This is a genomic window from Acidovorax sp. GW821-FHT10A04 (assembly GCF_059415825.1).
On the sequence record NZ_JBWKNZ010000005.1, the window covers coordinates 258489 to 314031 of the forward strand.

The 55543-nt window shown below is 67.3% G+C and carries 55 protein-coding genes and 3 tRNA genes; 19 read left to right on the top strand and 39 right to left on the bottom strand.

Features of this window, described 5'->3' with window-relative positions:
• Positions 1-3 precede the first annotated feature (3 nt).
• From AC07PF_RS13410 to folC, 6 genes are all read right to left on the bottom strand, one after another.
• Positions 4-79, bottom strand: a tRNA-Ala gene (locus tag AC07PF_RS13410).
• A gap of 100 nt (positions 80-179) precedes the next feature.
• Positions 180-1604 (bottom strand): glutamate--tRNA ligase, encoded by a 1425-nt coding sequence (gltX, locus tag AC07PF_RS13415; RefSeq protein WP_494608230.1) that lies wholly within the window; start codon positions 1602-1604, stop codon positions 180-182.
• 196 nt (positions 1605-1800) lie between these two features.
• The gene (gene purF, locus AC07PF_RS13420) at positions 1801-3306 is read right to left on the bottom strand and encodes an amidophosphoribosyltransferase (protein WP_007857403.1); all 1506 of its coding nucleotides are present in this window, start codon (positions 3304-3306) and stop codon (positions 1801-1803) included.
• Between the two features lie 72 nt (positions 3307-3378).
• A complete protein-coding gene (locus AC07PF_RS13425) occupies positions 3379-3867 on the bottom strand; it encodes a CvpA family protein (RefSeq protein ID WP_007857404.1) in 489 nt (162 codons plus the stop codon).
• Positions 3868-3895: 28 nt separating this feature from the next.
• Complete coding sequence (locus AC07PF_RS13430; protein ID WP_494612202.1) at positions 3896-4810, bottom strand: SPOR domain-containing protein; 915 nt, start codon at positions 4808-4810, stop codon at positions 3896-3898.
• Positions 4811-4834: 24 nt separating this feature from the next.
• Positions 4835-6163 carry a bifunctional tetrahydrofolate synthase/dihydrofolate synthase gene (gene folC / locus AC07PF_RS13435; protein WP_007857407.1) on the bottom strand — a complete coding sequence of 443 codons (1329 nt, stop codon included), beginning with the start codon at positions 6161-6163 and terminating at the stop codon, positions 4835-4837.
• Positions 6164-6220: 57 nt separating this feature from the next.
• Here folC and AC07PF_RS13440 point away from each other — a divergent pair, with 57 nt between their 5' ends.
• The 4 genes from AC07PF_RS13440 (at position 6221) to argG (ending at position 9264) form a co-directional block, all read left to right on the top strand.
• Positions 6221-6610 (top strand): arsenate reductase, encoded by a 390-nt coding sequence (locus AC07PF_RS13440; protein WP_494612203.1) that lies wholly within the window; start codon positions 6221-6223, stop codon positions 6608-6610.
• A 146-nt stretch (positions 6611-6756) separates the two neighbouring features.
• Positions 6757-7383: a glycine zipper 2TM domain-containing protein gene (locus AC07PF_RS13445; RefSeq protein WP_007857409.1), complete on the top strand. Its 627-nt coding sequence runs from the start codon at positions 6757-6759 to the stop codon at positions 7381-7383.
• Between the two features lie 199 nt (positions 7384-7582).
• Positions 7583-7900 carry a pyrimidine/purine nucleoside phosphorylase gene (gene ppnP / locus AC07PF_RS13450; RefSeq protein WP_007857410.1) on the top strand — a complete coding sequence of 106 codons (318 nt, stop codon included), beginning with the start codon at positions 7583-7585 and terminating at the stop codon, positions 7898-7900.
• A 23-nt stretch (positions 7901-7923) separates the two neighbouring features.
• A complete protein-coding gene (argG, locus tag AC07PF_RS13455; RefSeq protein WP_007857411.1) occupies positions 7924-9264 on the top strand; it encodes an argininosuccinate synthase in 1341 nt (446 codons plus the stop codon).
• 66 nt (positions 9265-9330) lie between these two features.
• On the opposite strand, the gene murB is transcribed toward argG, so the two are convergent.
• On the bottom strand, positions 9331-10404 hold the full coding sequence (murB, locus tag AC07PF_RS13460; protein WP_007857412.1) for a UDP-N-acetylmuramate dehydrogenase: 1074 nt from the start codon (positions 10402-10404) through the stop codon (positions 9331-9333).
• Between the two features lie 77 nt (positions 10405-10481).
• Here murB and AC07PF_RS13465 point away from each other — a divergent pair, with 77 nt between their 5' ends.
• From AC07PF_RS13465 to AC07PF_RS13475, 3 genes are read left to right on the top strand one after another with little or no spacing between them, the layout of a single operon-like run.
• Positions 10482-10967, top strand: a complete 486-nt coding sequence (locus AC07PF_RS13465; protein WP_007857413.1) for a YajQ family cyclic di-GMP-binding protein — start codon at positions 10482-10484, stop codon at positions 10965-10967.
• A 12-nt stretch (positions 10968-10979) separates the two neighbouring features.
• Positions 10980-11633: a retropepsin-like aspartic protease family protein gene (locus AC07PF_RS13470; RefSeq protein ID WP_494612204.1), complete on the top strand. Its 654-nt coding sequence runs from the start codon at positions 10980-10982 to the stop codon at positions 11631-11633.
• 25 nt (positions 11634-11658) lie between these two features.
• A complete protein-coding gene (locus AC07PF_RS13475) occupies positions 11659-12687 on the top strand; it encodes an HD-GYP domain-containing protein (protein WP_007857415.1) in 1029 nt (342 codons plus the stop codon).
• Positions 12688-12718: 31 nt separating this feature from the next.
• On the opposite strand, the gene plsY is transcribed toward AC07PF_RS13475, so the two are convergent.
• The 3 genes from plsY to AC07PF_RS13490 are packed head-to-tail and all read right to left on the bottom strand — an operon-like array spanning position 12719 to position 14873.
• Positions 12719-13372: a glycerol-3-phosphate 1-O-acyltransferase PlsY gene (plsY, locus tag AC07PF_RS13480; RefSeq protein ID WP_494612205.1), complete on the bottom strand. Its 654-nt coding sequence runs from the start codon at positions 13370-13372 to the stop codon at positions 12719-12721.
• A gap of 45 nt (positions 13373-13417) precedes the next feature.
• Positions 13418-13909 carry an aminoacyl-tRNA deacylase gene (locus AC07PF_RS13485; RefSeq protein ID WP_145698908.1) on the bottom strand — a complete coding sequence of 164 codons (492 nt, stop codon included), beginning with the start codon at positions 13907-13909 and terminating at the stop codon, positions 13418-13420.
• A 25-nt stretch (positions 13910-13934) separates the two neighbouring features.
• Positions 13935-14873: a LysR family transcriptional regulator gene (locus tag AC07PF_RS13490; RefSeq protein ID WP_494612206.1), complete on the bottom strand. Its 939-nt coding sequence runs from the start codon at positions 14871-14873 to the stop codon at positions 13935-13937.
• Between the two features lie 166 nt (positions 14874-15039).
• Here AC07PF_RS13490 and AC07PF_RS13495 point away from each other — a divergent pair, with 166 nt between their 5' ends.
• A complete protein-coding gene (locus tag AC07PF_RS13495; protein WP_494612207.1) occupies positions 15040-16032 on the top strand; it encodes a Bug family tripartite tricarboxylate transporter substrate binding protein in 993 nt (330 codons plus the stop codon).
• A 19-nt stretch (positions 16033-16051) separates the two neighbouring features.
• The gene (locus AC07PF_RS13500) at positions 16052-17479 is read left to right on the top strand and encodes a M20 family metallopeptidase (protein ID WP_494612283.1); all 1428 of its coding nucleotides are present in this window, start codon (positions 16052-16054) and stop codon (positions 17477-17479) included.
• A 33-nt stretch (positions 17480-17512) separates the two neighbouring features.
• Here AC07PF_RS13500 and AC07PF_RS13505 read toward each other — a convergent pair whose 3' ends face one another.
• The 8 genes from AC07PF_RS13505 to AC07PF_RS13540 all read right to left on the bottom strand — a co-directional run bounded on the left by AC07PF_RS13505 (position 17513) and on the right by AC07PF_RS13540 (position 27751).
• Entirely contained in the window at positions 17513-18574 is a 1062-nt protein-coding gene (locus AC07PF_RS13505) for an aldo/keto reductase (RefSeq protein WP_494612208.1), read from the bottom strand.
• 90 nt (positions 18575-18664) lie between these two features.
• Positions 18665-19549 (bottom strand): LysR family transcriptional regulator, encoded by an 885-nt coding sequence (locus AC07PF_RS13510; RefSeq protein ID WP_007857430.1) that lies wholly within the window; start codon positions 19547-19549, stop codon positions 18665-18667.
• A gap of 226 nt (positions 19550-19775) precedes the next feature.
• Positions 19776-20861 (bottom strand): ABC transporter ATP-binding protein, encoded by a 1086-nt coding sequence (locus AC07PF_RS13515; RefSeq protein ID WP_186458053.1) that lies wholly within the window; start codon positions 20859-20861, stop codon positions 19776-19778.
• A 13-nt stretch (positions 20862-20874) separates the two neighbouring features.
• Positions 20875-22623 carry an ABC transporter permease gene (locus tag AC07PF_RS13520; protein WP_494612209.1) on the bottom strand — a complete coding sequence of 583 codons (1749 nt, stop codon included), beginning with the start codon at positions 22621-22623 and terminating at the stop codon, positions 20875-20877.
• 58 nt (positions 22624-22681) lie between these two features.
• Positions 22682-24001 carry an ABC transporter substrate-binding protein gene (locus AC07PF_RS13525; protein ID WP_494608244.1) on the bottom strand — a complete coding sequence of 440 codons (1320 nt, stop codon included), beginning with the start codon at positions 23999-24001 and terminating at the stop codon, positions 22682-22684.
• 127 nt (positions 24002-24128) lie between these two features.
• Complete coding sequence (locus tag AC07PF_RS13530) at positions 24129-25349, bottom strand: dienelactone hydrolase family protein (RefSeq protein ID WP_494608245.1); 1221 nt, start codon at positions 25347-25349, stop codon at positions 24129-24131.
• A gap of 40 nt (positions 25350-25389) precedes the next feature.
• Entirely contained in the window at positions 25390-26937 is a 1548-nt protein-coding gene (locus tag AC07PF_RS13535; RefSeq protein ID WP_494612210.1) for a flavin-containing monooxygenase, read from the bottom strand.
• A 13-nt stretch (positions 26938-26950) separates the two neighbouring features.
• On the bottom strand, positions 26951-27751 hold the full coding sequence (locus tag AC07PF_RS13540; protein WP_494612211.1) for an SDR family oxidoreductase: 801 nt from the start codon (positions 27749-27751) through the stop codon (positions 26951-26953).
• A gap of 249 nt (positions 27752-28000) precedes the next feature.
• Between AC07PF_RS13540 and AC07PF_RS13545 the strand changes: the two genes are divergently transcribed.
• The gene (locus tag AC07PF_RS13545; RefSeq protein WP_494612212.1) at positions 28001-29053 is read left to right on the top strand and encodes an AraC family transcriptional regulator; all 1053 of its coding nucleotides are present in this window, start codon (positions 28001-28003) and stop codon (positions 29051-29053) included.
• A gap of 7 nt (positions 29054-29060) precedes the next feature.
• Here the strand turns inward: AC07PF_RS13545 and AC07PF_RS13550 are convergent, their stop codons facing one another.
• The 10 genes from AC07PF_RS13550 to AC07PF_RS13595 all read right to left on the bottom strand — a co-directional run bounded on the left by AC07PF_RS13550 (position 29061) and on the right by AC07PF_RS13595 (position 38164).
• On the bottom strand, positions 29061-30134 hold the full coding sequence (locus AC07PF_RS13550; protein ID WP_494612213.1) for a 2Fe-2S iron-sulfur cluster-binding protein: 1074 nt from the start codon (positions 30132-30134) through the stop codon (positions 29061-29063).
• Positions 30135-30153: 19 nt separating this feature from the next.
• Positions 30154-30873: an ABC transporter ATP-binding protein gene (locus tag AC07PF_RS13555; protein ID WP_494612214.1), complete on the bottom strand. Its 720-nt coding sequence runs from the start codon at positions 30871-30873 to the stop codon at positions 30154-30156.
• Positions 30870-31628, bottom strand: a complete 759-nt coding sequence (locus AC07PF_RS13560; RefSeq protein ID WP_494612215.1) for an ABC transporter ATP-binding protein — start codon at positions 31626-31628, stop codon at positions 30870-30872. Before AC07PF_RS13560 ends, AC07PF_RS13555 begins: the two co-directional genes overlap by 4 nt.
• Entirely contained in the window at positions 31625-32578 is a 954-nt protein-coding gene (locus tag AC07PF_RS13565) for a branched-chain amino acid ABC transporter permease (RefSeq protein WP_494612284.1), read from the bottom strand. Before AC07PF_RS13565 ends, AC07PF_RS13560 begins: the two co-directional genes overlap by 4 nt.
• A 53-nt stretch (positions 32579-32631) precedes the next feature.
• A complete protein-coding gene (locus tag AC07PF_RS13570) occupies positions 32632-33552 on the bottom strand; it encodes a branched-chain amino acid ABC transporter permease (protein ID WP_494608252.1) in 921 nt (306 codons plus the stop codon).
• A gap of 37 nt (positions 33553-33589) precedes the next feature.
• Positions 33590-34795, bottom strand: a complete 1206-nt coding sequence (locus AC07PF_RS13575; protein ID WP_494612216.1) for an ABC transporter substrate-binding protein — start codon at positions 34793-34795, stop codon at positions 33590-33592.
• 58 nt (positions 34796-34853) lie between these two features.
• The gene (andAb, locus tag AC07PF_RS13580) at positions 34854-35201 is read right to left on the bottom strand and encodes an anthranilate 1,2-dioxygenase ferredoxin subunit AndAb (RefSeq protein WP_494612217.1); all 348 of its coding nucleotides are present in this window, start codon (positions 35199-35201) and stop codon (positions 34854-34856) included.
• Between the two features lie 11 nt (positions 35202-35212).
• Positions 35213-35731 carry an anthranilate 1,2-dioxygenase small subunit AndAd gene (andAd, locus tag AC07PF_RS13585; protein WP_494612218.1) on the bottom strand — a complete coding sequence of 173 codons (519 nt, stop codon included), beginning with the start codon at positions 35729-35731 and terminating at the stop codon, positions 35213-35215.
• A gap of 13 nt (positions 35732-35744) precedes the next feature.
• Positions 35745-37025: an anthranilate 1,2-dioxygenase large subunit AndAc gene (andAc, locus tag AC07PF_RS13590; protein ID WP_494612219.1), complete on the bottom strand. Its 1281-nt coding sequence runs from the start codon at positions 37023-37025 to the stop codon at positions 35745-35747.
• A gap of 122 nt (positions 37026-37147) precedes the next feature.
• Positions 37148-38164: an AraC family transcriptional regulator gene (locus tag AC07PF_RS13595; protein ID WP_007857447.1), complete on the bottom strand. Its 1017-nt coding sequence runs from the start codon at positions 38162-38164 to the stop codon at positions 37148-37150.
• 203 nt (positions 38165-38367) lie between these two features.
• Here AC07PF_RS13595 and AC07PF_RS13600 point away from each other — a divergent pair, with 203 nt between their 5' ends.
• From AC07PF_RS13600 to AC07PF_RS13635, 8 genes are all read left to right on the top strand, one after another.
• On the top strand, positions 38368-39294 hold the full coding sequence (locus AC07PF_RS13600) for an alpha/beta fold hydrolase (protein WP_494612220.1): 927 nt from the start codon (positions 38368-38370) through the stop codon (positions 39292-39294).
• A gap of 214 nt (positions 39295-39508) precedes the next feature.
• A protein-coding gene (gene prfB / locus AC07PF_RS13605; RefSeq protein WP_108016494.1) for a peptide chain release factor 2 occupies positions 39509-40613 on the top strand; the annotation gives its coding sequence in 2 pieces (ribosomal slippage) (positions 39509-39589 and positions 39591-40613; 1104 coding nt in all).
• Complete coding sequence (locus AC07PF_RS13610) at positions 40613-41347, top strand: HAD family hydrolase (RefSeq protein WP_007857451.1); 735 nt, start codon at positions 40613-40615, stop codon at positions 41345-41347. The genes prfB and AC07PF_RS13610 overlap by 1 nt, the downstream gene beginning before the upstream one ends.
• A complete protein-coding gene (pepN, locus tag AC07PF_RS13615) occupies positions 41331-44045 on the top strand; it encodes an aminopeptidase N (protein WP_494612221.1) in 2715 nt (904 codons plus the stop codon). The genes AC07PF_RS13610 and pepN overlap by 17 nt, the downstream gene beginning before the upstream one ends.
• A gap of 20 nt (positions 44046-44065) precedes the next feature.
• Complete coding sequence (locus AC07PF_RS13620; protein ID WP_494612222.1) at positions 44066-44908, top strand: tetratricopeptide repeat protein; 843 nt, start codon at positions 44066-44068, stop codon at positions 44906-44908.
• A gap of 36 nt (positions 44909-44944) precedes the next feature.
• Entirely contained in the window at positions 44945-45952 is a 1008-nt protein-coding gene (locus tag AC07PF_RS13625; protein ID WP_007857454.1) for a class 1 fructose-bisphosphatase, read from the top strand.
• A 12-nt stretch (positions 45953-45964) separates the two neighbouring features.
• A tRNA-Thr gene (locus AC07PF_RS13630) sits at positions 45965-46040 on the top strand.
• A 387-nt stretch (positions 46041-46427) separates the two neighbouring features.
• Positions 46428-46655, top strand: a complete 228-nt coding sequence (locus tag AC07PF_RS13635) for a hypothetical protein (protein WP_494612223.1) — start codon at positions 46428-46430, stop codon at positions 46653-46655.
• A 25-nt stretch (positions 46656-46680) separates the two neighbouring features.
• Here the strand turns inward: AC07PF_RS13635 and AC07PF_RS13640 are convergent, their stop codons facing one another.
• A complete protein-coding gene (locus tag AC07PF_RS13640) occupies positions 46681-47214 on the bottom strand; it encodes a single-stranded DNA-binding protein (RefSeq protein WP_494612285.1) in 534 nt (177 codons plus the stop codon).
• A 347-nt stretch (positions 47215-47561) separates the two neighbouring features.
• On the opposite strand from AC07PF_RS13640, the gene AC07PF_RS13645 reads away from it, so the two are divergent.
• Positions 47562-47780: a hypothetical protein gene (locus AC07PF_RS13645; RefSeq protein ID WP_494608260.1), complete on the top strand. Its 219-nt coding sequence runs from the start codon at positions 47562-47564 to the stop codon at positions 47778-47780.
• A 66-nt stretch (positions 47781-47846) separates the two neighbouring features.
• On the opposite strand, the gene AC07PF_RS13650 is transcribed toward AC07PF_RS13645, so the two are convergent.
• From AC07PF_RS13650 to infC, 10 genes are all read right to left on the bottom strand, one after another.
• Complete coding sequence (locus tag AC07PF_RS13650) at positions 47847-48539, bottom strand: hypothetical protein (protein ID WP_146187902.1); 693 nt, start codon at positions 48537-48539, stop codon at positions 47847-47849.
• Positions 48540-48633: 94 nt separating this feature from the next.
• Complete coding sequence (locus AC07PF_RS13655) at positions 48634-49035, bottom strand: hypothetical protein (RefSeq protein WP_007857459.1); 402 nt, start codon at positions 49033-49035, stop codon at positions 48634-48636.
• A 317-nt stretch (positions 49036-49352) separates the two neighbouring features.
• Positions 49353-49429: transfer RNA gene (locus AC07PF_RS13660), tRNA-Pro, on the bottom strand.
• Positions 49430-49459: 30 nt separating this feature from the next.
• On the bottom strand, positions 49460-49891 hold the full coding sequence (locus AC07PF_RS13665; RefSeq protein WP_007857460.1) for a MerR family transcriptional regulator: 432 nt from the start codon (positions 49889-49891) through the stop codon (positions 49460-49462).
• A 101-nt stretch (positions 49892-49992) separates the two neighbouring features.
• A complete protein-coding gene (locus AC07PF_RS13670; protein WP_007857461.1) occupies positions 49993-50346 on the bottom strand; it encodes an integration host factor subunit alpha in 354 nt (117 codons plus the stop codon).
• Positions 50347-50383: 37 nt separating this feature from the next.
• On the bottom strand, positions 50384-52831 hold the full coding sequence (pheT, locus tag AC07PF_RS13675; RefSeq protein WP_494612224.1) for a phenylalanine--tRNA ligase subunit beta: 2448 nt from the start codon (positions 52829-52831) through the stop codon (positions 50384-50386).
• A gap of 105 nt (positions 52832-52936) precedes the next feature.
• The gene (gene pheS / locus AC07PF_RS13680; RefSeq protein WP_007857463.1) at positions 52937-53989 is read right to left on the bottom strand and encodes a phenylalanine--tRNA ligase subunit alpha; all 1053 of its coding nucleotides are present in this window, start codon (positions 53987-53989) and stop codon (positions 52937-52939) included.
• Between the two features lie 104 nt (positions 53990-54093).
• On the bottom strand, positions 54094-54453 hold the full coding sequence (gene rplT, locus AC07PF_RS13685) for a 50S ribosomal protein L20 (RefSeq protein WP_005795139.1): 360 nt from the start codon (positions 54451-54453) through the stop codon (positions 54094-54096).
• A 24-nt stretch (positions 54454-54477) separates the two neighbouring features.
• Entirely contained in the window at positions 54478-54681 is a 204-nt protein-coding gene (rpmI, locus tag AC07PF_RS13690; RefSeq protein WP_007857467.1) for a 50S ribosomal protein L35, read from the bottom strand.
• A 186-nt stretch (positions 54682-54867) separates the two neighbouring features.
• The gene (gene infC, locus AC07PF_RS13695) at positions 54868-55476 is read right to left on the bottom strand and encodes a translation initiation factor IF-3 (RefSeq protein WP_081497365.1); all 609 of its coding nucleotides are present in this window, start codon (positions 55474-55476) and stop codon (positions 54868-54870) included.
• Between the last annotated feature and the right edge of the window lie 67 nt (positions 55477-55543).

The following is a 55543-nucleotide window of genomic DNA, read 5'->3' on the forward strand; positions in this document are numbered from 1 at the left end:
ACGTGGTGGAGGTAAACGGGATCGAACCGATGACCTCTTGCATGCCATGCAAGCGCTCTCCCAGCTGAGCTATACCCCCACTTGATGCGACTGGAAATACCTTCCCAAACCGCTCCTTGTCGACGTCATTCACACTGTGTATGTCGTCTTCATCAGAGACTCAAATTATAGACAGGTTTTTAGCGGTTTTGCAAACGAACGCCAATTTTTTCGCGTCCGATCAATTCCAGCACCGCATCGACCGATGGCGTATGGGCCGTGCCCACGGTCAGAACGCGCACCGGCATGGCCAGTTGCGGCATCTTCAGGCCATGCGCAGCCAGCACCTGCTTGAAGGCAGCGCTGATCGCGGCCTTGTTCCATTCGCAGGTGGCCAGCACTTCTGCGAGCGCGGCGATGGCCGGCCGGATGGCCTCGGTCACATGCTGGGCGAGTTCCGCTTCATTGGGAGTCACGTCGCCATAGAACACCTGGGCCCAGTCGGCCAGCGCCACGGTGGTGTCGCAGCGGTCCTTGAACAGCGCGCAGATGCGCGGCAGGCGGCCGTCGGCCAGATCGGCGGCAGACACGCCGCGCTTTTGCAGCTGGGTCGACACCAGAGCGGCCAGAGCGTCGTCGTCCATGGCCTTCAGGTGCTGGGCATTCACCCAGCGCAGCTTGGCTTCGTCGAACTGCGCGGCGCTGCGGCCCAGGTGATCGAGGTTGAACCATTCGAGGAACTGCGCGCGGCTGAAGATCTCGTCGTCGCCATGGCTCCAGCCCAGGCGGGCCAGGTAGTTGACCATGGCATCGGGCAGGTAGCCCTCGTCACGGTACTGCGTCACGGGCTTGGCGCCGTTGCGCTTGCTCATCTTCTCGCCTTGCTCATTGAGCACGGTGGGCAGGTGGGCGTACACCGGCGGCTCCTTGCCCAGCGCGCGGAAGATGTTGATCTGGCGCGGCGTGTTGTTCACGTGGTCGTCGCCGCGGATCACATGGGTGATGGCCATGTCGAGGTCGTCCACCACCACGCAGAAGTTGTAGGTGGGCGTGCCGTCGGGGCGCGCTATCACCAGGTCGTCGAGCTCATCGTTGCTGATCTCGATGCGGCCCTTGACCTTGTCGTCCCAGGCGACCACGCCGCCCTGCGGGTTCTTGAAGCGCAGCACGGGCTGCACACCGTCGGGGATGGCCGGCAGGGTCTTGCCGGGCTCGGGGCGCCAGGTGCCGTCGTAGCGCGGTTTTTCCTTGGCGGCCATCTGCTTTTCGCGCAGGGCGTCGAGTTCGGCAATGCCCATGTAGCAGGGGTAGACCAGGCCGGTGGCCTTGAGGTCCTCGAGCACGGCGCGGTAGCGGTCCATGCGCTGCATCTGGTAGAACGGGCCCTCATCGGGCTGCATGCTCAGCCATTCCATGCTTTCCAGGATCACGTCCACCGCGACCTGGCTGGAACGCTCCACATCCGTGTCTTCGATGCGCAGGATGAAGTCGCCGCCCATGGCGCGCGCAAAGGCCCAGGGGTACAGGGCCGAGCGGATGTTGCCCAGGTGGATGAAGCCGGTGGGCGAGGGCGCGAAGCGCGTGCGCACGCGGCCGGTGGCGGGGGTGTTGTTCTGGTCGGTCATAGGTCTTGCTGGGTGGGCCACCCTGCCCTGCTGCGGTCCGGGCAGGTGCGAAGGCGGCGGTCGATGCCGGTAATGATAAGTGCCGCGCCCTGGCCGGGTGTCCCGGCAGCTGAAACGGCACGGGCGCCCCGGATGATCGGCGCGCCCGCGAAAGGCTTCTCGATGAAGAAGGCGGCAGCCCCCGAGGGGGCGTCTTTCACGCGTCCTGGGCGTTGGGCAGGGCCAGGCGAGAGGTGTCCTCTTCGTTCTCTTCCACGCCCACGCGGCCTTCGTTCAGGCGTGCGATGTCCTCGGCGGTGATGTCGCCCGTGACGTAGGTGCCGTCGAAGCACGATGCGTCAAAGCCGACGATGGCCTTGTTGAGCGAGCCAATGGCGCGCTTCATGCCATCCACGTCCTGGTAGATCAGCGCATCGCAGCCGATGACCTGGCGGATCTCTTCCACCGTGCGGCCATGGGCCACCAGCTCGCTGCTGGTGGGCATGTCGATGCCGTAGACGTTGGGGTAGCGCACCGGTGGTGCGGCGCTGGCCAGGTAGACGTTGCGGGCGCCGGCATCGCGCGCCATCTGCACGATCTCGCGCGAGGTCGTGCCGCGCACGATGGAGTCGTCCACCAGCAGCACGTTGCGGCCCTTGAACTCGCTGGCGATGACGTTGAGCTTCTGGCGCACGGACTTCTTGCGCACGCCCTGGCCCGGCATGATGAAGGTGCGGCCCACGTAGCGGTTCTTCACGAAGCCTTCGCGGTACGGAACGCCCAGCAGGTGCGCCAGCTGCGTGGCGCTGGGGCGGCTCGACTCGGGGATGGGGATGATCACGTCGATCTCGTTGGGCGGCACGGTGGAGACCACGCGCTTGGCCAGGGCCTCACCCAGGTTCAGGCGCGCCTGGTAGACCGAGATGCCGTCGAGCACCGAATCGGGGCGCGCCAGGTACACGAACTCGAAGATGCAGGGGTTGAGCTGCGGGTTCTCGGCGCACTGGGCCGAATGCACGGTGCCGTCGAGCGTGATGAACACGGCCTCGCCGGGTTCGATATTGCGCTCGAACACATGCGAGGTGCCCTCCAGCGCCACGGATTCGCTGCCCACCATGACGTTGCCGTCGGCACTGCGGCCGATGGCCAGGGGGCGGATGCCATGCGGGTCGCGGAAGGCCAGCAGCCCGTGGCCGGCGATCATGGCGATCACGGCGTAGGAGCCCTTGATGCGCTTGTTCACGGCACGCACGGCGGTGAACACGTCTTCAGGGCGCAGCGGCACGCCGGCAGTGGCGCGCTCGAGCTCGTGCGCGAACACGTTGAGCAGCACTTCCGAGTCGCTCTCGGTGTTGGTGTGGCGGTGGTCGGTCTGGAACAGCTCCGTGCGCAGCGTCTGGGCGTTGGTCAGGTTGCCGTTGTGCACCAGCACCAGGCCGAAAGGCGCGTTCACGTAGAAGGGCTGGGCCTCTTCCTCGCTGTAGGCGTTGCCGGCCGTGGGGTAGCGCACCTGGCCCAGGCCCACATTGCCGGGCAGGGCCCGCATGTTGCGCGTGCGAAACACGTCGCGCACCATGCCCTTGGCCTTGTGCATGAAGAACTTGCGGCCCTGCTGGGTCACGATGCCGGCGGCATCCTGGCCCCGGTGCTGCAGCAGCAGCAAGGCGTCATAGATCAACTGATTGACGGGCGCGGTACTGACGACGCCGACGATTCCACACATAGTTCGTTTCCATCCGTTTGCGGGAACATCCCCGCTGCAAACCCACGACAACAGCTTCTGGCCGTTGCCGCCTCACGAAGGCAAGTGCCTCGTAAATTCTTCCGGAAGTGCCGGTTTCAACCCTTCGAGCACCTGGGCCAATACCGGCGCCCCCCGCGACTCCTGCCACCAGGCGGCCTCGTGCAGCGGCGTGAGCCCGGCCACCACAGCCACGGCCAGCAGCAGCACCATGCCCCGAAGCACCCCGAAGACCGCACCCAGCGTGCGGTCTGCCGGGCGCAGGCCGATGGACTCCACCAGCTTCTTGGCCACCCAGGCCAGGAAGCCGCACGCGAACACCGCAGCGATGAACACCAGGGCAAAACCCGCCGCATAGCGCAGACCGCTGGCCGACTCCCCCATGGGCAGCAGCGCCGCCACATCGTCGGCCAGCCACTGCGCCACAAAAAACGCCGCCACCCATCCCACCAGGGACAGCACCTCGTACACCAGGCCGCGCCAGGCCCCCATGAGCATGGAGGCCAGCAGCACGGCCACGAAAACCCAGTCCAGCGCCGCCATCACCGGCGCAGCCTGCTCTGGCATCACATCAGAGCGTCAGCACCGACGCCGACAGCTCCAGCGAACGGATCTTGCCGGCCGCCTTGTCCGCATCGGCCCGGTTGTTGAAGGGCCCCACGCGCACCCGGGTGCGCTTGCCATCCTTGGTATCCACCACCTGCACGAAGGTCTTGAGGCCAGAGCGCTCCACCTTGGTGCGCGCCTCGCGGGCCTTGTCGGCATCGGCGAACGCCCCCACCTGGACGATGAAACGGGCATCCTCGGCACTGGCCGAGGCGGCGGCTGCTGCAACGGCCGGCGCCGCGGTGCGGCCTTCCAGCAGTGCGCGGGCGCGGGCAGCTTCGTCGTTGGCACGCGCCGGCGCCGCCGGTGCGGGCGCGGGCGTGGCGGTCACCACGGCCGGCCGGGGCTCGGGCTTCGGTTCGGGCTTGTGCTCCGGCTTGGGTGCGGCCGCCACCGCGGGCGGCTTGGGCACCAGTGCGGGTGCGGGCCTGGGGCTGGCAATGATCTCTTCGCCCTCGCTCAGTCCATTGCCGGCGTTGCCCTGGCCTGTCGGCGCGGAGCGGCTGCCGGACGGCGCGGCAGGAGCGGTCGCTGGCGCCGCCTGGCGTGCCACGGCGGCAGAGGCCGGAGCCGGAGCAGGCGATGGCGCCTGTGCTGCGGCAGGCGCGGGGGCGGGCACGACCACGGGCGCGGTCTTGTTGCGATCAGGGATCTCGATGGGAATATCCACCGCGATAGGGCGCGGCTGGGTGTCGAACAGCAGTGGAAAGCCCACCACGCCCAGGGCCACCAGCACGGCCGCGCCGATCAGGCGGTGGCGCGCGCGCCGGCGCATCGCTTCGATGCTTTCGGCCGGGGGCGCTGCGCGCGAGCGCTTGGCCGGCTTGTCGGCCGGTGCGGGTTCACTCTGACCGGGCCACCGAAACTTGAAAAATGCCATGGAGTTGCGACTCGTGCGGGGTGCTTACGCGCCCAGATGTTTGGCGTGCAGGCGGGGGGTGCCGTTGATCAATACCCCGCCCACCGTGTAGAACGAGCCAAAGACCACGATTCTATCAGCGGGGTCTGCCGCCGCCACGGCGGCCTGCAGTGCCTGCATGGGGTCTTGGTGCACGCTGGTGGCCACCTCGCGGCGCCCGCCGGCCACCATCTGCAGGGCATTCCATTTCTGCTGCAGCGCCGCGCCCGTCTCGGCCCGGGCCGTGGGCAGGCTGGTGAAGTACCAGCGGTCTACCAGCGGGCCCACCTTGGCCAGCATGGTGGCCAGGTCCTTGTCGGCCATGGCGCCGAACACCGCATGCGTGGTGGGGAAAAAGCCCATCGCATCCAGGTTGGCCGTGAGGGCTGCCACCGAATGCGGGTTGTGTGCCACGTCCAGCACCAGCGTGGGCTCGCCCGGCACGATCTGAAAGCGCCCGGGCAGCTCCACCATGGCCATGCCGGTGCGCACGGCCTGGGCCGTCACGGGGATGCGCTCGCGCAGCGCCTCGAAGGCCGCCAGCACACCGGCGGCATTCACCAGCTGGTTGGCGCCACGCAGCGAGGGGTAGGCCAGGCCTGCATAGCGCCGGCCGCGGCCGGCCCAGCTCCACTGCTGCTTGTCGCCCGACACATTGAAATCCCGGCCCGAGCGCCACAGGTCGGCGCCGATGGCCGCCGCATGGTCCACCACGCTCTGCGGGGCCATGGGGTCGCTCACGATCGCCGGGCGGCCGGCGCGCATGATGCCGGCCTTCTCGCGGCCGATGCTTTCGCGGTCCTTGCCCAGGAATTCGGTGTGGTCGATGTCGATGCTGGTGATGATGGCGCAGTCGGCGTCGATGATGTTGGTGGCGTCGAGCCGGCCGCCCAGGCCCACCTCGAGGATGGCCAGGTCCAGGCGCGACTGGCTCATGAGGCGCAGGATGGCCAGGGTGCTGAACTCGAAATAGGTCAGCGAGATGGCTTCGCCGCCCTGCGTGCGGGCGGCCTCGACGGCCGCGAAGTGCGGCACCAGGTCGGCGGCGGCCACGATCTCGCCGTGCACGCGGCAGCGCTCCTCGAAATGCACCAGGTGGGGCGAGGTGTACACCCCCGTGCGGTAGCCCGACTGCAGGCCCACCGCCTCCAGCATGGCGCAGGTGGAGCCCTTGCCATTGGTGCCCGCCACGGTGATCACCGGGCAATCGAAGCGCAGCGCCATGCGGCGGGCCACTTCGCTGACCCGGTCCAGGCCCATGTCGATGTTGTGCGGGTGCAGTTGCTCGCAATGCTGCAGCCAGCCTTCCAGGGTGTCGATATTATTGGTGTGCATACAGCCCGCGATTGTCGCCCAGCCCACGGTCGCGCACATCTTCAGCCCCAATTACCCATGACAAGCCAGCACACCATCACCCTCTATGGCATTCCCAACTGCGACACCGTGAAAAAGGCCCGCACCTGGTTCACCGACCAGGGCCTGGAATACCGCTTCCACGATTTCAAGAAACAGGGCGTTCCGGCCGACCGCCTGCCCGGCTGGTTTTCCGCCGTGGGGCGCGACAGGCTCGTGAACCGCCAGGGCACCACCTGGCGCAAGCTCGACGCAGACACCCAGGCCGCCGTGCAGGACGATGCCAGCGCCAGCGCCCTGCTGCAGGCCCAGCCCAGCGTGGTCAAGCGCCCCGTGGTGGAGTGGAGCCAGGGCGGCACGACCCGCATTTCGGTCGGTTTTGCGCCTGAAACCTGGAACGAATGGCGCCAGGCGGGCTCCAACCGCTGAAATCGCCCGGATGCAGTGCACTGAAACCGGAGATATTGCACAAATCTTTACGCAGTTTTACGGCCTGCCCACCCGGTATTGACGGGTAGCGCCTAAACTTTTCGACAGTCTGGTGCGTTATGTACCGACCTGAAAGGAGTTTCTCCATGAAAAAGATCGTCGTTTTTTCCGCCATGGCCGCCATCGCCTCCATGGCCGCAGCCCAGGAACAGGGCCGCGTGCTCTCGTCCACCCCCATCGTGCAGCAGGTGGCCGTGCCCCAGCAGGTGTGCAACAACGAAACCGTGTACAGCGGCAACCGCACCACCGGCGGCGGCGCAGTGATCGGTGCCATCGCCGGCGGGGCCGTGGGCAACCAGATCGGCAAGGGCAGCGGCCGCGCTGCCGCCACGGCGCTGGGCCTGATCGGTGGCGCCGTGCTGGGCAACAATATCGAAGGCAATGGCCAGCCGCAGTACGAAAACGTGCAGCGCTGCCACAACCAGACCTACTACGAGAACCGCACCGTGGGCTACAACGTGACCTACGAGTACGCAGGCCGCCAGTACACCACGCGCACGCAGTACGACCCGGGCCGCTGGATCCCCGTGAGCGTGCAGCCGGGCCAGACCTACTCCACCGAGCCCTCGTACCAGCAGGGCTATGCCCAGCCGGGCGTGGTCACCTCGACCTACCCGGCACCGCCCCCCACCTACGTGACGCCCCCGGTCACGGTGATCGAGTACGGCTACGACCGCTCCTACCACCACCCCCGCAATCCCTACTGGCGCTGATTCGGGCGGGCAGCCCGGGCAGCCGGCGGCATGAGCACGCCGCCGGCCCAGTGACCATTGCCTTTGACGGCTGCCCTCCCCTTGCGCCAGTCTTCAAAGAGCCCTTCGGGGCTCTTTTTTTTGCCTTGCGCCGGATCGAAAGCTTCAATGCGGCACGGTGGCCTAAAATCAGGGGTTTCCCTCTAACCAACGCGCATCCATGACCACCGAAAAAATCGACGGCGTGTCCGTCACCACCCAGGCCAATGTGTACTTTGACGGCAAGTGCGTGAGCCACAACATCACCTTCCCCGATGGCACGAAGAAGTCGGTGGGCGTGGTGCTGCCCGCGTCGCTGACCTTCAACACCGGCGCGCCCGAGATCATGGAATGCGTGGGCGGCGAGTGCGAGTACAAGCTCGACGGCACCGATGCCTGGGTCAAGTCCGGCGCGGGCGAGAAGTTCAGCGTGCCAGGCAACTCCAAGTTCGAGATCCGCGTCGCCAGCGCCTACCACTACATCTGCCACTTCGGCTGAGCCCTGAGAAAGTCCTGACCGTCATGGCCACCATCCTCCAGAACCTGCCCATCGACCAGAAGGTCGGCATCGCCTTCTCCGGCGGCCTCGACACCAGCGCCGCACTGCGCTGGATGAAGAACAAGGGCGCCGTGCCCTACGCCTACACGGCCAACCTGGGCCAGCCCGACGAGCCCGACTACGACGCCATTCCGGCCAAGGCCATGGAATACGGCGCCGAGAAGGCGCGCCTGGTCGATTGCCGCACGCAGCTGGCGCACGAAGGCATTGCCGCCCTGCAGGCCGGCGCCTTCCATATCAGCACCGCCGGCATCACCTACTTCAACACCACGCCGCTGGGCCGTGCCGTCACCGGCACCATGCTGGTGGCCGCCATGAAGGAAGACGACGTCCATATCTGGGGCGATGGTTCGACCTTCAAGGGCAACGACATCGAGCGTTTCTACCGCTACGGCCTGTTGACCAACCCTTCGCTCAAGATCTACAAGCCCTGGCTGGACCAGCTGTTCATCGACGAGCTGGGCGGTCGCGCCGAGATGTCGGCCTTCATGACCAAGGAAGGTTTCGGCTACAAGATGAGCGCCGAGAAGGCCTACAGCACCGACAGCAACATGCTGGGTGCCACGCACGAAGCCAAGGACCTCGAATTCCTGAACAGCGGCATCCGCATCGTGAATCCCATCATGGGCGTCGCGTTCTGGAAGGACGACGTGCAGGTCAAGGCCGAGGAAGTCTCGGTGCGCTACGAGGAAGGCCAGCCCGTGGCCCTGAACGGCGTCGAGTTCAGCGACCCCGTGGCCCTGATCCTGGAAGCCAACCGCATCGGTGGCCGCCATGGCCTGGGCATGAGCGACCAGATCGAGAACCGCATCATCGAGGCCAAGAGCCGCGGCATCTACGAAGCCCCGGGCCTGGCGCTGCTGCACATCGCCTACGAACGCCTGGTGACCGGCATCCACAACGAAGACACGATCGAGCAGTACCGCATGAACGGCCTCAAGCTCGGCCGCCTGCTCTACCAGGGCCGCTGGTTCGACCCCCAGGCCATCATGCTGCGCGAAACCGCCCAGCGCTGGGTGGCCCGCGCCATCACCGGCACGGTCACGCTGGAACTGCGCCGCGGCAACGATTACTCGCTGCTGAACACCGAATCCCCCAACCTGACCTACGCGCCCGAGCGCCTGAGCATGGAAAAGGTGGAAGACGCGCCGTTCTCGCCAGCGGACCGCATCGGCCAGTTGACCATGCGCAACCTGGACATCATCGACACGCGCGCCAAGCTTGGCGTGTACTCGCGCGCCGGCCTGCTGTCCCTGGGTGGCAATGCCGCACTGGCACAGCTCAACGACGAGCGCGGCGGGTAAACAGCAGCGTTCGCTTCGCCCCCATGAAAAAAGCCACCCTCGGGTGGCTTTTTTTACTTCGTGGCGCTACACGACGACCGGCTCGGGCTCCAGCCGGATGCCGAAGCGCTCGTACACGCTGGTCTGGATGGCCTTGGCCAGGGTCATCACCTCGCCTCCGGTCACGCTCTGCTCGCCGCGCCCGCGGTTGACGAGCACCAGGGCCTGCTTCTCATAGACTCCCGCCTTGCCGATCGACTTGCCCTTCCAGCCGCAGGCGTCGATGAGCCAGCCGGCGGCCAGCTTGATGCTGCCGTCGGCCATGGGGTAGTGCACGATCTTGGGCTCGCGCGCGATGATGTCGGCGCACTGCTCGGGCGAGACCGTGGGGTTCTTGAAGAAGCTGCCGGCATTGCCCACCACGGCCGGGTCGGGCAGCTTGGCGCGGCGGATGTCGCACACCCAGTCGAACATCTGCCGGGCCGTGGGGTTCTCGATGCCGGCCTCGGCCCTGCGGCGCTCCAGCTCCAGGTAGCCCAGCACCGGCTTCCAGGGGCGTGGCAGGCGAAAGCGCACATGGGTGATCACCGCGCGCCCGGCCAGCCCCATGCCGCGCGGCAGGCCGCCAGGCACCTCGGGCTGCGCAGGGGCGTGCTTGAACACCGAATCGCGGTAGCCAAAGGCGCACTGCGCCGCGTCGAGCGTGAAACGCTCGCCCGTGGCCAGGTCGATGGCATCCAGGGATTCAAAGCGGTCCTGCAGCTCCACGCCATAGGCGCCGATGTTCTGCACAGGCGATGCCCCCACGGTGCCGGGGATCAGGGCCAGGTTTTCCAGGCCTGGGTAGCCCTGCTCCAGCGTCCAGGCCACGCAGTCGTGCCAGACCTCGCCGGCACCGGCCTCGACGATGAAGGCCTTGGGTGTTTCCTCAACCAGGCGCAGGCCCTTGATCTCCATCTTGAGCACCACGGGGCGCACGTCGCCCGTCAGGATGATGTTGCTGCCGCCGCCCAGCACGAAGGCCGGGCTGCCAGACAGTTCTTTATCGGCCAGGAAGGCCGAAATATCATCGGCGGAGTGCACGCGCACCAGTGTCTGGGCGCGCGCCGCAATGCCGAAGGTATTGCAGGGCTGCAAAGGGACGTTTTTCTCGACTACCATTGGCCCGATTGTCGCACCCACGCTTGCGTGCGTTGGGGCGAACCCCGTATTCCCGAGATAGATTGAGAGCCACCACCATGCCATCTTTTGATACCGTCTGCGAAGCCAACCTGGTCGAAGTGAAGAACGGCGTAGAAAACACCGCCAAGGAGATCGGTACCCGTTTCGATTTCAAGGGCACTTCCGCCAGCATCGAGATCAAGGACAAGGAGATCACGCTGATCGGCGACGCCGACTTCCAACTGACCCAGATCGAGGACGTGCTGCGCAACAAGCTCACCAAGCGCAATGTGGACGTGCGCTTCCTGGACATGGGCGACGTGCAGAAGATGGGTGGCGACAAGGTCAAGCAGGTCATCAAGGTGCGCAACGGCATCGAGAGCGAGCTGGCCAAGAAGATCCAGAAGCTCATGAAGGAAAGCAAGCTCAAGGTGCAGGCCGCCATCCAGGAGGACAAGGTGCGCATCACCGGCGCCAAGCGCGACGACCTGCAGGCGGCCATGGCGCTGATCCGCAAGGACGTGACCGACGTGCCGCTGTCGTTCGACAACTTCCGCGACTGACGCGTTCTCACCATGCGCCATCTGCGTTCCGCCCTCTCCTTCGCTCTCGCCACCGGCCTGGCATGGCCGCTGGCGGCGCAGCCATCCGGTCAGTCCATCGCGCTGGCCGGCATGCTGGGGAGCAAGGCCTTGCTGGTGGTCGATGGCGGGGAGCCACGTGCCGTCGGCCCCGGAGAGACGCACCAGGGCGTGAAGGTGCTGTCCGTCACGCGCGACGAAGCCACCGTGGAAGTCCAGGGCATCCGGCGCCTGTTGCGGCTCGGCGAATCCCCCGTGGCGCTGGGTTCCAGCGGCAGCGGCAAGCGTGTCGTCCTCATGGCCGACAACCAAGGCCATTTCGTCAACAACGGCTTCATCAATGGCAAGCCCATGAAATACATGGTGGACACCGGCGCGTCGGTGGTCGCCGTTGGCAAGCCCGATGCGGAGCGCATGGGCATCAAGGTTGACGACAAGATGAAAGTGGTCATGGCCACGGCCAACGGCGTTGCCGAAGGCTGGCGGGTACGCCTCAAATCGGTACGTCTTGGGGACGTTGAACTCCTGGACGTGGAGGGTGTGGTGATGCCCACGGGCATGCCCTTCGTGCTGCTGGGCAACAGCTTTCTGACCCAGTTCCAGATGACACGCAACAACGACCAGATGGTGCTGGAAAAGCGCCATTGAGCGCTTCGGCCCGCCACACCCCCCCATGAACGCCATCGCCCTGCCCAGCAACAGCCCGCCCGAAGGCGAGTACGAGGACCTGCTGAGTCTGTGGTCGGACCTGGAGTCTGGCCTGTCGGTGCTGCTGTCCAAGCCGCTGCAGGTGCAGGACTTCCCGGGCAAGGTGCGCAGCTTCGACCTGTGGCTGCAGGAACTGGTGGCGCACGACATCGATGCGGCGCTGTACCTCATGTTCCAGCTCGCCTCCACCTCGTCGGTGGGCTACAGCGCAGCGCATGCGCTGGTCTGCGGCACCCTGTGCCACATCATGGCGCAGGACCTGCGCCTGGCGCCCAGCGAGCGCGACAGCCTGGTGCGCGCCGCGCTCACCATGAACATCGGCATGACCTCACTGCAGGACGAGCTGGCCGAGCAGCGCGAGCGCCCCAGCAGCGCCCAGCAGGAGGCCATCCGCAGCCACCCCGAGGAAAGCCAGGCCCTGCTGGAGCGCCTGTTCGTGAACGACCAGCTGTGGCTCGACGTCGTGGGCCAGCACCACACCAACATGGCCGACCAGGTTCCCCTGGCCCAGCAGAACCCCGAAGACCGTCTGACACGCATCCTGGGCACCATCGACCGCTACGCGGCCATGATCAGCCCGCGCAAGTCGCGCGCGGGGCGCAGCGCCACCGACTCGGTGCGCGCCATCGTGGGCCAGGAAGTGGACCAGCGCGACGAAGTGAGCTACACGCTGGTGCGCTCCATCGGGCTGTGCCCGCCCGGCACCTTCGTGCGGCTGGACAACGGCGAGGTGGCCATCGTGCTGCGCCGCAGCGAAAAGGCCAACTACCCGCTGGTGGCCAGCCTGCTGGACCCGGTGGGCCAGCAGCAGAACCTGCCCAACCTGTACCAGACGGCCAGCGGCAAGCCGCGCATTCAGTCGGCCGTGGCGCGCTCTGCCGTCAAGGTGGAGCTCAACCACCGCACCATGGTGCGCCTGGGCCTGTATGCCGCACAGCGCATCTCGGGCATGCGCTCGCTCATCACGGCGCCCGCATCGCTTGGGGCGCGCTAGATAACGAACACTCCAGTCAATGGGCCAGGGCTCAGCCCTTGGCGCCCTTGGCCTTGCCCACCTTGCTGCTGCCCAGACGCGACTCCTTGCCTTCGAGCAGGCGCTGGATGTTCTCCTTGTGGCGCCAGGCCAGCAGCAGGCCCATCACCACGATGGCGCCAGCAATGCGGTTGTCGGCATTCCAGACCACGCCATCGGCCAGCAGGTAGTACATCGGCGCGAACAGGGCCGCTGCCAGCGAGGCCAGCGACGAGTAGCGAAAGAAGAAGGCGATGATCACCCAGGTGACGGCCGTGGCCAGACCCAGCCAGCCGCTCACGCCCAGCAGCACGCCGAGCGCCGTGGCCACGCCCTTGCCGCCTTCGAAGCGGAAGAACACCGGCCACAGGTGCCCGAGGAAGGCCGCCAGGCCCACCAGGGCCATGGTGCCCTCCTGCAGGCCGTAGGGCTTGCCGAACCAGGCCACCAGCGCCACCGGCAGCCAGCCCTTCACGGCGTCCAGCAGCAGCGTGACGATGGCCGCCACCTTGCTGCCCGAGCGCAGCACGTTGGTGGCGCCCGGGTTCTTGCTGCCATAGGTGCGCGGGTCGCGCATGCCCATGGCGCGCGTCACGATCACGGCAAAGGACAGCGAGCCGAGCAGGTAGGCCGCCACGGTGGCGAGGATGGGGTACACGGCGGTCAATTCAGTTCCTTGGATGGGGTGCGTGCCGACAGCGGCGCAGGGCCGCTATTCTGCCAGCGCGCAGTGCACGGTCTGCGCACCGAGCAGCTGCACGCAGACCTCTGGGTCGATCTGCACCAGAAAACCACGCCGCCCGCCATTGATGGCGATGCGCGGCAGCGCGAGGATGCTGCCCTCGATGTAGACCGGCATCTCGCGCCGCGTGCCGAAGGGCGAGGTGCCGCCCACCAGGTAGCCGCTGTGCCGGTTGGCCACCTCGGGGGCGCAGGGCTCGACCGACTTGGCGCCGATCTGCCGCGCCAGGTTCTTGGTGGAGACCTTGCGGTTGCCGTGCATCAGCACGATCAGGGGTTTGGCATTCTGGTCCTGCATCACCAGGGTCTTGACCACCGTGAAGGGATCGAGCCCCAGCACCTCGGCGCTGTGCAGGGCACCGCCGTGCTCCAGGTACTCGTAGGGGTGCTCAGTGAAGGCCACCTTGTGCGCCTTGAGAAGCTGCGTGGCGGGGGTTTCGGAGACATGTTCTTTCTTGGCCATGGTGCACCGATGGTACCCGCCCGATTCAGCCAGAGCGCCTGCGCCGCCCCACCTTGCGCTTGCCGTACTGTTCGATGGCCGCCACCAGCACGCCCGTGAACTCCTGCACCAGCGGCGGCGGCACCCGGCCGTCCAGCGCCAGCACCTGCAGGCGGCGCTGCTGCAGCTGCACGTCCTCGAAAGGGCGGGCGGCGAGCACGCCCTCTTCCACCCAGCGCGCGGCCGTGAGGTAGCTGGCCAGCGCCACATCGCGCGGGCCCAGCAGCGGCAGCAGGGCCGACGAGAAGTTGCTCACCACGGCCGGTGTGTAGCGCAGGCCCTGCAGCGTGCACGACAGGTCGAACAGCTGGCGCCCCGTGATGCCGGCCGTGCCCAGCAGCAGCGGGTAGCGCACCACATCGGCCACGCTCACGCTGCGCTGCTGCGCCAGGGGGTGCGCAGCCACTGTGATGGCGAATACGGGCGCAATCGCCGAATGCAGCACCGCCAGGCCCTTTTCGGGCGCCACGCTGTACTTGAGGGCCAGGTCCGCGTCGCCGCGCAGGACCAGGGTCGACACCTCCTCGGGCGTGCCCACGTGCAGTTGCAGCTCCACCTCGGGGTGCATGTCGCGGAACTGCGCCATCACCAGGGGCATGAAGCCCGCCGCAAAGCCCTCCGTACAGGCCAGCCGCACACGCCGCGCCTCCTGCGCAGCCAGGCCCTGCAACTGCTCGACAAGCTGCACCGACTCCTGCGCATGCGCGCCCGCATGCGCCAGCAGGCGCTCGCCCGCGGCCGTGAGGCGCATGCCGCGCGACTGCCGCTCGAACAGCGCCACGCCCAGCGAATCCTCCAGCTTGCCCAATTGCCGGCTCACGGCCGACGCGGCCACATGCAGGCGTTGCGCGGCCTGGTTGACCGAGCCGGTGCGCGCCACCTCCAGGAAGTAGCGCAGGGGCAGGCTCAGCAGGGACAGGGGCATGGGTGCTTTTGTATTGCCTTTGAGGCAATGGACAGTTGCTTATTCTCTAGGAATAGCAATGGTAAACCAGCATCGATCTTGCGTGCATCGAGGCTCCAATCAACCCATCGCCACGCCGCGCCCGCCCCTTGCGGTGCAAAGCCCGGCGCCCTACCCTGGAGCCCCCATGACACAACGCCTTCGAGTCCCCCTGCTGATGGCCGCGCTTGCTGCGGCCTGCGGCATGGCCGGTGCGCAAACAGCCGCGGCCGCCAAGGACACCTGGCCCGACCAGAGCGTGCGCCTGGTCGTACCCTTCCCGCCCGGCGGCGGCACCGACGCCGTGGCCCGCGCCCTCGGCCAGAAGCTCGGTACCCGCCTGGGCACGCCCGTGGTGGTGGACAACAAGCCCGGCGCCTCCACCATCATCGGCACCGAGGCCGTGGTGCGCGCCAAGCCCGATGGCTATACGCTGCTGGTCTCGGGCTCCACCAGCTACTCGGTCAACCCCGCGCTGCGCGCCAAGCTGCCCTACGACCCGGTCAACGACCTGGTGCCCGTGGCCACCGTGGCACGCGCGCCCCTGGTCATGGTGGTCAGCGCCAATGCACCCTACAAGGACCTCAACGCCCTGATCGCGGCTGCCAAGGCCGCGCCCAAGACCATCCACTACGCCACCTTCGGCTCCGGCTCGGGCCCGCACCTGGCAGGCGCGCTGCTCGAACAGGCAGCGGGCATTCAGCTGCAGGATGTGCCCTACCGCGGCAGCAGCCAGTCGCTGATGGCGTTGATCGGCGGCGAGATCCAGCTGGGCATCGACACCGTGGCCGCTGCCGCACCGCAGATCCGCGCGGGCAAGCTGCGCGCCCTGGCCATTGCGGGCAACGCCCGCTCCAGCATGCTGCCCGGTGTTCCCACCGTGGCCGAACTCAAGCTGCCCGATGCGGCCTTCGACGCCTGGTACGCCATCGCCGCACCCGCGCGCACGCCACAGCCCGTCATCCGCCGGCTGGTGAGCGAGGTCGAGGCCGTCACGCGCGATCCCGCCATCCAGGAACAGATGCGCGCCCAGTGCATGGAGCCCGTGCACCTGGGGCCCGTGGCCACGCGGGCCGTGATCGACGACGAAATCGGGCGCTACCGCGCCCTGGCGCACCGCGCCAAAATCATTGTGGAGTGACGACGACATGACAACGACGATGAACCGCGACCAACTGCTCGCCAGCGTCCACCGCCATTTCGATGCGGGCCAGTTTGAGGCCGACCTGCGCCGCCGCGTGGGCTGGCGCACCGAAAGCGACACCGGCCAGCCCGGCGCCCCGGCACTGCGCCAGTACCTGACCGACGAGATCGTGCCCGGCCTGGAACCGCTGGGCTTTGCCTGCGAGGTGCTCGACAACCCCGACCCACGCGGCGGCCCGGTGCTGCTGGCGCGCCGTGTGGAATCGGCCGAACTGCCCACGGTGCTGACCTACGGTCATGGCGACGTGGTCAACGGACAGGACGCCAACTGGCGCGAAGGCCTGTCGCCCTGGGAATTGAAGATCGAGGGCGACCGCTGGTACGGCCGCGGCACGGCGGACAACAAGGGCCAGCACACGGTGGTGCTCACGGCCCTGGCGCAGGCCATTGCGGCCCGCCAGGGGCGCCTGGGCTACAACGTGACCCTGCTCATGGAGATGGGCGAGGAAGCCGGCTCGCCAGGCCTGGCCGCCTTCTGCCAGCAGCAGCGCGAGGCGCTCAAGGCCGACCTGTTCATCGCCAGCGACGGCCCGCGCGTGAATGCGGCGCGGCCCACGCTGTTCCTGGGTTCGCGCGGCGCCATCAATTTCTCTCTCAAGGTGAACAGCCGGCCGCGGGCCTACCACTCGGGCAACTGGGGCGGCGTGCTGTCCAACCCGGCCACGGTGCTGGCCCACGCGGTGGCCAGCATGGTCGATGCGCATGGCCGCATGCTGGTGCCCGGCCTGCTGCCCCCGCCCCTCCCGGAAAAGCTGCGCACGGCCATGAAGGACGTGGTGATCGGCGGCGGCGCCGACGACCCGGCCCTGACCCCGGGCTGGGGCGAACCCGGCCTGACACCGGGCGAGCAACTGGTGGGCTGGAACACGCTGGAGGTGCTGGCCCTGGGCGCAGGTTCGCCCGCGCGGCCCGTCAACGCCATCCCGTCGAGCGCCGTGGCGCACTGCCAGTTGCGCTTCGTGGTCGGCACAGACTGGCGCAAGCTCCAGGACATCGTGCGCGCCCACCTGGATGCCCACGGCTTTGCCGAGGTGGAGATCGAACTGGGCATGCAGTGCGGCGCCACCCGCCTGGACCTGCACAACCCTTGGGTGGACTGGGCGCTGGCCTCCATGCAGCACAGCGCAGGCCAACCCGCCACCTTGCTGCCCAACCTGGCCGGCTCGCTGCCCAACGACATCTTTGCCGACGACTTGGGCTTGCCCACGCTGTGGGTGCCCCACTCGTACCCCGCCTGTGCACAGCACGCGCCCAACGAGCACCTGCTGGCCAGCGTGGCCCGCGAAGGCCTGGCCGTGATGGCCGGGCTGTTCTGGGACCTGGGCGAGTCTGCGGGTGTGCCGTGGAAGGAAGGCGCGCTGCCCGCCGAGGCCAGCGCCGCCTGAAGACGTGGTGGCGGCCGGGCCGTCACCCTTGCGTCACAGCGCCGGGTCGCGCAGCTCCTGGCGGATGGCGTCGATGGCCTTGAGCACTTCGGGCGACAGCGTCGTGCCCCAGGCGTTCAGGTCTTCTTCGAGCTGCGCCACCGAGGTCACGCCGATGATGGTGCTGGCCACCTGCCACTTGGTGTAGCAGAACGCCAATGCCAGTTGCGTCGGCGTGAGGCCGTTGGCGCGCGCCAGCGCGTTGTAGCGGCGCGCGGCTTCGAGCGATTCGGGGCGGCCCCAGCGCTGCTTGCGCACCGATTCGTAGGACGAGATGCGGGCACCCTTGGGTGCATCGGGGCCGGTGGTACCGCTCTCGTCGTACTTGCCGGTCAGCAGGCCGAAGGCCAGCGGCGAGTAGGCCAGCAGCGAGACGTTCAAGCGGTGGCAGGTCTCGTCCAGCCCGTTTTCCCAGGTGCGGTTGACCAGGCAGTACGGGTTCTGCACCGTGGCCACGCGCGGCAAGCCATGCTGCTCGGCCAGGCGCACGAATTCGTGAACACCGTAGGGCGTCTCGTTCGAGAGGCCGACATAGCGCACCTTGCCGGCCTTGACCAGGCTCGCCAGCGCATCGAGCTGTTCGTGGATGGGGGTCTGCGAGGTTTCTTTCGCCGGGTCGTAGTACATGGTGCCGAAGGCCGGCACATGGCGCTCGGGCCAGTGGATCTGGTAGAGGTCGATCACCTCGGTCTGCAGGCGGCGCAGGCTGCCCTCGCACGAGGCGACGATGTCGGCAGGCGCCATGCCCTTGCCTTCGCGCACCCAGGGCATGCCGCGCGAGGGCCCGGCCACCTTGGTAGCCACCACCAGCTTCTCGCGCGCACCGGGATTCTTGGCGAACCAGTTGCCGATGATGGTCTCGGTGGCGCCGAAGGTCTCGGCCTTGGCGGGCACCGAGTACATCTCGGCCGTGTCGATGAAATTCACGCCCCCTGCCAGCGAGCGGGCAAGGATGTCGTGGGAATCGGATTCATTGACCTGTTCACCAAAGGTCATGGTGCCCAGGCAAATGGGGGTGACGTGCAGATCGCTCTGGCCGAGCTGGATGGTTTTCATGCGGACTCCGTTGGCAAGCCGCGCAGTTTACGGGTTGCCAGCAAACTCTGCTGGCATGAGCTTCTGCCGCCACCGAATAAGGACGACGCCCTATCCAGAGAGCCCCCAGACGGTGCGCAGCAGCTGCAGCGTGGCCACGGTGGCGGGGTCGTGCTCGGCCGCGCGCGGGTAGATGAAGCTCAGCAGCGCCCCGACCCGGGCATGCGGCCAGATCACCACCTCGCCGCGTTCGCTGGCGGGCAGCGCCACGTCCTCGCGCAGCAGCGACAGGCCCACCCCGGCGCGCACCAGGCTTTGCGGCAGCGAGACCTCGTCGGACTCGATCACCTGGTGCGGCGTGAGCCCCTGGCGCGCGAACATGTCGCGCATCAGCGTCTGCACGTGGTGCAGCGGCGGCGCACCGATCCAGGGCATGGCCGCGATGTCGCGCCAGCCCGCATGCAGCACCTGCGCCGCCTGGCTGGCCGGCCCGGCAATGCGGTAGTGGATGGTCTGCAGCGCCAGGCCCATCACCTCGCGCGGAATGTTCGGGCCGATGTAGAACGCCCCCTGCAGCAGCCCTGCCGCAACCTGCTCGCGCAGCTCCTCGGCGGCGCCATTGCGTGTGCGGATCTCCAGGAGCGGCAGGCTGCGCACCAGCGCACCGAGCAGCGAGCCCAGGCGCAGGGTGTCCGGGTCGGCCACCGTGCCCAGGGTGAGCGAACCCGTGACCTCGCCCTGCAGGTCGCGCGCCTTGCCCAGCAGGTGGCCGGCCGCCGTCAGCACGTTCTCGGCCTCGGGCAGCAGGGCCTCGCCGGCCCGGGTCAGGCTGATGCGGCCCGGCCGCCGGTCGAACAGGGCCACGCCCAGCTCTTCCTCCAGCGCCTTGATCTGGGCGGTGATGGCCGGCTGGGTCAGGTGCAGGGCCTCGGCCGTGCGCGTCACATGGCCGAGCTTGGCCGCCGTGACGAAGGCACGCAGTTGGTAGATCTCCATGCCGCTCAGGCCACGGAGTGAAGGCGGAAGAAAGGTTCAGGCATCGGGCTGCATTGTGGCGTGGTCAGAAGGTGCGAATGAATCCGGCGTGTACGAGCAGGCAGTCAAAACGCGCGCGATCCAGGCGCAAAGCGCACCCATAGCGGGGGCTATGGCGAGCATTTGCAACGACGAGCGCGCGTGTTTTGGCGGCATGAGCGGGCATGGCGGGTTCGTTCACACCTTCTTATTGGTCAAGAAAGCGCACCTGCGTGGGCTCGATGCCCAGGCGCACCTCGGCGCCCGGCGCGAACATGGCCAGGCCCGCATAGTGCGGCTGGTCGGTGACCATGGCCACCTCGCCCACGCGCACCCGGTAGCGCGAGAACTCGCCCAGGAACTCGGCGCTCTCCACCAGGCCGTTGAGCCACAGGCGCGAGGCATCGACCTGCTCGTCGCGCACGCGGATGCTCACCTGGTGCGGCCGGAAGGCCAGGGCTGCCGCCCCCACGGCGGGCGGGTCGGCCGGCCGGGGCAGCGTGAGGTTGCCCAGGCCCTCGACGCGGAACACCAGCGTCTCGCCACCGACCGACAGCACCTGCCCCTCGAGCAGGTTGGCCGTGCCCACGAAGCCCGCCACGAAACGGTTGATGGGAAAGTCGTACAGCCCCGTGGCGGCACCCACCTGCTGCAGGATGCCCTTGTCCAGCACGGCCATGCGGTCGGCGGTGGTCATGGCCTCTTCCTGGTCGTGCGTGACGAAGATGGTGGTCAGCCCCAGCTTGCGCTGCAGGTTCTTGAGCTCCTCGCGCATCTGCACGCGCAGCTGCTTGTCCAGGTTGGACAGGGGCTCGTCGAGCAACAGCAGCTTGGGCTCGATCACCACCGTGCGCGCCAGCGCCACGCGCTGCTGCTGCCCGCCCGAGAGTTGCCCGGGCCGGCGCTGCGCATAGTCGGCCAGGCCCACCAGCTCCAGCACCGCGCCCACCTTGCGGCGGATGGCGTCCTTGGTTTCGCGCCGCTCCACCAGGCCGAAGGCCACGTTGTCCCACACCGTCATGTGGGGCCACAGCGCGTAGTTCTGGAACACCATGCCGACGTTGCGCGCATGCGGCGGCGTGCCGGTGATGTCCTGCCCGTCCACCAGCAGCTCGCCGCGCTGGTGCTGGTTGAAGCCCGCGATCAGCCGCAGCAGGGTGGACTTGCCCGAGCCCGAGGGCCCGAGCAGCGCAAAGAACTCACCGGGCTCGATGCGCAGGTTCACGTCGCGCAGCACCTCGGTGCTGCCATAGCTCAGGCTGATGTGCCGGGCTTCGAGAGAGACTTTGTTCAGATGCATGGAGTGTTCATCCCTGTTTGGCCTGCACCGTGGTGCGCGAGCGCTCCACGAAGCGGTGCGAAAAATACGTGCCCAGGCCCACCACCACCACGGCCAGCACGCCCAGGGCCGCGCCCGGGCCGCGGCCCGAGATGCTCTGCATGTACAGGTAGATGCCGTAGCTCATGGGCGCCTGGCTCTGGGCCGAGGCGAGCAGGATGGTGGCCGACAGCTCCACCGCGGCCGTGATGAAGCTGGTGACGAAGCCCGCCAGAATGCCGCCCATCATCAACGGCACCATGATGCGGCGGATGGTGGACAGGCGCGATGCCCCCAGGCTCTGCGCCGCCTCTTCCAGCGACACATGCACCTGCTGCAGCGCCGCCATGCACGAGCGCAGCGCATACGGCAGGCGCCGCACCGCATAGGCCAGCATGATCAGCACCCAGGTGGTGACCACCGGCGTGTCGGTGAACGGCAGGTTCACGCCCTTGAACATGCGCAGGTAGCCGATGGCCAGCACCAGCCCCGGAATGGCCAGCGCGGCCGACGCCAGGTAGTCGAGCCAGCGGCGCGCCGGCAGCTGCGTGCGCAGGATCAGGTAGGCGATGGCCGTACCGATCACCACGTCCAGCCCGGCCGCGATGAAGCAGTAGAGCAGCGTGTTGCCGATCATCTGCTTGGAATCGGTGAACACCGTGGCGTAGTGCTCCAGCGTGTAGGCATCGGGCAACACCGAGAAACTCCACACCTTGGAGAACGACATCAGCAGGATGCCGATGTGCGGCGCCAGCGTGACCAGCAGGATGAGCCCTATCCAGCCATAGGCCAGCACCGACTCCCAGGCCGACAGGCGCCGGCGCTGCAGCGAGCTGCCGCCCTTTTGCAATGTGGCGTAGTCCTTGCCCTTCATCACGCGCGCCGCCATCCACAGCGCCAGGATCGAAAAGGCGATCATGATCACGCTGATCACGTACCCGAGCGGGTCGTCGATGCCCACCGAGGTGATGCGCAGGTAGGCCTGGGGTGCGAGCATGTTGGTCACGCCCATCACCAGCGGCGTGCCCAGGTCGTCGAACACCTTCACGAACACCAGCGCCGCGCCCGCCAGGTAGCCCGGCATGGCCAGCGGGAAGATCACGCGGCGGAACAACCGCCAGCCGCGCGCACCCAGGTTCAGGGCCGACTCCTCCATGGCCCCGTCGATGTTGCGCATGGACGCCACGAGGTTCAGCAGGATGAACGGAAAGTAGTGGATGCTCTCGACGAAGGTCACGCCCACCAGGCCGTCCATGATGGGCACGGTGAAGCCCAGGTACTCGTTGAGCAGCAGGTTCACCGAGCCATTGCGCCCGAAGATCAGCTGCAGCGCCACGGCGCCGACGAAGGGCGGCATGATCAGCGGCAGCACGCCCAGGGTCTGGATCAGCAACGCCCCGCGGAACTCGAAACGCACCGTGAGGTAGGCCAGCGGCACCGCGATCAGGCTCGCAAAGAACACGCTGGCCAGCGACACCACGAGGCTGTTGACGAACGACTCGCGGAACACCGACTGTGCAAAGAAATTGGCGAAGTGCCCGATGGTGAGCGCACCGGTCTCGTTGATGAAGGCGGTGTAGACCACGAGCCCCACAGGGATCAGCAGGAACAGCGCGAGAAAGGCCAGGATCAGCCCGAAGGCGAGCCAGGGCCCCACGCCCGTGAGGGCGTGCAGCAAACGGCGCGGGCGGGCCGCACCGGGCCCGGCGGCACCGGGTTCGGAATAGACAGCGGACATGGCGGGGGCTTCCCGGCGCCCGCGAGGGGCGCCCTTGGATGAGAGGGATGCGATGCGGCTACTTGGCCAGGCCTTGGGCCTGCTGTGCCAGGCCGCGCGCGCGCTCATAGTTCTCGCGCGCCTTGGTGGCCCACAATTGCTCCAGGCCCGTGAGCTGCTTGGAGACCTCGACGTCGCGCCGGTTCTTGCGGAACAGCGCGAGGAACTCCTCGTTCTTCACGTTGGACTCGCCCACCAGCGAGGTGTAGGCCAGGCTGCGCGCCTGGGCCAGCAGCTCGGACCCCTTGGGGTTGGGCTTGGCCTTCAGGGCCTTGTCGGCGTCGTGGATGGCGCGCGTGGCGGACTGCAGCTCCTTGAGGCGAAAGGTCACCATCTGATCGAACAGGCTGGTCACCACCTGGTAGCGGTTCTCGGACAGATCGGCGTCGAACTGCACCTTGGCGCGCTTGGCCACGTCCTGCGGCACGGGGTAGCCCGCGGGCGCCTTGAGGCTGCTGTAGGGCAGGATGGGCAGGCGGCTGATCTTGGGGTCGAACAGCAGCTGCTGCCCTTCGGTGGACATGCTGAAGGCCATGAACTTCCTGGCCTCATCGGTGTTCTTGCCGCCCGCGATCAGCGCGATGTTGGCCGGCACCACCGCCGTCATGGCCGGGTAGGCGAAGTCCACCGGAAAGCCCGAGTACTTGCCCGCCAGGCCGAAGAAGTCGATCACGATGCCGATGCCGTACTGGCCGTTGTTCACGCCATCGGGCACGGCAAAGCTGCGGTCGGTCACGGCGGCGGCATTGCCCATCATGGCCAGCAGCTGCGACCATCCCTTGTCCCAGCCCTCGCCCTGCAAAATGGTCTCCACCGTGAGCTGCGTGGTGCCCGAGCGCGAGGGCGAGGAGATCGCCACGTGGCCGAAGTACTCGGGCCGCGTGAGGTCGGCCCACTCCCTGGGCGCGGGCAGCTTGTTGGCCTGCAGGTAGCGCGTGTTCCACATGATGCCGTAGCCCGCCAGCGCCTGGCCGTAGTACAGGCCCTGCGGGTCGTTGAGCGGGTAGTTGCCGATCTTGGCCGGCGCAGCGGGGTTCTTCGTGTCGGGTGCGGCCTGCAGCAGCTTGTTGCGCGCCAGCACCTCGAAGGCATCGGGGGCCGAGGCCCACATGATGTCGGGGCGCTGGCCCTCGGGCAGCTCACGCACGTAGGCGATCGCCGCCGTGGTGTTCTTGTTCAGGATCTCGATCTTGATCCCCGGGTTCTTGGCCTCGAAGGCCTTCTGGTAGGCCGTGGTCAGCTCCTTGGGGAAGGACGTGAGCACCGTCACGGTGCCCGCCTGGGCGCCTTGCACGAACAGACCGGCGGCCAGGGCTCCGGCACAAAGAATGCGCTGCATGCTTGTCTCCTCGATGTTCTAGTGGCCCCAATGTAGGGCGCGCCGACGGCCTGTGCCAATCATTGTTTCTGATGCGGCACATCAGTCACAAGACCTGTCGGGTTATCACCTAGGAGAGCGGGTGACTTCAGCGCTCCATCAAGCCATTGGACGGCAGGGTCTCATCGAGCAGCTTTCGGCCGGTCTCCACACCGGCCACCGGCAGGCCCTTGGGGTCGAGCAAGCCCACCTGCACCAGCACGCTGGCCTGGTCCCAGTAGATGTGCTCGTGGTAGAGCTTGTCGCCACGGAACTTCACCACCGCCAGCAGCGGTATCTCCACGCGCCGGCCGGTGGGCGCCACGCCGGGCAGCATCCAGGGGATCTCGGTCGTGTGGGTGAAGCAAAACAGCATCTCGTCGACCACCTGCGTGGCGCCCACCGTGCGGGAGATCGGCGTCAGGCTGGTATCGGGCGGGTTGCTGTTGACGAAGTGGCGCGTGTAGAAATCGTGCAGATGCCGGTAGCCCACGCCGCCCGTCATGGTGGGGATGTGGTTCACATAGGGCTCGTCCACCATGGTGGACATGGTGGCGTCCACATCGCGCGTGGCGAACTCGTATTCGCAGTGCTTGTCCCACAGGGCCGACAGGTCGTAGTGCGGGCCCATGGCGCGGCGCAGCGCGGCCACGCTGCGCTGGTGCGCCATCAGCGCCGAGGGCTTGTGGAAGTGGTCGCCGCCCACGCGCGCAAACGCATGGTCGGTGCCGGGGTAGACGTACAGCTCCACGTTCTCGCGGCCCGAAAGGGCCTGCACGATGGCCTCGCGCGCCGGCGGCGGGCAAAAGCCGTCAAGCTCGGCAATGTGCAGCACCAGGCGGCACTGGATGTCCGCAGCCTCGGCCAGCGCGGCCTCGATGCCCACGCCGTAGTAGCCCACGGCCACGTCGGCATCGGTGCGGCAGGCCGCCAGGTAGGCCAGCTTGCCACCCAGGCAAAAACCCAGCACGCCGACCTTGCCGCCCTGCGAGCGAACCTCGGGACGCGCACGCAGCGCCGAGATGGCCGCCTGCAGGTCCTGCACACCCTTGGCCTCGTCAAAGCCTTGGTAGAACCCGAAGGCGCGCGGCATGTCGCTGGCAGCATCGAGCTCCACCGCCGGCTCCTGGCGCCAGAACAGGTCGGGCACCAGCACCACATAGCCCTCTTCGGCGTAGTAGTCAGCCACGTCGCGCATGGTGGCGTTGACGCCGAAGATCTCCTGCGCCAGCACCAGCCCCGGGCCACTGCCGCTGGCGGGGGTGGCAAGGTAGGCGCGAAAGCGGCCGCTGCCGTCAGCGGCGTCGAGCGTGGTCCATTGTCCTGGCATGGTGGGGGTCCTTGTGGGTGGTGGTAATTTCTGGGAAGACTCAGGAGGCGGCGGCACCGGAGGTGGCCTGGGGCGCGGCAGCCGTGGCGGGGGCACCCGCATGCCGCGCCAGCAACTGCCGGGTGACCACCGCATAGTCCGACGGGTTCACGGGCTCCAGCCACTGCCTGAAGCGGGTGAAGGCGCCCAGCGGCAGTTCCATGTCCTGCAGCAGCTCGTCGATGTTGTGCACCGAGAACGGGATGATGTTGGTGCCCTTGGAATGCTTGCCGTCGGTGCGCTCCTCCATCCAGGCCAGGCGCCGGTCGATCTGCGCGTTCATCTGGTCCTGCGGGGGCAGCTGCAGCCCGCCGCGCAGGTGGTTGGCCAGCCACAGCGCACCGATCTCGCAGTTGAGCTGGCTGAAGAACGAGGAGTTGTAGCCGTTGAACGCCAGGCGCGGCATGCCCACCGGCAGGATGGAACGGTACAGCCGGAAGTTTCCGCGCGCATCGGTCACGCGCTGCAGCACGCTGCTGTCGAAGAACGGCACCTGCTGCTGCCAGCCGGTGCCGCAGACCACCAGGTCGGCGGGCACCGTCTCGCCATTGCTCAGCACCGCCTGGCCGGGCTGCAGCGCGCGGATGCTCACGCCCTTGCGCACGCCCAAGGTGCCGGCTGCCACCTTCTCGTAAAAGCCATCGGTCACGAGGCTCACGGTGCTGCGGGCAATGGTTTCGAGCGGCGTGCCCGGGTGCAGGCCGATCTGGCGCAGCTTGAGCTGGCGCGTGACCACCGATTCCACGCTGCCGAGCATGGAGTTGCGCACAGGCAGGCCCGGGCCGTGCAGGAATTTCTCGAAGCCCTTGGGCTCGATGTACTTGAACAGCGCCTCGCCCATGCGCGTGAGCAGCAGGAACTTGAAGTTCAGCACGTTCATGAACTTCTTCGGGATTTTCCAGATCAGCTGGCGCGCCAGCACTGTGGTGCTGGCACTGTCGGCCGCAATCGCATTGGCCACGTCGCACGAGGACTTGCCGTAGCCCACCACCAGCACATGCTTGCCGCGCGCCTCATCGGCGTCGTTGAACTGGCTGGTATGGCACACGCGCCCGCCCGCCGCCTCGAAGGCATCGGCACCCGGGTACTGCGGCACGGCGGGCTCGCTGAAGATGCCGTTGCACACCACCAGGTAGTCGAAGCGGTGCACCTCGGCCGGCAGGGCGCCGCCCTGCCCGGCCAAGGCACGGCGCGCCTTCACGGTCCAGACGCCGGCCTCTTCGTCGAGCACCGCGCTTTCCACCGTGGTGGACATGCGCAGGTGCGAAATCAACCCGAAGTGCTCGGCATACGCGTGCAGGTAGGCCTGCACCTGCTGGCCCGAAGGCCACTCGGGATAATGCGCCGGCATCGGAAAGTCCGACAGCGCATAGGTGGTGCGCGGGTTCTGCGTGGTCAGGCCCGGGTAGCGGCGCGAGGCAGCCCAGACGCCGCCCACGTCGGGCTCCTTCTCGAACACCGTCACCTCGAAGCCGAAAGCGCGCAGCACCTTGGCCGTGGAAAGGCCGGCAAAGCCGGCACCGATGATGCCTACGGATCGGATGGTCATGGCGGCTGCTCCTTCAGGACATGAGCTTGGGGATGGCGGGTTCGTACGATTCAGGCCCCATGGCCGAGTAACCGCCGTCGCACGCATAGTCGGCACCGGTCACGAAGCTGGCCAGGTCCGAGCACAGGAACAGCACCACATTGGCCACCTCTGCCGGGTCGCCCACGCGGCGCAGCAGGTGGAAGGGTGCGGCCACGCGGTCGGTCTTGGCGCGGTCGCCACCGGTGAGCTGGTCCATGATGGCCGACCAGGTCCAGCCGGGCGAGACGCTGTTCACACGCACGCCCTCGCCCGCCAGGTCCATGGCCATGCTGCGCGTGAGCTGCACCATGGCCGCCTTGCCCACCGGGTAGAGCCAGCGCCCGGTCTGCGCCACACCCGAGGAGATGCTGGTGAAATTGACCACCGCCCCGCCGCCCGCACGCTGGAAGTGCGGGCGCACGGCCTTGAGCACCATCACCGCGCTGACCAGGTTGACGTTGAGCGAGGCCAGCCAGTCCGCGCGCGGCGAGGCGATGCCGTCGTCGAGGTACGAGCAGGCCAGGTTCACCAGGTAGTTCACCCCGCCATGGCGCTCGGCGGCCAGGGCCACGCAGGCAGCCACCTGGGCGTCATCGGTGATGTCCGTGCGGCTGAACAACACCCCCTCCCCCAACTCGTCCGCCAGCGCCTGCCCGGCCTCGGCGTTGATGTCGGCCACCACCACCCGTACCCCAGCCTGGTGCAGCGCACGCACCACCCCGGCGCCGATGAGGGTGGCGCCCCCGGTCACGATCGCGCTCTTGCCGCGCATGCCTTCGAATCCCTGGACCATGCTGACTCCTGTGCTGACTGAAACATGTTGCGGTGCAGCAGCGGTAACACGCCGTCACACCCGCCCCGGTGCACCCGGGTGCTAACGCTCTTGCGCAGCACCCGGGGCATGCACAAGAATAGGAAAGCAGCCCGCGCATCCGCATCCCGAAAGCGCAGGGCGTATCCCGCAAACGCATGTATTCGCGCCCCTGCCGTGGCGTGCTTCGTGCTTGCTCCAGAAGAAACTACACCCCACCGGCCGAACCGCATGCCCACCGCCCGCCAGAGCAGCAGCAGCAGCACCGCGCACCCGCTACCGCTGGCGCACTACCGCCTGTTCGACAGCCACGACCTGGACGAGGCGCGCGAGTTCGTGGGCCGGGTGTTCTGCCCGCACGAGCTGGCCACGCTGCACCCGGGCGCACAGCTCGATGCCTGCCACCACAGCGTGCCCCTGCACCGCGACGCCAGCATGAACTACGTGCAGTACGGCCCGGCCGTGCGCATCGAGCCCGGCCACCTCGCGGGCTTCTACCTGCTGCAGATACCGCTGCGCGGTGGCGCCAGCGTGCGCTGCGGCGGCCAGGCGCTGGAGTCGCATGCGCTCATGGCCTCGCTGCCCTCGCCCACCGAGCCGCTGTCCATGCGCTGGCACGAGGACAGCCCGCAGTTCATCGTCAAGATCGACCGCGAAGCCCTGCAGGCGCGCCTGTCGGCCCTGCTGCAGGCGCCGGTGCAGCAGCCGCTGGTGTTCGAGTTGGGGGTGGACCTGGCCAACCCCACGCTCATGGGCATGGCCAGCTTCATTGCCTACCTGCGCTCGGCGGTCGAGACCAAGGCCTTCCTGCTGGGCCACCCGGTGCTGGCCGAGCAGGCCGAGAACCACCTGCTCACCAGCCTGCTGCTGTCCACGCAGCACAACTACTCCACAGCGCTGGCAGCGGGCACGGCCCTGCCGGGCAGCGCACCCGTGGTGCTGCCGCGCGTGGTCAAGCGGGCGCAGGAGTTCATGCACAGCCGGCTGGAGCTGCCCATCACCCTGGCCGATGTGTGCGCGCACGTGGGCGTCAGCGCCCGGTCGCTGCAGCAGACCTTTGCCCAGTGCACGGGCAGGAGCCCCATGGCCTTCCTGCGCGAGCTGCGGCTCGATGCGGTGCGCGCGGCGCTGCAGCAGCCCGCCCCGTCCGAGCGCGCCCCACAGGTCTCGGACATCGCGGCGCGCTACGGCTTCTTCCACCTGGGGCACTTTGCCGAGGGCTACCGCAAGCGCTTTGGCGAGACACCCTCGGACACCCGCCTGCGGCAGGGCAAAACCCACTGAGTCCGGCTCACCCCGGCTGCGCCACGAAGGCGTCCGCAAAGAAGGCCGCGGGCCGCATGCCTGCCAGGGTGGCGAAGTCGCGCCGGGCCGCATCCACCATGGCCGGGGCACCACAGGCATAGACCTCGTGCTGCGACAGGTCCATATGGTCCTGCAGTACGGCCTGGTGCACCCAGCCGGTGCGGCCAGCCCACGCGTCGGCTTCGGGCGCATCGGACAGCACAGGCACGTAGGTCAGCCGGCCTTGCAGGGCGTGCGCCCATTCCAGGCACAGGCTGTGCAGGTACAGGTCCTGCCGTGCGCGGCCGCCCCAGTACAGGTGCACGCGGCGCCCGCTGCCGGTGGCCAGCAGTTGCTCCACCAAGGCCTTCACGGGTGCAAATCCGGTGCCGCTGGCCAGCAGGATGGCCGGCGCCTGCGAGGCGTCGTCGTGCATGCCGAAGGTACCGAACGGCCCCTCGATGCGCAGCACGTCGCGCGCCTTGAGCTTGCCAAACACCTGGTCGGTGAACAGCCCGCCCGGCAGGTGGCGGATATGCAGCTCCAGCAGGTCCTGCCCCTCGCGGGCCGGCGTGGCCAGCGAGTAGCTGCGCCGGCGGTTGCCGGGCAGCAGCACGTCCACATACTGGCCTGCCGCGTAGTGCAGGCGCTGCTGGCCCGGCGGGGGCTGCAGCTGCACGCGCATGACATCGGGCGCGAGCCGCTCCATGGCCACCACGCGCACCGGCAATTTGCGCACCGCGATGCCGGGGATGTGCGGGATCTCGGCACATTCGATGCGCAGGTCGCTGTTCGCCTGCGTGCAGCACAGCAGGTGCACGCTCTGCCCCGCCTCCTCCGGTGAAAGCGCTGCAGGCTGGGCGCCTGGCAGGCAGGCGGCCTCACCATCGACCACGCGGGCGCGGCAGGCGCCGCAGGTGCCGGTCTTGCACTGGTGGGGTAGCAGGATGCCCTGGCGCAGGGCGGCGTCGAGCACGCTTTCACCCGCCTGGCTGGTGAAGGACTTGCCGGACGGCAACAGGGTGATGGCGCGCACAGGCGCTTCGGCCACGGCTGCGCCGGCCTCTTCGGTCATCTGCATGGGAAAAACCTTGAACGGTCTACACGGTGAGGTAGCGCGACCACAGGCTGCGGTCGGCATTGAGCGCGGCGGAATCGCCCTGCCAGACCACGCGCCCGCGCTCCAGGATCACATGGCGGTCGGCCAGGCCCACCAGGCGGTGCACGTACTTGTCCACCACCAAAATGGTCTGCCCGGCGGCCTTGAGCGTGGCCAGGCAACGCCAGATCTCCTCGCGGATGACAGGGGCCAGGCCTTCGGTGGCCTCGTCCAGAATGAGCAGGCGCGGGTTGGTCGACAGCGCCCGGCCGATGGCCAGCATCTGCTGCTCCCCACCCGAGAGCTGGTTGCCGAGGTTGTTCTGCCGCTCCTTCAGGCGCGGGAACACGCCGTAGATGCGCCCGATATCCCAGGCGTCGCGCAGGCCGTTGCGGTGGTCGGCAAAGGCCTGCAGATGCTCGCGCACCGTGAGGTTGGGGAACACGTGGCGCCCCTCGGGCACGATGGCCAGGCCCAGGCGGGCGATCGCATCGCTCTTGAGGCGGTCGGTCGCCTGGCCGGCAAAGCGGATACCGCCCGCCGTGGGGCGCAGCGCCCCCACCAGGGTCTTGATGGTGGTGCTCTTGCCCATGCCGTTGCGGCCCAGCAGGGACACCACCTCACCGGCCCCGATCTGCAGGTCGATGCCGAACAGCACCTGGCTCACGCCGTAGCCGGCCTCCAGGCCCTGGCAACTCAGCAAGGGTTCGGGCGCGGTCATGGGGTGGTCTCCAGGGTTTCGGTGCCCAGGTACACGGCCTGCACCTCGGCGTTGTTGCGGATCTCGTCGGGCGTGCCGGCCGTGAGCACGCGGCCATAGACCAGCACCGAGATGCGGTCGGCCAGGCGGAACACGGCCTCCATGTCGTGCTCGATCAGCAGCACGGCCATGTCCTGGCGCAGGGTCTCGATGAGCTGCACCATCTGCTGCGACTCGTCGGGTCCCATGCCGGCCATGGGCTCGTCGAGCAGCAACAGCTTGGGGGCCGAGGCGAGCGCGAGGGCCACGTCCAGCGTGCGCTGCGCGCCATGCGGCAGGGCGCCGGCGATCTCGCCCATGCGGGCCTGCAGCCCCACGCGCTCGGCCAGCCGGTCGGCCGCCTCGTACAGGCCGCGCGCCTGCGAGCGCGGCTGCAGGAAGCGAAAGCTCGAGCCGCTGTGCGCCTGCACGGCCAGCAGCAGGTTGTCGCGCACGCTTTGCTTGGGGAAAATCCGCGTGACCTGGAAGCAGCGCGACAGGCCCTTGGCCACCCGGCGGTGCATGGGCAGCGCGGTGATGTCGGCACCGTCCAGCAGTACCCGACCTTCGTCGGGCGCCAGCAGGCCCGAGATCTGGTTGACCAGCGTGGTCTTGCCCGCGCCGTTGGGGCCGATGAGGGCGTGCACCTCGCCATGCGCCACCGACAGGCTCACATGGTCGGTGGCCAGCAGGCCGCCAAAGCGCTTGACCAGGCCCTGCACTTGGAAAAGGCTCATGGCTTGCTCCTTGCGCGCAGGTCCGCCAGCGCGGCCAGGCCCTTGGGCGCATACAGCGCGGTGGCGATCAGCAACACGCCCAGGGGCATGTGCCAGTAGTCGGTGTGGAGCTTGAGCGCCTCCTCGAGCGCCAGCCAAATGGCCGCGCCCACGGGGCCGCCCCAGCGCCGGCCCAGGCCGCCGATGACGACCATCACGATCAGCGTGGCAGACTGCGTCCAGTGCATCATCGATGGGCTCACGAAGCTGTTGCCCGTGGCCAGCAGCGCGCCCGCCAGGCCCGCGGCGGCGCCGGCCAGCGTGAAGGCCGCCAGCTGCAGCAGGTACACCGGGTAGCCCAGGGCACGCATGCGCGTCTCGTTGTCGCGGATACCCGCCAGCGCCGCACCGAAGCGCGAGGCCGTGGCCCGGTCCAGCCACCACAGCACCAGCGCCACCAGGGCCAGCACCACCCAGTACAGCGTGGGCTCGTGCATCACATCAAGGCCCATGCCCAGCGCCGGCCGCAGGGGCAGCGTGTAGCCGTCGTCGCCGCCATAGCTGCGCAGCGAGACGAAGACGAAGTACAGCATCTGCGCGAAGGCCAGGGTGATCATGATGAAGTACACCCCCTTGGTGCGCAGCGAGATGGCGCCCACCAGTGCGGCCACCAGCGCGGCCGCAGCCATGGCAGCGCCCCAGACGACCCAGGCCGAAGTGGCGCCCGCATCGCTGAGTACCACCACCGCATAGGCGCCCACGCCCACGAAGCCCGCATGCCCCAGCGCCACCATGCCGCCAAATCCCATGATGAAGTTCAGGCTGGCCGCGGCCAGCGCCACCACCAGCACCCGGCGCACGAAGCCGATGTAGAAATCCAGGCCCAGGGCCGGCGCGACCAAGGGAAAGGCGGCCAACGCGGCCAGCAGCACCAACGGCACGATGGCGCCGCGCCAGCGCGGCACGACCATGGGCTGCGGGGTCAGCGAAGGGGATGATGAGGTCAAGGAGGCAGACATGGCACTCATGCCTTTGCAGAAAAGAGCCCCGCGGGGCGAAAGCTCAGTACGGCGGCCATCAGGGCGTACATGGCCACCTCGGCGAACAGCGGGCCCAGGTCGGCAGCGACGGATGGCGGCAGCGTGGCGCGCAGCAAGAGCGGCAGGAAGGCCCGGCCAATGGTGTCCACCAAGCCCACCAGCAGCGCAGCCACGAAGGCCCCGCGCACCGAGCCGATGCCGCCGATGACGATGACCACCAGCGCCGGGATCAGGATGGCTTCGCCCATGCCCACCTGCACGGCCATCAGCGGCCCCATGAGGGCGCCGGCCAGGGCCGCCAGGGCAGCCCCCAGCACGAAGATGCCGCAGAACACGCGCTTCACGCGCACGCCCATGAGCTCGGCCATCCACCGGTCCGACGCGCCGGCCCGCACCAGCATGCCCACGCGACTGTGGTTGACCAGCAGGTACAGCAGGCCCGCCACCGCCACCCCGGCCACCAGCACCACCAGCCGGTACGAGGGGTACGGCAGGCCGGCGAACAGCTCCACCGGGCCCGAGAGCAGGGCCGGTGTGGGCGCCATCACGGGCGACGGGCCCCAGGCCATCTTCACCGCGTCATCGGCCACCAGGATCACGCCGAAGGTAGCGAGCACCTGGGCCAGGTGGTCGCGCCCGTAGAGGCGGCGCATCAGCGTCACCTCCAGCAGCACGGCCACGAACACGGTGGCGGCGATGGCCACCAGCACCGCGCCCGCGAACGAGCCACTGTGCACATGCACCGTGGCCGCCACGTAGGCGCCCACCATGAACAGCGAGCCGTGCGAGAGGTTCATCACGTCCATGATCCCGAAGACCAGCGTGAGGCCGGCCGCGATCAGGAAGAGCATGAGCCCGTAGCCCGCTCCGTTGAGCAATTGCTCGATGACGAGGATCCAGTTCATGGTGTGCTTGGAATGCGCGAAAGCGGTGGGGACAAGGTCACTTCAACGGGCACTGGGCAGAGAAGGCATCTCCGTAGTTCTCAAGCACCGTCTTGATGGTCTTGTTGGTCACGCGGCCCTCAGCGTTCTTGCCGATGGTGCGCAGGTAGAAGTTCTGCACCGGGTAGTGGTTGTTGGCATAGCGGAAGCTGCCGCGCACCGAGGGGAACTGCGCCTTGGCCAGCGCCTTGGCCAGGGCCTCGCGGTCGGCCACCTTGCCGCCCACGGCCTTGACGGCCGCGTCCATGGCGCTGATCACGTCGAAGGCCTGTGCGGCGTAGATGGACGGGTAGCGCCCGCCGTATTCCTTGCGGAAGGCCGCGACGAAGGCCTTGTTGGCCGCGTTGTCCAGGTCGTGCGCCCAGTGCGAGGTGTTGAACAGGCCGAGCATGGGCTCGCCCACCGCGCCGATGATGTCCTCGTCGGCCGAGAAGCCGCTGGTCACCAGCATGATGTCCTTGGACAGGCCGGCCCCCACGAACTGCTTGATGAAATTGATGCCCATGGCTCCGGGCAGGAAGAAGTACACGGCCTCGGGCTTGGCGGCGCGCAGTTGCGCCAGCTCGGTCGCGTAGTCAATCTGGCCGACCTTGGTGTACACCTCGTCGACCACCGTGCCCTTGAACTTGCGCTTGAAGCCGGTGAGCCCGTCCTTGCCGGCGGGGTAGTTGGGGGCGATCAGCACCATGCGGCCAAAGCCGCGGTCGGCTGCGAACTGGCCTGCGGCCTCGTGGTACTGGTCGTTCTGGTAGGCGGTACCGAAGAAGTAGGCATTGCACTGCGCGCCGGCCAGCTGGCTCGGGCCGGCGTTGTTCGACAGATAGGGCACCTTGGCCGCGAACAGCGTGGGTGCCACGGCCAGCGCCACGTTGGAGGCGATGGGGCCGGTGAACAGGTCGATCTTCTCGCGCTGCACGAAGCGGTCCACCAGCTGCTTGGCCTGGTCGGGGCTGCCGGCCATGTCGGTCTGCACGAACTCCACCGGCTGGCCGCCGAGCTTGCCCGCGAGCTGCTTGATCGCCAGGTTGAAGCCGTCGCGCGCATCGGCGCCGGGGCCGGCGAACGGGCCCGAGATGTCGAGCGCCATGCCGACCTTGATGGGGCCCTGCTGCGCTGCGGCGGTAAAGCTGGCGCAGGCCGCCAGGGTGGCCAGAGCGGCTACTTCAAGACGCTTGCGAAGCGAGGTGCGGTAGAGGTATGCCATCGTCAGTCCTTATCCATCAACAAAAAAAAAGAGAACCAGGGGCGGCGCAGGCGGGGCTTCAGAGCCCGACCTCGACGCGCCCTGCCACCACGCGCACCGGGAACGTGCGCACCGCTTCGGTGACGGGCGCCTTGCAGGGCGCCCCCGTGCGGATGTCGAAGGTGCCCTGATGCAAGGGGCATTCCACACAGCCGTCTTCCACCCAGCCGTCGGACAATTTGGCGGCGCCATGGGTGCACAGGTCGTACAGGGCGAACAGCCCCTCCCCGTCGCGGAACACCGCAACGGGCAGCCCCTGCACCACCACGGGCCACACGGCGCCGTCCGGGAAATCCTCGGGGTCGCCCACGTCGTGCCAGGCGGCTACCGCGCCCTGTTCCAGTGCCTTGTCGGTCGTTATCTGCATGGTGCGGGTCCTCAGATGGGGGTGGCGAGCAAGGTGGCCACGCGCGAGGTGTCGTACACCACGCGCTTGCTGCGGTAGCGCCACTCGCCCTGGTGCTGCACCACCTCGTCGAGGTAGGTGCCGGCCTGGTAGACGCTGGACTCGCCGGCCGTGCCGGTGATCACCACCACGTAGCTCGACTGGGTGTGCACCACGCCGTCCTTCACCGCCGTGATCACCAGGCCCGAGGTGCCGTGGCGGTACACATGGTCCTCGAAGATGTTGGCGTTGCGCAGCGACAGCACGCGGTCGCGCAGCATGCCGGCATTGCGGCAGTACATGATGGGCGCGTGAAAGCCGGCGTCGAAGTTCTCCTTGGGGATGATCTCGTAGCGGCCCTCTTCGACGAAGAAGCCGGGCCACTCTTCGAGCCGGTTGTTGTCCAGCGCGCTCACGTAGCGGTGCTGCAGCTCGAGCAGTTCGGTCCACAGCTGCAGGCGCTCCTGGCGGCTGATGCCGATGGGGGCGGTGGGGGTGGTCATCGTGGTCATGGCGTGCAGTCCTTCAGTAGCCCATCAGTCCCTGGTAACCCACCCAGAAGCGGCGGATCAGGTTCTCGGTGATCACGGTGTCCATCTGCTCGGGCGCCTCGCGCGCCATGGCGATGTAGGAGTGCTTGTCACCATCGCGCACGGTGCCGCGCTGCACCAGCTCGGTGGCCTCGGTGTCCTCCATCGAGATGTAGCCCGCAGGGCCCACCAGGTTGGCCTGCAGCAGGCGCAGCTCGCGCAGCTCGGGCGTGTCGTCGGCATAGCCGAAGAAATGGAACACCAGCTCGAAGTTGCCCGGCCCCTTGGGCAGCAGCTGGCGCGCCACCAGCGTGTTGTGGATCTGCTGCACCACCAGCTGCGGAAAGATCGACTGGATGTGGTTGGTGGTCATCTCGTCGAACTCCTGGATCTGGCCGAGCAGCGCGGGCTCTTCGAGTTCGAAGCCTTCGTCCATGGAGCGAATGTTCTGCGCGCTGTAGGCCGCGGCGGTGTCCGTCTCCACCTCGGGCTTGGTCACGGTGATGATGCTGTGCAGGCCGTGGTTCGCATCGGGGATGGAGCGCGCCTTCATCCCCACACGGAAGATGTTGAAGGTGGTGTGGAACAGGTGCAGCAGGCTGGCGTGGTAGGGGTCCTTGACGTTCTCGAAGTACAGCTTCCAGTTCGACTTGGAGTACTGGCGCGTGCAGCCCAGGTAGACGATGGGCTTGTGGAAGATGCGGTCGATCCACGGCCGCATCTGCTCTCCCAGGTACTCGGGCAGCGGCGGCGTCGCGTCGCTGAAGGTGGCGAACAGCAAGCCCTTGTAGCTGTCCACGCGCAGCTTTTGCAGGCCATGCTCCTCGGTCTTGAAATCCTTGGGCATGCCGACCATGCCCTTTTGGCCGCGGCGAAACGGCACACCCTGCAGGTCGCCGTTGGCGGCAAAGCTCCACTGGTGGTACACGCAGGTGTGGCTGGCCGCGTTGCCGCGCTTTTCGCGGCAGACCATGGCGCCGCGGTGGGCGCAGCGGTTGACCCAGCAGGCCAGGCCGTCGGCCGTGCGCGTGACCACCACGGGAGTGTCGCCGACGAAGGTGGACTTGAAGTCGCCCACATTCGGGATCTCGGCTTCCAGCCCCAGAAAGCTCCAGACCGGCCCGCGGAAGATGCGCTCCTGCTCGCGGTCGTAGACCTCCTGCGAGCTGAACACCCGGTAGGGCACGTTGGAGCCATCGGGCTGCGGGAAGAACACCTGCCGCTGCGCCTTGAGCGAGACGGGGGCAGCGACTTCGACGGCGGGGATTTCAGACATGGGCACGGCCTCTTCGATTGGTATGCCTCCATGCTAGAAATCAACGCCCTGCCCCGCTATCCACTATCGGCACGCGGCGCTGCGGGCCTGTCCGGTTCTTGCAAATGTGCAGTGGTGCCTGCTCAATTGAAGCTGGTCTGGCTCGGCAGTTCGCCAAAGCGCTCGCGGTAGTAGCTCGAAAAACGGCCCAGGTGGCCGAAGCCGAACTCCAGCGCCGCATCGGTCACGCAGTGGCCGGGGCGCTCCTGCAGGCGCGCACGCACCGCGTCAAGCCGCATGTTGCGCAGCAGCGCCATGGGCGATTCGCCATGGTGGCGCTGGCACAGCGCATTCAGGCCGCGCACGCTGACCCCGGCGGCGCGCGCCAGGTCTTCGAGCGCCACGGGCGCGCACAGGCGGCTGCGCATGTAGGCATCGAGCCGGTCGAGCCGGCCCATGTCGCCATGGGGGACCGGCGCGGCGGTGTCGATGTCCAGCGCCCCCAGGGACAACAGCGGCGCCGCGGGCATCGGCACGCTCTGCGCGCAGGAGGCCAGGAACAGCGCCACGTTGCTCTCCATGTGGTCCACCCAGCGCGCATGCGCGGTGCTCTCCACCGCCTGCTGGCTCACATGCAGCAGCGATTGCATGAGAAAGTGCCACTGCTGGCCCTGCCCCGCGCTCAGCGGCAGCAGCGGGTGCACGAAGGTCGAGTCGCCCACCAGCGACTCGGGCGCCCAGGCGCGCAGCAGGCTGCACGGCACCTTGAGGATGAGCTGTCGCGCGCCCTGCTGCCAGTGCATGTGCAGGTTGTGGCGCGGTGCAATCAGCGCGGCGGCACCGGCGGGCAGGCGCACGGGCACGCCGTCGGACACCAGCTGCGCTGTGCCCGAGAGCGACAGGTGCACCAGCACGAAGTCGTCGAACGGGCGCGGGCGGATCTCCACCTCCGCACCGTATTGCAGCATGAACAGCTGCAACTGGCGCACGCGCACCTTGGACAGCGAGGTGGCCACCGGCCCGCCGCACCATTTCAGCCCATGGTCGGAGAACTCGCGCGCCACCAGGTCATGGGAATCCACCCGGAGGTCCGACGTGAACAGCGGGCGCTGCTGCAGCGCCGACAGATCCAGGGACAGGGCGGACGACAGGGGAACCATCGGACAGAGACCTCGCGTGGGGGCTGGGGGATAGAGGCGCAGCACGCGTCGGGGCGCACCGCTTTGATTTGCATCAACCCAGCAATTTCCATACCCATGGACTGGCAGGCGCCCATGCGACACCCCCGCAGCCACGGCCGCAGGGCTGCCGACGTACCATTGGAGCAACAACACCTGTCCATCCTTTCACCCCGCTGCTCTCCATGTATTCCACCGTCCGCACCTCGCGCAGCGAGTTCGTCCCCATCCGCACCCTGCGCTACCACGTCCGCCACTGGGGCGAGGCATCGAGCGACAAGGCCAGGCCCCCGCTGGTGCTGGTGCATGGCTGGATGGACGTGGGCGCCTCCTACCAGTTCGTGGTGGATGCGTTCTCGGCAGCATTCGCGCAAGGCCGGCACATCATTGCTCCCGACTGGCGCGGCTTCGGCCTGAGCAAGTTGCCCACGCCCTGCGACCACTACACCTTTCCCGATTACCTGGCCGACCTGGACCTGCTCCTGGACCACTACGTGGGCGACCAGCCCGTGGACCTGGTGGGCCACAGCATGGGCGGCAACATTGCCATGATGTATGCGGGCGTACGGCCCGAGCGCATTCGCCGCCTGGTGAACCTGGAGGGCTTCGGCATGCCCGCCACGAAGCCTGACCAGGCGCCCAAACGCTATGCGCAGTGGATCGACGAGATCAAGAAGCTGCAGACGGGCGACATGGCCCTCAAGGCCTACGACGGCGTGGCCGGCGTGGCCCAGCGCCTGATGAAGACCAACCCGCGTCTGTCGCAGGACAAGGCCGACTGGCTGGCGCAGCACTGGGCCGAGCCCAACGCAGAGGGCCGCTGGGAGATCCTGGGCGACCCGGCGCACAAGATCACCAGCTCGCAGCTGTACCGCCTGGACGAGGCCCTGGCCCTGTACGAGCGCATTGCCGCCCCCGTGCTGGCCGTGGAGGCCAGCGACGACAGCCTGGGCCAGTGGTGGAAGGGCCGCTATGCCCTTCCTGAATACCACCAGCGCCTGACCCACGTGCGCGACTGCCGCACGGCCGTGGTGCAGGACGCCGCGCACATGCTGCACCATGACCAGCCCGAAGCGGTGGCGCGGCTGATCGAAGAGCACCTGTCTTCCTGACCCCTCCTGCGGCACGGTTCCGCGGCCGTTTTCGAGGGCGCAAGGGGCATTGCCGGCCCCCATGCCCATCCATGAGAAAATGGCCGATTCGGGCGATGTTGAACCGACCCGCCTCGGTGCGGGTCATCCCCTTGCGTGCGCACACCAGCGCAGCGCACACGGGGCCCGTTCGGCCTTGTCACCCTCTACAGAACACACCTACCAGGACACCACCATGGACGCAGAACGCATCAACCTCATCGGCAACACCTTGAGCGACCTGACCGTGCGCACGCAAGAGTTACGGAGGTATCTTTGACTTCGATGCCAAATTCGAACGCCTGAGAACCGTCAACGCCTCGCTGGAAGACCCCTCGGTCTGGAACGACCCGAAGAAGGCCCAGGAACTGGGCAAGGAAAAGAAGTCGCTGGACGGCGTGGTGCTCACGCTCGAAAAACTCACGCGTGAGCTGGCCGACAACACCGAGCTCTACGACATGAGCAAGGAAGACGGCGACGAAGACGGCCTGATGACCATCGAGGCCGAGACCGCCAAGCTGCAGCCAGAGATCGAGCAGCTCGAGTTCCGCCGCATGTTCCGCCACGAGGCCGACCCGCTCAACTGCTTCGTCGACATCCAGGCCGGCGCCGGCGGCACCGAGGCCTGCGACTGGGCCGGCATGCTGCTGCGCCAGTACCTCAAGTACGCCGAGCGCAAGGGCTTCAAGACCACGGTCGAGGAAGAGACCCCGGGCGACATCGCCGGCCTCAAGAGTGCCACCATCAAGGTCGAGGGCGAGTACGCCTATGGCCTGCTGCGCACCGAGACGGGCGTGCACCGCCTGGTGCGCAAGTCGCCGTTCGACTCGTCGGGCGGGCGCCACACCAGCTTTGCCAGCCTGTTCGTCTACCCCGAGATCGACGATTCGATCCAGATCGACATCAACCCCTCGGACGTTCGCACCGACACCTACCGCGCATCGGGCGCGGGCGGCCAGCACATCAACAAGACCGACTCGGCCGTGCGCCTGACCCACATCCCCACGGGCATCGTGGTGCAGTGCCAGGACGGCCGCAGCCAGCACGGCAACCGCGACATCGCCTGGCAGCGCCTGCGCTCGCGCCTGTACGACCACGAGATGCGCAAGCGCCAGGAAGAGCAGCAAAAGCTCGAGGACACCAAGACCGACGTGGGCTGGGGTCACCAGATCCGCAGCTACGTGCTGGACAACAGCCGCATCAAGGACCTGCGCACCGGGGTGGAAATCTCCGCCACGCAAAAGGTGCTGGACGGCGACCTGGACGCCTTCATCGAAGCCTCGCTCAAGCAGGGCGTGTGATGCAGCGCGACGCAGCCGCCGCCACCACCGTCGACGCCACGGCCCCAGGCCGCGGCGCGATCCCTGTCGAAGCCTTCATCTTCGACATGGACGGCACCATGATCGACTCCATGCCCTGGCACGCAAAGGCCTGGGTCGAGTTCACGCGCCGCCGCGGCATGGCCATCGACGTGCCCGACCTGATGGCCCGCACCACAGGCCGCAATGGCACCGAGTGCATCCGCGAGCTGCTGCAGCGCGAGGTGGAGCAGGCCGAGGCCGATGCCCTCACGCGCGAGAAGGAAGACATCTACCGCGAGCTGTTCGGCCCGGCCTTTGCCGAGGTGGCGGGCTTTCGCGCCTTTGCGGCGCAGGTCTCCACACGCGGCTACAAGCTGGCCGTGGGCACGGCGGGCGACATCCACAACGTGGCCTTCGCCATGGCGCGCCTGTCCATGGAGCCCGAGCCCCTGACCATCGTGCGCGGCGACGAGGGCCTGCCCGGCAAGCCCCAGCCGGCCATCTTTCTCGAAGCTGCACGCCGCATCGGCGCCGCACCCGAACGCTGCATCGTCTTCGAGGACGCCCCCTTCGGCATCGAGGCCGCGCGCCGCGCGGGCATGCATGCCGTGGCGGTGTGCAGCACCCACAGCGCGCAGGAACTGGCGGGCCCCCATGTGCTGGCCGCCGTGCGTGACTACCACGAACTCATGAACACCGACTTTCTGGAGCGCATCCATGTTGCCATCGCCTAACGCAGACGCCAGTGGAGCGGGACCGGCCCTCGCCATCCGCCGCGAGGACTACACCGCCCCCGCCTACTGGATCGACAGCGTCGAGCTGACCTTCGACCTGGACCCCGCCAAGACGCGCGTGCTCAACCGCATGACGCTGCGCCGCAACCCGGACGTGGCAGAGCAGCCGCTCAAGCTCGACGGCGAGGACCTGAACCTGGCGCGCGTGCTGGTCAATGGCCAGGGCACCTCGTTCAAGATGGAAGGCCAGCGCCTGGTGCTCGAGAACCTGCCCACGGGCACCGACGCCTTCGCGCTCGAGATCTTCACCACCTGCTGCCCCGCCAAGAACACGCACCTGATGGGCCTGTACGTGAGCCAGGGCACCTTCTTCACGCAGTGCGAGGCCGAGGGCTTTCGGCGCATCACCTACTTCCTGGACCGCCCCGACGTGATGGCCAGCTACACCGTCACGCTGCGCGCCAACAAGGCCCAGTACCCGGTGCTGCTGTCCAACGGCAACCTGGTGGACAGCGGCGACCTGGAAGATGGCCGCCACTTCGCCCAATGGGTCGACCCGCACAAGAAGCCCTGCTACCTGTTCGCCCTGGTGGCGGGCAAGCTGGTGGCCCGCGAGCAGAAGATCCGCGCGCGCGCCGGCACCGACCACCTGCTGCAGGTCTACGTGCGCCCGGGCGACCTGGGCAAGACCGAGCACGCCATGAACTCGCTGATGGCCAGCGTGGCCTGGGACGAGGCGCGCTTTGGCCTGCCGCTGGACCTGGAGCGCTTCATGATCGTCGCCACCAGCGACTTCAACATGGGCGCCATGGAGAACAAGGGCCTGAACATCTTCAACACGAAGTACGTTCTGGCCAGCGAGTCGACCGCGACTGACGTGGACTTCGCCAACATCGAGAGCGTGGTCGGCCACGAGTACTTCCACAACTGGACGGGCAACCGCGTGACCTGCCGCGACTGGTTCCAGCTGAGCCTGAAGGAAGGCCTCACGGTGTTCCGCGACCAGGAGTTCAGCCAGGACCTGGCCGGCAGCCCCTCGGCCCGCGCCGTCAAGCGCATCGAGGACGTGCGCGTGCTGCGCACCGCCCAGTTCCCCGAGGACGCGGGCCCCATGGCCCACCCGGTGCGGCCCGACAGCTACATCGAGATCAACAACTTCTACACCGTCACCATCTACGAAAAGGGTGCCGAGGTGGTGCGCATGATGCACACCCTGGTGGGCCGCGAAGGCTTTGCCAAGGGCATGAAGCTGTACTTCGAGCGCCACGATGGCCAGGCCGTGACCTGCGACGACTTCGCCCAGGCCATTGCCGATGCCAACCCCACCAGCGACCTGGCACGCCTGCTGCCCCAGTTCAAGCGCTGGTACAGCCAGGCCGGCACGCCGCGCGTGAAGGCCACGGGCAGCTACGACGCCGCCGCGCGCACCTACACCCTGACCCTGGCGCAAAGCTGCGCGCCCACGCCGGGCCAGGCCGACAAGCTGCCCTTCGTGATTCCCGTCGGGCTGGGCCTGCTCACGCACCAGGGCGCCGCCCTGCCCTTGCAGCTGCAGGGCGAGGACGCCGCGGGCGCGCCATCGCGCACCGTGGTGCTGACCGAGGCCAGCCAGACCCTGGTGTTCACCGGCCTCGACGCCGAACCCGTGCCCTCGCTGCTGCGCGACTTCAGCGCCCCGGTGGTGCTGGACATCGAGTACACCGACGAGCAACTGCTCACCCTGCTGGCCAACGACACCGATGCCTTCAACCGCTGGGAAGCGGGCCAGCGCCTGGCGCTGCGCACCGCCATCCATGCCATCACTGGCAGTGGCCCCGCCGGCGGCGACATCCTGCCCCCTGCCGTGGTCGATGCGCTGCGCAGCGTGCTGCGCAGCCCGGCGCTGGATGCGGCCTTCAAGGAGCTGGTGCTGACCCTGCCGTCGGAGACCTACATCGCCGAGCAGCTCGACGTGGTGGACCCGCAGCGCATCCACGCCGTGCGCGAGGCCATGCGCGAGCAACTGGCCGTGGCCCTGCAGGCCGACTGGGAGTGGGCCTGGGAGCAGAACCAGGACACCGGCGGCTACAGCCCCGACCCGGTCTCGTCCGGCCGCCGCTCGCTCAGCGGCATGGCGCTGCACATGCTGTGCATCGCCGCCCAGCGCACGGGCGACGAGGTCTGGCCCGGCAAGGCCTACCAGCGCTTCAAGGTGGCCAGCAACATGACGGACCGCTTCAACGCCCTCACGGCCCTGGTGGCCAGCGGCAGCACGCATGCGGCTGCGGCGCTGGCGCGCTTTCACGCGCTGTTCAAGGACGAGCCCCTGGTCATCGACAAGTGGTTCGCGCTGCAGGCCGGCGCGCCCGACAAGGGCGGCAATGTGCTGCCCGCCGTGCGCCAGCTCATGCAGCACCCGGACTTCAGCCTGAAGAACCCGAACCGCGCGCGCAGCGTGATCTTCAGCTACTGCAGCGCCAACCCCGGCGCCTTCCACCGCACCGATGCGGCGGGCTACGTGTTCTGGAGCGACCGCGTGATCGAGCTCGACGCCATCAACCCGCAAGTCGCCGCGCGCCTGGCGCGCGCGCTCGACCGCTGGAAGAAGCTGGCCGAGCCCTGGCGCACCGCGGCCCGCGAGGCCATTGCCCGCGTGGCCACGCGCCCGGACCTGAGCAACGACGTGCGCGAGGTGGTCACCCGCGCGCTGGCAGACTGATCGATCGCACGCGACGCACCATGGCATTCACCGATTCCGCACAAGAGTTCGCGCGGCGCTTCAACCAGCTGCTCGACACGGTGTACGACGCCGACGCCATGTTCAGCGGCACGGCCATGTCGGCCGACCTGGCCGCCCTGCGCCCGCTGGCCGAGGGCCTGGGCGCGGAGTCACCCGAGCTGGCCCAGCTGCTGTGGCTGCAGTTCGTGGTGTATTCCAAGCGCCAGATGGACGACGAGGGCCTGCCCCTGGGGCTGCGCGCCCTGGCCATCCGCTCGACGTTGGGTGATCTCACCACGGCGGACCGCTGCCAGAAGCACTACGCCATCGGCGAATCGGCGCTGCAGTCCGAGGAGTACGACACCGCCATTGAGCACCTGCGCCAGTCGGCCCACTGGGCCGACCAGGAGGGTGCCACGCTGAGTGCCGACCAGAAGCTGGGCATCCGCGAAGAGATCGGCTACGCCCTGCACGAGGCCGGCCGCTTTGCCGAGGCCCTGGCGCACAACCAGCAGTTGCTGACCGACGCGCGGCAGGTCTTCGGCTCGGATACCGACCAGCGCCTGTCAGGCCTCATCAACAACCTGGCGCAGAACGCCTACGAACTGGGCGAGCATGCCCAATCCCACAGCTATCTGCAGCAGCGGCTGGCCCTGGGCCAGGCACTGGGGGACGATGGCATCGTGCTGGACACGCTGTTCCAGCAAGGCGTGCTGGCCCATGAGACCGGCGACGGCGCCCTGGCGCGCAGCCTGCTCACGCAACGGGTGGCCATTGCCCGCGCCAGCGGCGACGAGAACCTGCTCGAAGAAGCACAGGCGACGCTGGCCGAGCTGTCCGAACGCGAGCAGCAATCCAAGTAATTCCACCAAAGAACCCAAGCCAAGGACGATCTACCGATGAGCTCCCGCATCTCCCTCACCCGCTACCTGGTCGAGCAGCAACGCATCGACGGGCTCATCCCCTCGCAGCTGCGCCTGCTGCTCGAAGTGGTGGCCCGCTCGTGCAAGAGCATCAGCCAGGCCGTCAACAAGGGCGCCCTGGGCGGCGTGCTCGGCACGGCATCCAGCGAGAACGTGCAGGGCGAGATCCAGAAGAAACTGGACATCATCGCCAACGAGGTGCTGATCGAAGCCAACGAATGGGGCGGCCACCTGGCCGCCATGGCCTCCGAGGAAATGGACGGCATCTACCTGGTGCCCAACCGCTACCCGCAGGGCGAATACCTGCTGCTGTTCGACCCCCTCGATGGCTCGAGCAACATCGACGTGAACGTGAGCATCGGCACCATCTTCAGCGTGCTCAAGAAGCCCGATGACGACCGCGGCGTGGAGGCTGGCGACTTCCTGCAGCCCGGCACTAGCCAAGTGGCCGCAGGCTATTGCATCTACGGCCCACAGACCACGCTGGTGCTCACCGTGGGCGACGGCGTGGCCATGTTCACGCTGGACCGCGAGCAGGGCTCCTTCGTGCTCACCGAAGAGAACGTGCGCATTCCCGAGGACACCAAGGAATTCGCCATCAACATGAGCAACATGCGCCACTGGGACGCCCCCGTGAAGCGCTACATCGACGAGTGCCTGCAGGGCAAGGACGGCCCGCGCGGCAAGGACTTCAACATGCGCTGGATCGCCAGCATGGTGGCCGACGTGCACCGCATCCTCACGCGCGGCGGCATCTTCATGTACCCCTGGGACAAGCGCGAACCCAACAAGCCCGGCAAGCTGCGCCTGATGTACGAGGCCAACCCCATGTCCTGGCTTGTCGAGCAGGCCGGCGGTGCCGCGACCAACGGCAAACAGCGCATCATGGACATAGAGCCCACGCAGTTGCATGAGCGCGTCAGCGTGATCCTCGGATCAAAAAATGAGGTCGAACGCGTGACAAGCTACCATTCCACGCTATAATCTAAGTCTTACGCCGGTGTAGCTCAGTCGGTAGAGCAGCTCATTCGTAATGAGAAGGTCGGGTGTTCGATTCATCTCTCCGGCACCAAATGAAAAGCCCCTGATTCGCAAGAGTCAGGGGCTTTTTGCTTGGGTCGTGCCTCTCCCGCAGCATGGCACTTCGAACCGCTTGACAGCACACCTCCAACGCGGCAGCAAAGCACCGGTGATCGGCATGCAGCTTGTGCCAGCAGCCGCAGGCCAGGTGCACAGGCATGGGGCCAAGAAACCCCATGACGGCCTGTGGGCCACACCCCAAACGTCAACAAGTCTTGCAGCCGGGATACTTCCCTCCATTTCCGGCCACCACAAGGGCATACTGGCACCGACCCTGCCGGCAGGCTCCCGGACTCTCCATGCAACGAACCCATGGCCGACAAGCCACGGGCCGCGGGCATTGACCGCCAGCCTCCAGAAAGACCCTCAGGCCCACGCCATGGAAAAGACTGTCCCCATTGAACGACGCAGCGGCATGGATCGCCGCCAACGTGAAGACGGCCCGCCCGACAAGCACGAGCGGCGCCGCTCCATCGAGCATCGCCAGCCCGAAGTGTGCGAGCTGCATCCGTCACCCGAAGAGCTGGAGGCCATGGGCTTTGCCAGCAGCGGCACCCAGGCCAGGCCCGGCGGCATGCACGCCGGTCTGCCACCCAGCCACGGCTGAGGCAGCGCGGCCCCAGCCAGGCAGATCAGTTGGTTTGCGTCTGGTACGCGTCGCGCGCGCTCATCACGCGGTGGGCGACCATGTCGAGCGCCGGGCGCACATTGCCCTGCTTGTCGGTCCACACCTTGGGGGTCACGGAGCCCGCGACGGAGATGGACTCGCCATCGTGCAGCTGCTCCATGGCCAGGCACACGTCGTCATCGAACGCAATGACGTTGACGAACAGCATCTCGCCCTCTGCACTCGGGGCCCGCACTTTGGCCACCATGTAAGGCTTTCCTACCTTGTCCAGACGCCGCTCTGGGCCCCCGTAGAGACGGCCCGAAATCAGTCCATCGATCATGCAATCCCCATCCAGCACTTGTTGTCGGTTTGTTCTTGCCGGGGCCATCGCCCCCGCCCACCCGGCCGGAACACAGCAGTCTCGAAAAACACGCCGCCCCTGTCCACAAAAAAAGCCCAGGACCAATTGGCTCTGGGCTCTTGCCGTGAATGATGGGGTCGCCGCCGACACGGGCTTTTCAAAGGAGCGCCAGACCGCAGCAGTTCGCCAGCACATGGCGACCACCACGCCCCACACCCCATTGAAAGAATGGCCCGCCCCGGAGCAGAACTGCCCCGCGGCCCCGGACCAACCCGCACGGCGTCCTGTCTCATGACCTGCGCACAGCCGCCACGGGCAGCACGCACATCCATCCAAAAGCCAGTACGTATTGTAACCACCGGCCCCTCAAACAAAGTGCCTTGCGCACCGCGGTGCTGCAAGCACGCGACACTGGCGGCAGACTTCGGGCACGCAACGCCGCCCGGCCGCCCAGGCCCCATTTGGCGTGCGCCGGCAAACCGGTGACAATGGCTTGGCAAGCTCCACCAGTTCGCACCCACCATCTTTCGAGAGGGGACACCATGACTGTTCTGGACGACGCCAGCATCGAACTGCCCTGCCCGCACTGCCAGCAGGCCGTCAAGGAGCGGCTGGGCAAGCTGAAGCTGAGCCCGCGCATCACCTGCCCGCGGTGCCGCCGCACCAGCGAGGTCAAGCCCGAAGAGTTGCAGCGCGCCACCCACAAGCTCACCCAGGCCTTTGCCAACATCCAGCAGTCACTGGCCCGGCTGGGGCGCTGAGGCATCCGACAGGCACGGAGCCCTTCGACAGGCAGGGCGTGCGGCAGGCGTACGCCTGGACTGGCCCTACTGCACAGGCTTGGCAGGAGGCACCACGGGCACCACAGCGCCGAGGGCCTGGGGCGCAGGCTCTGCCGCAGCGGCGGGCGGCGTCCACTCCATCGCGAGGTAGCGCTGGCGCACCGACTCCGGCGTCTGTTCGCACACATGCTGCCCCACCTGCGTCAGCTCGGGCACCCGCACGCACAGACCAGGCGAATGCCTGAATGGGGTCGTGGTGAAGTCATCCACATAGCGCATCTCGCCGTCGCCTTGGCGCACCGTGTAGCGAAACTGGTAGCGCGCCTGGTGCCTGCGGTCCATGGCCGAGCCGATGACCGCCCCCACCAGGGTGGCAGCCAGCGCGCCCCCGGCGGAGTAGTTGCCCCCACGCAGGCCGCGGTCCAGGTAGGCAGCACCCGCAATGGCGCCACCCAGGTGCGCGCCTGCCGTTGTGCCGGGGATCGAGCGATCAACCCCTTGCACATCGACGATGGCGCCATAGCCATCGGCGCGCAGCACCTGCGTTGCATACTGCAGCTTGAGCCGGGCACGCTCGGCCTCGGTCAGGCCCTCCCACACACGGGAGGCGATCACGGCATCCGGCCGGAGGTCCTGCACCACGCCTGCCACAGGAGCCGAAGGCGGAGCGAACGGCATGAGCAAGGTCGTGGGCGGTGCCGCCTGGTCGCCGCTGCCGGCAGGAACCCTGGCATCCAAGGCCCTCGGATCCGGCCCCCTGGCGTCCGGCAGCCGGGGTGCCCGGGTTGCGCAACCCGCCACAAGCACCAATGCGGCCGCGCCGCCCAGAACCTTAAGGTACGAATTTGACTGCACGGCCTTTGCCCTCCAGGGTGCCCCAACTCATCATCGAAATGCCCACGTCGCCATAGCGCACCAGGACCACGGCATCGGCCCACATCGCGGCGGCCTTCTCGCGCAGCCTGTCGTTCACGAGCTCGGGTGTCGGCGCAGGATGGAAGATCGTGGTCTTGTTGACCCTGACGGTGATATCGCCCAACGCGGCGTAGCGCCGGTCCACGATGTCCTTGTCGGTGATGGACACCTGCGAGGGACTCAGCCGGGGCGCGCTGGCTGTGGCCTCAGTGGCCGGCGCGGCATGGTGAACGGAACTCGTGGACCAGGTGGCACAGCCACCCAGCAGTGCCGCGGTGCACAGCACCACCCCCGCCGACGTCATTCGGGAAACACGCATAAAAAAGCAGTCCTGGAAAAGAGAGGTCTTGGTCTTCCGAGCGCAAAACCTTACCAGAAACACATGGATACACAAACAAGAAAACGCCCGCCAGCGGCGGCGGTGGCCCAGGCCCAGGCCCAGGGCCAGTGAAGCGATACGTCCGCGCGCTTGAATGAAGCCATCGGCAACAAGCGCGAAAGCCAGGCCTGCCTGCGCGTCTCCAACACATCCGATCAACAGCGACGGGTGCGCCGATCACCGCACCACAAGATGCGAGCGCACAAAGAAAAACGGGCTACCGCTTGTGGCGATAGCCCGTTGTTCATCGAAGAAAATGGTCGGCGTGGCGGGATTCGAACTCGCGACCCCTTGCACCCCATGCAAGTGCGCTACCAGGCTGCGCTACACGCCGACAAGACTTAGATTATATGCACAAATTTGGCTAGTTCGGAGAAAGTAGGGCTCGGATCTCAAATAATTCTTGGCGCACTGCATTCGAGTCAAAAGCGAAGGCCGAAGAACCGATGGACAGGCCGTGCGCCTCGTCGATCAACATGCTCGGCAGCTCGCTGTCCGGTGCATCGTGCTCGCCCTGCCCTGCCTCGCTGCGCGCCGGCAGTGCCAGCTCCTGCAGCCTGTTGCGCGCACCGCTGATGGTGAACCCCTGGTCGTACAGCAGGTCGCGGATGCGGCGGATCATGAGCACCTCATGGTGCTGGTAGTAGCGGCGGTTGCCGCGCCGCTTCATGGGGCGCAGCTGGGTGAATTCCTGTTCCCAATAGCGCAGCACATGCGGCTTCACGCCGCACAGCTCCGCCACCTCACCGATGGTGAAGTAGCGCTTGGCAGGAATGGCGGGAAGCACAGTGCCCATGGGTGATTCAGCAATCAAACGGGAAAGCCTGCAAGGGTACTGCAGGCCGGCAGGAACCGCCAGACCGCCAGCGCGGATTCAGCCGCCGATCAGGCAAAAATTCACAATCCGGCCGCGGCCTGGATCTGTTCCTTGAGCTTGCTGCTGGCGTGGAAGGTGACCACGCGCCGCGCCTGGATCGGGATCGCCTCGCCGGTGCGCGGGTTGCGCCCGGGGCGCGGCGCCTTGGTGCGGATCTGGAAGTTGCCAAAGCCCGAGAGCTTCACGTCGTCGCCTTCCACCAGGCTCTGCGAGACGAGGTCGAAGAACGCGTCGATCATGTCCTTGGACTCGCGCTTGTTCAGCCCGATCTGGTCGAACAAGAGATCCGCCAGCTGCGCCTTGGTGAGCGCAGGGGTTTCCAGGCTTTCGACTGCAAATTCGATCACGGTATCTCTCCCCGTCAGCATCGTCATGTTGTTGTGTTCGCTTGGGCTATTGTCGCCGTGATCCTCAGCCGCGCAGCCGCGCGCCCACGCGCTGTGTGAGCTGCGTCACAGCCGCCTGCACGGCGGCCTCGATCTCGGCCTCGGTCAGCGTGGCTTCGTCGCTGCCCAGGGTCAGGCGCACGGCCAGACTCTTCTCGCTGGGTGCCAGGCCGCCGGCCGGCGTCTCTTCGCCGGCCTTGAGCGGCTTGGGTCGGTAGACGTCGAACAGCACGGCAGAGCGCAGCATGCCACCGGGCACGGCAGCCTGCACGGCCGCTACCACCTCGGCATGCGTCACGCGCTCGGCCACGACCACGGCCAGGTCACGCTCGACAGCCTGGTGCTTGGCGACCGACTTGAACTGCGGCACCACGCGCTGCAGCACGGCATCGAGCTCCAGCTCGAACATCACGGGCGCCAGCGGCAGCTCCCACGACTGGCGCCACTGCGGATGCAGCTCGCCCACGAAGCCGATGGCCCGGCCCTGCGCCAGCACGCGGGCACAGCGGCCGGGGTGCATGGCCGGGTGCTCGCCCGGCTCGAAGGTGGCTTTGAGTGGCGCCAGCAAGGCCTCGACATCGCCCTTCACATCGAAGAAGTCGATGCCCTGCTCCTTGCGGCCCCATTGCAGCATGTCGTTCGCGCCATAAGCCACACCGGCCACGCGCATGGGCTGGTGGAAGCCCTCCACCGTGGTGTCGGTGTTCTTCATGCTGGCGTCGCGCAGGAACACGCGGCCCAGCTCGAACACGCGCACGCGCTCGGCACGGCGGTCCAGGTTGAACTTGAGCACCTGCAGCAGCGAGCCCAGCAAGCTAGAGCGCATCACGCTCATCTGGCTGGCGATGGGGTTGAGCAGCTTGATGGGCTGGGCGTTGCCCGCCAGCTCCTGCTCCCAGCGCTCTTCGACGAAGCTGAAGTTGATGGTTTCCTGGTAGCCCAGACCAGCCAGCGTGCGGCGCACGGCGAACGGGCTGCGCGTGGCCTCGGCCGGCAGCTTGGGGGTGATCGGTGCCAGCGGCGCCGTGGTGGGCAGGTTGTTGTAGCCCACCATGCGCGCGACCTCCTCGATCAGGTCTTCCTCGATGGTGATGTCGAAGCGGTAGGCCGGCGGGGTCACGGTGATGGTGCCTTCACCTTCGGTGAACGGCAGGCCCAGGCGCTGGAACACGTCGGCGCACTGCGCCTGCGTGAGCGGCATGCCGATGACCTTGGACGCACGCGCCACGCGCAGCGTGACGGGTGCCGGCACCGGCAGGTTCACGCGCTGGTCGTCCATCGGGCCGCAGGCCGTCTCGGGCGTGCCGCAGATGTCGATCACCAGCTGGGTGATGCGCTCGATGTGCTCCACCGTCAGCTCGGGGTCCACGCCGCGCTCGAAGCGGTGGCCCGCATCGGTCGAGAAGTTGTAGCGGCGCGAGCGGCCGGCGACGGCCTTGGGCCACCAGAACGCGGCCTCGATGTAGATGTGCTTCGTGTCGTCCGACACGGCCGTGGCATCGCCGCCCATGATGCCGGCGAGCGATTCGACCTGCTGGGCGTCGGCGATCACGCCGACCTTCTCGTCGACGGTGATGGTGTTGCCGTTGAGCAGCTTGAGCTGCTCGCCCGCCTTGCCCCAGCGCACGTCCAGGCCGCCGTGGATCTTGTCCAGGTCGAAGATGTGCGAGGGACGACCCAGCTCGAACATCACGTAGTTGGAGATGTCCACCAGCGGCGACACGCCGCGCTGGCCGCAGCGCGCCAGGCGATCGAGCATCCACTGGGGCGTGGTGGCGCGCGTGTTCACGTTGCGCACCACGCGGCCGCTGAAGCGGCCGCACAGGTCGGGCGCGCTCACCTGCACCGCGAGCTTGTCTGCCACAGTCGATGCCACGGCCGGGAAGGCAGGCTGCTGCAATGGCACGCCCGTCAGCGCGGAAACTTCGCGGGCAATGCCGTAGACGCTCAGGCAATGCGCCAGGTTGGGCGTGAGCTTGAGCGTGAACAGCGTGTCGTCCAGGTTCAGGTGCTCGCGGATGTCCTGGCCAACGGGCGCGGAGGCGTCGAGCTCGAGCAGGCCGCCATGGTCTTCCGACAGCTTGAGTTCGCGTGCCGAGCAAAGCATGCCCTGGCTTTCCACGCCGCGCAGCTTGCCGACCTTGATCAGGAAGGGTTTGCCGTCGTCGCCGGGCGGCAGCTCGGCCCCTACCAGGGCGCATGGCACCTTGATGCCCACGCGCGCATTGGGCGCACCGCAGACGATGTTTAGCAGGGCACCCTGCCCCACGTCCACCTGGCACACGCGCAGGCGGTCGGCATCGGGGTGCTGCACGGCCTCCTTGATCTCGCCCACGACGATCTTTGCGAACGGCGGCGCCACGGGGCGCAGCTCTTCCACCTCCAGGCCGGCCATGGTCAGCGTCTCGGCCAGCTCGGCGGTCGAAAGGGGTGGGTTGCAGAACTCACGCAACCAGGATTCAGGGAATTGCATAGTCGAACTCTTGTACGGAAAGTGCCTTGCGCGGCCAGGATCTCAAGGCGCGCGCCAGAGCGAAAACGGCGGGTGGCCCTGCCTTGCAGCGGGGGCCGGCCCTTCTTACTGGAACTGCGACAGGAAGCGGATGTCGCCGTCGAAGAACAGGCGCAGGTCGTTCACGCCATAGCGCAGCATGGTCAGGCGGTCCATGCCCATGCCAAAGGCAAAGCCGATGTACTTTTCAGGGTCCAGGCCCATGTTGCGCACCACGTTGGGGTGCACCTGGCCCGAGCCCGCCACCTCCAGCCAGCGGCCGGCCAGCGGGCCGGTCTGGAACTGGATGTCGATCTCGGCGCTGGGCTCGGTAAAGGGGAAGAAGCTCGGGCGAAAGCGCAGCACCAGGTCATCGCTTTCGAAGAAGGTGCGGCAGAAGGCCGTGAAGATCACCTTCAGGTCCTTGAAGCTCACGTTCTCGCCGATCCACAGGCCTTCGCACTGGTGGAACATGGGCGAGTGCGTGGCATCGCTGTCCACACGGTAGGTGCGGCCCGGCGCGATGACGCGGACCTCGGGCATGGACTGGCCGGCATCCAGCGCAGCGCGGTGCTTCTTCACATGCTGCACCGCGTGGCGGATCTGCATGGGGCTGGTATGCGTGCGCAGCAGGTTGGGCGCCTCGGGGGTGCCGCCTTCCACGTAGAAGGTGTCGTGCATGGAACGCGCGGGATGGTCTTCCGGCGTGTTCAGTGCGGTGAAGTTGAACCAGTCGGTCTCGATCTCGGGGCCCTGGGCCACGTCGAAACCCATGGAGCCGAAGATGCCCTCGATGCGCTCGAACGTGAGCGACACCGGGTGCAGGCCGCCCTGCCCGCGCTGGCGCCCTGGCAGGCTCACGTCCAGGGCCTCGGCCTTGAGCTGGACCTGCAGCTCCGCATCGGCCAGCGCCTGGCGGCGCGCAGTGAGCGCAGCTTCGATGGCCTGCTTGGCGACGTTGATGGCGGCACCGCGGGACTTCTTCTCGTCCACCGACAGCTGCGCCATGCCCTTCATGAGCTCGGTCACGCGACCCGACTTGCCCAGGAACTGCGCCTTGGCGTTTTCCAGATCAGCAGGGGTGGCGCTTTGCGCAAACAGTTGCGTCGCGCTCTCGACCAGGGTATCCAACTCGTTCATATCGACTCTTGAAAATGAACAAGGGCTAGTGCCTTCACAAGCCCTAGCCCTTGCTGTTATTGCGCAAACAGCCGTCCGGTGAGAGACGGCCGCCTGTCGTGAACTCAAGCAGCCAGCTTGGCCTTGACTTGCTCCACGATGCTGCCGAAGGCAGCCTTGTCGTGCACTGCGAGGTCGGCCAGCATCTTGCGGTCGATCTCGATGGATGCCTTCTTCAGGCCGTTGGCGAACTGGCTGTAGGTCAGGCCCAGTTCACGGGCAGCGGCGTTGATACGGGCGATCCACAGCTGGCGGAACACGCGCTTCTTGGTGCGGCGGTCACGGTAGGCATATTGCCCAGCCTTCATTACCGCCTGTTTGGCGATACGGAAGACGTTACCGCGGCGACCACGGAAGCCCTTTGCGAGGGCGAGAACTTTCTTGTGACGGGCACGGGCCGTTACACCACGTTTGACGCGAGGCATGTGAGTACTCCTTGTTCGTCGTTATTAAAGGCCAGCACCGGGCAGCATTTGTGCAATAGAGCCCATGTTGGTCTCATGCACATTCACTGCACCACGCAGGTGGCGCTTGTTCTTGGTGGTCTTCTTGGTCAAGATGTGACGCTTGAAGGCTTGACCGCGCTTGACGGTGCCACCGGGACGAACGCGGAAACGTTTTTTCGCGCTGCTCTTGGTCTTCATTTTGGGCATGTGAATGCTCCTTTTCGTTGTGCTCGTGAGGCGTTTGCAAAACGATTTGCAAACTTGTTGGCCCCGAGCCACTTTTTCAGCCGGCTTTCACCGGCTGTGCGGCAGTGCTTTCGCACTGCCTATCGCCGGGCAACCCCCTTGCAGGGGCTGCCTGGCAAATCCTTGTCTCTGTGCAGCGGACCCGCCTCAGGCGGCACTGCCCGAAGGCGTGCCTTCCGTCGCGGCCGCCTTGGCGGCGGCGGGCTTCTTCTTGCCCGGCGCGATCATCATGATCATCTGGCGGCCTTCCAGCTTGGGAAACTGCTCGATGATGATGGTGTCGGCCAGCTCATCGCGAATGCGGTTGAGCAGCGCCAGACCCAGCTCCTGGTGGGTGATTTCACGGCCGCGAAAACGCAGCGTGATCTTGCACTTGTCACCCTCGGCCAGAAAGCGGCGGATGTTGCGCATCTTGATGTTGTAGTCGCCATCGTCCGTACCCGGACGGAATTTGACTTCCTTGATCTCGATCACCGTCTGCTTGGCCTTCGCCTCGGCAGCGCGCTTTTGCTCCTGGTACTTGAACTTGCCGTAGTCCATCAGGCGGCACACCGGAGGATTGGCCGTGGCGGCGATTTCCACCAGGTCCACGTCCAGCTCACCTGCCATGCGCAGGGCTTCCATGAGGCTGACCACGCCCAAAGGCTCATTCTCCGGCCCGGAGAGACGGACTTCCGGGGCCATGATTTCACGGTTCAGGCGGTGCTTGCGCTCTTCACGGTGGCGACGATCACGAAATTCAGTAGCGATGGCTATCTTCCTTCAATCAAAATACTACAAAAAATGTAGCTACAACCGTACAGTTGGCAAGCGACAAAGCGCG

Coding starts and splice junctions, on each gene's coding strand:
- gltX (WP_494608230.1), bottom strand. CDS start 1,604: ATGACCGACCAGAACAACACCCCCGCCACCGGCCGCGTGCGCACGCGC.
- purF (WP_007857403.1), bottom strand. CDS start 3,306: ATGTGTGGAATCGTCGGCGTCGTCAGTACCGCGCCCGTCAATCAGTTG.
- AC07PF_RS13425 (WP_007857404.1), bottom strand. CDS start 3,867: ATGGCGGCGCTGGACTGGGTTTTCGTGGCCGTGCTGCTGGCCTCCATG.
- AC07PF_RS13430 (WP_494612202.1), bottom strand. CDS start 4,810: ATGGCATTTTTCAAGTTTCGGTGGCCCGGTCAGAGTGAACCCGCACCG.
- folC (WP_007857407.1), bottom strand. CDS start 6,163: ATGCACACCAATAATATCGACACCCTGGAAGGCTGGCTGCAGCATTGC.
- AC07PF_RS13440 (WP_494612203.1), top strand. CDS start 6,221: ATGACAAGCCAGCACACCATCACCCTCTATGGCATTCCCAACTGCGAC.
- AC07PF_RS13445 (WP_007857409.1), top strand. CDS start 6,757: ATGAAAAAGATCGTCGTTTTTTCCGCCATGGCCGCCATCGCCTCCATG.
- ppnP (WP_007857410.1), top strand. CDS start 7,583: ATGACCACCGAAAAAATCGACGGCGTGTCCGTCACCACCCAGGCCAAT.
- argG (WP_007857411.1), top strand. CDS start 7,924: ATGGCCACCATCCTCCAGAACCTGCCCATCGACCAGAAGGTCGGCATC.
- murB (WP_007857412.1), bottom strand. CDS start 10,404: ATGGTAGTCGAGAAAAACGTCCCTTTGCAGCCCTGCAATACCTTCGGC.
- AC07PF_RS13465 (WP_007857413.1), top strand. CDS start 10,482: ATGCCATCTTTTGATACCGTCTGCGAAGCCAACCTGGTCGAAGTGAAG.
- AC07PF_RS13470 (WP_494612204.1), top strand. CDS start 10,980: ATGCGCCATCTGCGTTCCGCCCTCTCCTTCGCTCTCGCCACCGGCCTG.
- AC07PF_RS13475 (WP_007857415.1), top strand. CDS start 11,659: ATGAACGCCATCGCCCTGCCCAGCAACAGCCCGCCCGAAGGCGAGTAC.
- AC07PF_RS13485 (WP_145698908.1), bottom strand. CDS start 13,909: ATGGCCAAGAAAGAACATGTCTCCGAAACCCCCGCCACGCAGCTTCTC.
- AC07PF_RS13490 (WP_494612206.1), bottom strand. CDS start 14,873: ATGCCCCTGTCCCTGCTGAGCCTGCCCCTGCGCTACTTCCTGGAGGTG.
- AC07PF_RS13495 (WP_494612207.1), top strand. CDS start 15,040: ATGACACAACGCCTTCGAGTCCCCCTGCTGATGGCCGCGCTTGCTGCG.
- AC07PF_RS13500 (WP_494612283.1), top strand. CDS start 16,052: ATGAACCGCGACCAACTGCTCGCCAGCGTCCACCGCCATTTCGATGCG.
- AC07PF_RS13505 (WP_494612208.1), bottom strand. CDS start 18,574: ATGAAAACCATCCAGCTCGGCCAGAGCGATCTGCACGTCACCCCCATT.
- AC07PF_RS13510 (WP_007857430.1), bottom strand. CDS start 19,549: ATGGAGATCTACCAACTGCGTGCCTTCGTCACGGCGGCCAAGCTCGGC.
- AC07PF_RS13520 (WP_494612209.1), bottom strand. CDS start 22,623: ATGTCCGCTGTCTATTCCGAACCCGGTGCCGCCGGGCCCGGTGCGGCC.
- AC07PF_RS13525 (WP_494608244.1), bottom strand. CDS start 24,001: ATGCAGCGCATTCTTTGTGCCGGAGCCCTGGCCGCCGGTCTGTTCGTG.
- AC07PF_RS13530 (WP_494608245.1), bottom strand. CDS start 25,349: ATGCCAGGACAATGGACCACGCTCGACGCCGCTGACGGCAGCGGCCGC.
- AC07PF_RS13535 (WP_494612210.1), bottom strand. CDS start 26,937: ATGACCATCCGATCCGTAGGCATCATCGGTGCCGGCTTTGCCGGCCTT.
- AC07PF_RS13540 (WP_494612211.1), bottom strand. CDS start 27,751: ATGGTCCAGGGATTCGAAGGCATGCGCGGCAAGAGCGCGATCGTGACC.
- AC07PF_RS13545 (WP_494612212.1), top strand. CDS start 28,001: ATGCCCACCGCCCGCCAGAGCAGCAGCAGCAGCACCGCGCACCCGCTA.
- AC07PF_RS13550 (WP_494612213.1), bottom strand. CDS start 30,134: ATGCAGATGACCGAAGAGGCCGGCGCAGCCGTGGCCGAAGCGCCTGTG.
- AC07PF_RS13555 (WP_494612214.1), bottom strand. CDS start 30,873: ATGACCGCGCCCGAACCCTTGCTGAGTTGCCAGGGCCTGGAGGCCGGC.
- AC07PF_RS13560 (WP_494612215.1), bottom strand. CDS start 31,628: ATGAGCCTTTTCCAAGTGCAGGGCCTGGTCAAGCGCTTTGGCGGCCTG.
- AC07PF_RS13565 (WP_494612284.1), bottom strand. CDS start 32,578: ATGGTCGTGCCGCGCTGGCGCGGCGCCATCGTGCCGTTGGTGCTGCTG.
- AC07PF_RS13570 (WP_494608252.1), bottom strand. CDS start 33,552: ATGAACTGGATCCTCGTCATCGAGCAATTGCTCAACGGAGCGGGCTAC.
- AC07PF_RS13575 (WP_494612216.1), bottom strand. CDS start 34,795: ATGGCATACCTCTACCGCACCTCGCTTCGCAAGCGTCTTGAAGTAGCC.
- andAb (WP_494612217.1), bottom strand. CDS start 35,201: ATGCAGATAACGACCGACAAGGCACTGGAACAGGGCGCGGTAGCCGCC.
- andAd (WP_494612218.1), bottom strand. CDS start 35,731: ATGACCACGATGACCACCCCCACCGCCCCCATCGGCATCAGCCGCCAG.
- andAc (WP_494612219.1), bottom strand. CDS start 37,025: ATGTCTGAAATCCCCGCCGTCGAAGTCGCTGCCCCCGTCTCGCTCAAG.
- AC07PF_RS13595 (WP_007857447.1), bottom strand. CDS start 38,164: ATGGTTCCCCTGTCGTCCGCCCTGTCCCTGGATCTGTCGGCGCTGCAG.
- AC07PF_RS13600 (WP_494612220.1), top strand. CDS start 38,368: ATGTATTCCACCGTCCGCACCTCGCGCAGCGAGTTCGTCCCCATCCGC.
- AC07PF_RS13610 (WP_007857451.1), top strand. CDS start 40,613: ATGCAGCGCGACGCAGCCGCCGCCACCACCGTCGACGCCACGGCCCCA.
- pepN (WP_494612221.1), top strand. CDS start 41,331: ATGTTGCCATCGCCTAACGCAGACGCCAGTGGAGCGGGACCGGCCCTC.
- AC07PF_RS13620 (WP_494612222.1), top strand. CDS start 44,066: ATGGCATTCACCGATTCCGCACAAGAGTTCGCGCGGCGCTTCAACCAG.
- AC07PF_RS13625 (WP_007857454.1), top strand. CDS start 44,945: ATGAGCTCCCGCATCTCCCTCACCCGCTACCTGGTCGAGCAGCAACGC.
- AC07PF_RS13635 (WP_494612223.1), top strand. CDS start 46,428: ATGGAAAAGACTGTCCCCATTGAACGACGCAGCGGCATGGATCGCCGC.
- AC07PF_RS13640 (WP_494612285.1), bottom strand. CDS start 47,214: ATGTGCTGGCGAACTGCTGCGGTCTGGCGCTCCTTTGAAAAGCCCGTG.
- AC07PF_RS13645 (WP_494608260.1), top strand. CDS start 47,562: ATGACTGTTCTGGACGACGCCAGCATCGAACTGCCCTGCCCGCACTGC.
- AC07PF_RS13655 (WP_007857459.1), bottom strand. CDS start 49,035: ATGCGTGTTTCCCGAATGACGTCGGCGGGGGTGGTGCTGTGCACCGCG.
- AC07PF_RS13665 (WP_007857460.1), bottom strand. CDS start 49,891: ATGGGCACTGTGCTTCCCGCCATTCCTGCCAAGCGCTACTTCACCATC.
- AC07PF_RS13670 (WP_007857461.1), bottom strand. CDS start 50,346: ATGACGATGCTGACGGGGAGAGATACCGTGATCGAATTTGCAGTCGAA.
- pheT (WP_494612224.1), bottom strand. CDS start 52,831: ATGCAATTCCCTGAATCCTGGTTGCGTGAGTTCTGCAACCCACCCCTT.
- pheS (WP_007857463.1), bottom strand. CDS start 53,989: ATGAACGAGTTGGATACCCTGGTCGAGAGCGCGACGCAACTGTTTGCG.
- rplT (WP_005795139.1), bottom strand. CDS start 54,453: ATGCCTCGCGTCAAACGTGGTGTAACGGCCCGTGCCCGTCACAAGAAA.
- rpmI (WP_007857467.1), bottom strand. CDS start 54,681: ATGCCCAAAATGAAGACCAAGAGCAGCGCGAAAAAACGTTTCCGCGTT.